Genomic DNA, 57671 nt, shown 5'->3' on the forward strand with positions numbered 1-57671 from the left:
GCAGCTTCCCCACCGCCACCGGCAAGGCCAACTTCACCGTCAACCCGCTCACCGCCCCCGACGTCCCGCCGGGCCGGCTGCTGCTCCAGACGCTCCGCTCGCACGACCAGTACAACACCACCGTGTACGGCCTGAACGACCGCTACCGGGGCATCACCGGCGGCCGCCGGGTGGTCCTGGTCAACCCCGCCGACGCGGCCGGACTCGGCCTCGCCGACGGGCAGTTCGTCGACCTGGTGGGCGAGTGGAAGGACGGCGTGGAGCGCCGCGCCCCGCACTTCCGGGTGGTGCACTACCCGGTGGCCAGGGGCGGCGCGGCCGCCTACTACCCGGAGACCAACGTGCTGGTGCCGCTGGACTCCACCGCGGACATCAGCAACACCCCGACCTCCAAGGCCGTGCTGGTCCGCCTGGAGCCCACCACCCGCCCCGCCGAAGCCTGACCCACCGAAGTCCGACCCACCGAAGCCTGACCCGCCGGGCCGCCGTCCCTCGACGGTGGCCCGTCAGCGGCCGGTCAGCGGCCGGTCGGCGCGGCCGACCCCGGCCCGGAGGCCGACGCGGACCCGGACGGCGAGCCGGAGGCCGACCCGCTCGCCGAACCGCTGGGCGAGCTGCTCGAACCGGTGCTCGGCGAGCCGCTGCCACTGGGCTGCGACGGGCTGGTGCCGGGGTTGTTGGGCTTCGGGTCCGGCGACGGAACGTTCGGCGCGGGCGTGCCGGGGGCGGGCGTGCCCGGTGCCGGCGGGGGCGGCAGCGTGGACGCCTTGGCGGGCCCGATCTTCGAGCCGCCGACCTTCACGTCCGGCACCTTCCACTCACCGCCCGCCTCGTCCGCCGAGTCGTCCGGGTCGGGCCGGACGGCGCCCAGGATCGGCATCGCGCCGACCTGCGACACCTTCACCACGTCGCCGGTGCGCGGGGCCTGCACGATCAGGCCGCCGCCGATGTACATCCCGATGTGGGTGGCGCCGCCGTAGTAGACCACCAGGTCGCCGGGGCGGATCTGGTTCAGCGGCACGTGCTTGAGCTGCGCCCACTGCTCCTGGCTGGTGCGCGGAATGGCCTTCCCGGCGTGCAGCCAGGCCTGCGAGGTGAGGCCCGAGCAGTCGAACACGTCCGGCCCGGAGCCGCCCCACACGTAGTCCTTGCCGAGCTGCTGGATCGCCCACTGCACCGCCTTGCGGCCCATCGCGGACGGCGTGCGCTCGCCCTTGCCGAGCGCACCGGAGGCCAGGAAGGTCAGCTGCGCCTGGTCGGCCTGCTGCTTCTCCAGCTCCTCCAGCTCGCTGCGCTGGGCGCCGGTGAGCGAGCCGACCAGGGTCTCCACGTCGGCCAGCTTCTTGGCCACGGTGTTCTTCTGCTGCTCCTGCTGGGTGGCCAGCGCCTGCGCGTCGGCCAGCGCCTGCTGGGCGGCCAGCTGCGCGGCGGCCAGCGCGTCCCGGTCGGACTTCAGCCGGTCCAGGAACGCCTTCTGCGAGCGCCCGGCGGAGTCCAGCAGTTCGGCGATCACCACCGCCTCGTACGGGTCCTTGGCCAGCAGCATCTCGGCGTACCCGGATATCTGGCTGTTGCGGTACTGCGCGCCCGCCAGCTGGGCGGCCAGGTCGTTGCCGGTGTCCACGGCCTCCTGCTGCCGCCCCACCCGGGCGTTCAGGTCCTGGACGGTGGCCTGCTGCTCGGCGAGCCGGGCGACCGTGCCGTTGTACTGCTCGGTGGCGGCCTCGGCCTCCTGGTAGAAGGTGTGCAGCTGCTCCAGCAGCGGGCCCAGGGTCCGCTTGGCCTCGGCCAACGGGTCGGCGCCGGGGGCTCCGGGGGCGGCGGACGAGGTGCCCGGGTCCGGCGCGGCGTACGCGGCGGAGGCGAACGGCAGGGCCAGTGCGGCGACGGCGATCACCGCCCCACAGCGCAGCGCGGCCCGCACCCACGGCCGCAGTCCGGTCGATTCCGCGCGCTGCCCTGCCCCCATCGGCCGGCCCTCCCCTGGTCTCGTCGGCGATCGGACCGATCCTGCCATGTCCAGGGGGGTTCCCGGCAGGTGGCCAGGGGAGCGTGAAGTGAATTCTCATCCGCGCCGGAGTGTGACAACCCTCTCATCAACCGCTGCGATCTCCATGGGAAACCGACGTTCCGGCAACTTCCGCGCCACTCACGGAACCATGACTCCGCGCCGAGTTAACCTCCCGTTCACCGAGGCTTCCTACGGTCACCGAGGACAGCAACGTCAGTCCGACCACTTCGACGATTGTTTGGGTATGGAACACATCACGTTCCTGGTGGCCGTTGTGATCATCACGGCGCTCGCCTTCGACTTCACGAACGGCTTCCACGACACCGCCAACGCGATGGCCACCTCCATCGCCACCGGCGCCCTCAAGCCCAAGGTCGCCGTGGCCATCGCCGCGGTGCTGAACTTCGCCGGCGCATTCCTCTCGGTCAAGGTGGCCACCACCATCTCGGGCGGCATCGTCAACGAGAAGGCCGGACTGCAACCCTCGATCATCTTCGCCGCCTTGGTCGGCGCGATCCTGTGGAACCTGCTGACCTGGCTGAAGGGCCTGCCCTCGTCCTCCTCGCACGCCCTGTACGGCGGCCTGATCGGCGCGACCATCGTTGGCGCCGGCATCAGCGGGGTCAACTTCTCCACCGTGGTCTCCAAGATCCTGATCCCGGCGGTGGCCTCCCCGATCATCGCGGGCGTGGCCTCCTGGGGCGCCACCAAGATCGCCTACCTGATCAGCGGGAACTCCCCGAAGAAGTCCACCGAGAAGGGCTTCCGCCGGGGCCAGGTCTTCTCCTCCTCGCTGATCTCGCTGGCGCACGGCACCAACGACGCGCAGAAGACCATGGGCATCATCACGCTGACCCTGATCTCGGCCGGCCAGCTGCACAAGGGCGACGGCCCGCCGACCTGGGTGATCATCAGCTCCGGCCTGGCGATCGCGCTGGGCACCTACATGGGCGGCTGGCGGATCATCCGCTCGTTGGGCTCCGGCCTGGCCGACATCCGGCCGCCGCAGGGCTTCTCCTCGGAGACCGCCGCCGCCACCGTGATCCTGACCTCCTCGCACATGGGCTACGGCCTGTCCACCACCCAGGTCTGCTCCGGCGGCATCATGGGCGCGGGCCTGGGCGGCCCGTCGGGCAAGCTGCGCTGGGGCATGGTCCGCCGCATGGTCTACACCTGGGGCCTGACCCTGCCGGCCGCCGCCGTGGTGTCCGGGCTGGCCGCCCTGATCGCCGACCAGGGCGACTGGGGCGTGGCCGTGGTCGGCGTGGCGCTGGTGCTCGGCGCCGGCTCGATGTGGATGATCTCCCGCCGCCAGCCGGTGCACGCCGACAACGTGAACGACAGCGAGACGGTGGACCTGCCGGTCACCGGCGGCCCGACCGGCCAGACCACCATCGCGGCCTGAGAGGACAACGAACCATGCACATCAAGTGGGCCGCTCTGGCCGAGACCGCGGGCGTCAGCCTGGCCGTCACCCTCGCGGTGGTCACCGTCTTCGCGCTGGGCAACCTGGCGCTCTCCCGCCGCGAGGCGGCCGTCGAAGCGGGCACCGGCAAGGGCGTCCCGGCCTTGGTGGCCGCAGGCGTGTGCTTCGCCGCCTGCGCGGCGGTGGTGCTGTACGGCATCTCGCTGATCGCCGCCAAGTAGCGCCGGGCGAGCAGACACGACGAAGGGCCCCGCCATCCGGCGGGGCCCTTCACGCATGTCGGCAGCGATCAGTCCGTGACCAGTTCCGCGGCCTTGCCGGCCGGGGCGGCGGCCCCGGGGTCGTCACTGGTGGTGCGCAGCGGCACCTCGCGGATGAACAGCACCAGCAGGAAGCCGACCACGGCGAACGGGGCGGCGACCAGGAACACGGTGCCGACGCCGTGCCCGAACGCGTCGGTGACCAGCGGGACGATCCGCCCGGGCAGCGCGTGCAGGTCGGGGATGCCGTCGCCGCCGCCCGCGGGGGCGGGCAGGCCGGCCTTGACGAAGTTCTCCGCCATGTACGAGGCGACCTTGTGCCCCAGCAGCGCGCCGAGCGCGGAGACGCCCATCGCGCCGCCCATGGTGCGGAAGAAGGTGACCACCGAGCTGGCCGCGCCGAGCTCGTGGCGCGGGACGGTGTTCTGCACCGCGAGCACCAGGTTCTGGCTGGTCAGGCCGAGGCCGATGCCGGCCACCGCCATGTAGAGCGCGAGCAGCCCGTACGGGGTGTCGGCCCGGGCGGTGCCCATCAGGCCGAGCCCGACGGCGAGCAGCACGGTGCCGCCGACCAGGTAGCCCTTCCACTTGCCGTACTTGGTGATGAGCTTGCCGGCCACGGTGGAGGAGACCGCGAGGCCGAGGATCATCGGCAGGGTGAGCAGGCCGGCCTGGGTCGGGGTCTTCTCCTTGGCGAGCTGGAAGTACTGGCCGAGGAAGGTGGTGGTGCCGTACATGCCGACGCCGACGAAGGCGGAGGCCACCGAGGCGAGCGCGACGGTGCGGTGGCGGAACAGGTCGAGCGGGATCAGCGGTTCGGCGGCGCGCTTCTCGACGGCGACGAACAGCCCGGCCAGCGCCAGGCCGCCGAGCACCATCACCGCGGTCTGCCAGGACAGCCAGTCGTAGTTCTTGCCGGCCAGCGAGATCCAGATCATCAGCAGGCTGACCGAGGCGGTGATCAGCACCGCGCCCAGGTAGTCGATCTTCGGCTTGCGGACGGTCTGCTCGGGGAGCTTGAGGGTGCGCTGGAGCACCAGGATGGCGAGCAGGGCGAACGGGACGCCGACGTAGAAGCACCAGCGCCAGCCGAGCCAGGAGGTGTCCACGATGACGCCGCCGATCAGCGGGCCGCCGATGGTGGCGAGCGCGAACACCGCGCCGAAGTAGCCGCTGTAGCGGCCGCGCTCGCGCGGCGGGACCATCGCGGCCAGGCAGATCTGGCCGAGCGCGATCACACCGCCGGCCCCGATGCCCTGCAGGACGCGGCAGAAGATCAGCATGCCGATGCTCTGCGAGAGGCCGGCCAGCGCCGAGGAGAGCACGTAGATCACCATGGCGATCTGGACCAGCAGCTTCTTGCTGACCAGGTCGGAGAGCTTGCCCCAGAGCGGGGTGGCGGCGGTGATCGACAGCAGGGCGGCGGTGACCACCCAGGTGTAGGCGGACTCGCCGCCGTGCAGGTCGGTGAGGATCCGCGGGAGGGCGTTGGAGACGACCGTGGAGGACAGCACGGCCACGAACAGGCCGAGCAGCAGGCCCGAGAGGGCTTCGAGCACTTGGCGGTGGGACATCCGGGTCTGCAGTACTGCCTGGGGGGTCGTCGACATGCGCTTCCTTCGACCGTGAAAAGTTCGTTGCCTCAAGCAACTATACGCGGATAGTTGACTGGGGCAACTTTCTTCAAGCCAAAGTAAAGGGGCTTCCCAAAACCCCAGGTCAGAGCCGGTCAGAGCCGGTCAGATCCCTTCGGTCAGCTCGTTGAACCGCTCCAGCAGCCGCGCGAACTGCTCCAGCTCGCCCACCTCCCACGCCGCCAGCGAAGCCCGGAAGCGCCCCATCCGCACCTCCCGGGCCGCCGCGAACCGCCGCTCGCCCTCCTCGGTCAGCGACACCAGCGAAGCCCGCCGGTCCAGCGGATCGGTCTCCCGGCGCAGCAGCCCCAGCTCCTCGATCGCCCGGATCTGCCGGCTCACCGTGGCCTTGCCCACGCCGAAGTGCAGCCCGATGTCGGTCACCCGGGCCTGCCCGGACTCCCGGATGAACGCGAGCAGCACGTACGCCCCGGCCTCCAGCTCGGGGTGCACCAGGCGGGAGACCTCGGCCGCCCGCGCCCTGCTGCGCCGGAACAGCGTCGCCACCTCGCGCTCGACCGCGAGAAATGCCAGTTCGGCGGCGTTCGGATCCGCCACGGGGTCGTTCATGGCGCTCAGTATCGCGCAGCCTGCATTTTCCCCGGGGCGCAACTGTTTCATGATATTAAGTATCCGATTTGTGTACTGGTACCGGATTGATAGGGAGATGCCCGCACATGGCAGAGCCTGCGAAGGGCTTCGTCAACGAGCTCAAGGACGCGGTGACCCCCCGAGCGTTCTTCCTGGTGGTGGCCGTCCTGCTGCTCCAGCTCGGCTTCATCACCTCGTACGTGGGCGCGCTCCACCAGCCGAAGCCGCACGAGCTGTCGATCGCCGTGGTCGCGCCGCCCGAGATCGCCCCGAAGCTGACGGCCGCCCTGGAGTCCGTCCCGGACAACGCGGTGCGTGCCTCCGTCGAACCCGACGCGGAGACCGCGAAGGCCCGGATCAAGGACCAGAAGATCTACGCGGCCTGGGTGTTCGACCCGGCCGGCACCCAGGACACCCTGCTGGTCGCGGAGGCCCGCGGCCCGGCCGCCTCCGGCGCCGCCGAGCTGATCGTCACCAAGGTGGCGGCCGCCCAGCACCGCACCGTCGAGGTGCAGGACACCATTCCGCTGGCCTCCGGCGACGGCAAGGGCCTGTCCAGCTTCTACCTGGTGGTCGGCTGGTGCGTCGGCGGCTACCTGGTCGCCTCGATCCTCGGCGTCAGCGCCGGCGCCCGTCCCGCCAACGTCCACCGGGCCGGTGTGCGCCTGGGCACCCTGGCGCTGTACTCGGTCGCCGCGGGCCTCGGTGGCACGCTGATCACCGGACCGATCCTGAACGCGCTGCCCGGCTCGATCCTGGCGCTGAGCGCCGTCGGCGCACTGGTGGTGTTCTCGGTCGGCGCGTTCACCATGGCACTGCAGTGTCTGTTCGACGTCATCGGCATCGGCCTGGCCGTGCTGATCTTCGTGGTGCTGGGCAATCCCAGCGCGGGCGGCGTCTACCCGCCGCCGCTGCTGCCCACGTTCTGGCGGGCGATCGGCGAGTGGATCCCGAACGGCGCGGGCACCTCGGCCACCCGCTCCATCGCCTACCTGGGCTCGTCCGCGATGGCGATGCCGCTGACGGTGCTGGCGGTCTGGGCCGCCATCGGCGTCGCGGTGACCTTCGTCGCGGCGTCCCGCCCGCCGGTCGTCGGCCGCCCTGCCCCGACGGAGGCGTGAGCGGCCGTCACGGAAGGGGGCGGGGTCAGACCCGCTCGGTCGCCCGCCCCTGCTCCGCGGTGTTCACCCGTTCCGACAACCGGGTGAACACGAACCGGTTCATCGCCCAGTAGCGGAACACCATCGCCAGTAGGGTGCCCAGGATCATGCCGCTGAGGAAGTCGGCGACCTCCTGGGTGAAGTGGGTGACGTGCGGCTCGCGCAGGTCGAACAGGTAGCGCGAGGCCGCCAGCGGAAGGTCGTTCACGCCCACCGCGAGAGCGCTGACCACCACGAACAGCACCGCCTCGCGCTGCTTGCCGGCGGCCCGGAAGGACCACTGCCGGTTCAGCACGTACGACACGCCAGTGGCGATCACGGTCGCGATGGTCAGGGCGACCAGCGGCTTGGCTTCGAAGACGGTCATCTTCAGAGCGAAGTTGATCAGCATGGTGAGCACGAAGCACGTTCCTCCGACCACGAGGAACTTCACCAACTTGCGGTGCTTGACCAGGAACGGACGGAAGTTCTCCGGAACTGCGGTCAGCGCGCGCTGCGTAGGGGACGGCATGCCGGAAGTCTGCCACGGGCCTTGATCGGCAACCACCAGGGGCCGGGAAGTGGACACTCCCCGGCCCCTCGGCCGCCGTCAGGCCGCCGCGACCAGCACTTCGGCCGGCTCCAGCGCCAGCCGCAGCACCTCCCGGACATCGGACACGGCGTGCACCGTGAGCCGCTCCAGCACCTCGGCGGGGACGTCGTCCAGATCCGCCTCGTTGCGCTTCGGGATGATCACCGTGGTGACCCCGGCCCGGTCCGCGGCCAGCAGCTTCTGCTTGACCCCGCCGATCGGCAGCACCCGGCCGGTCAGCGACACCTCGCCGGTCATCGCCACATCGGTGCGCACCTTGCGCCCCGACAGCAGCGAGGCCAGCGCCGTGGTCATCGTGATGCCCGCGCTCGGGCCGTCCTTCGGCACCGCGCCGGCCGGCACGTGCAGGTGGATGCCCCGCTCGCGCAGGCCCGTCACCGGCAGCTCCAGCTCGGCGCCGCGCGAACGCAGGTAGGAGAGCGCGATGTGCGCCGACTCCTTCATCACGTCGCCCAGCTGCCCGGTCAGCGTCAGCCCGGTCGAGCCGGTCTCCGCGTCCGCCAGCGACGCCTCGATGTACAGGACGTCACCGCCGGCCCCGGTCACCGCCAGTCCGGTCGCCACCCCGGGCACCGCGGTGCGCCGCTCGGCCGGCTCCTGCGCCGACTCCGGCACGTGGTGCGGCCGGCCCAGCAGCTCGCGCAGGTCGTCCGGGCCGATCGCGGCGGGCAGTTCGCGCTCGCCCAGCTCGATCTGCGCCGCGACCTTGCGCAGGATCCGCGCGATCGACCGCTCCAGGTTCCGGACGCCCGCCTCCCGGGTGTACTCGGCGGCGAGCCGGCGCAGCGCCTCCTCTTCCACCGTCAGCTGCTCCGCGCCCAGGCCCGCCTTGGCGAGCTGGCGGGGCAGCAGGTGGTCGCGGGCGATGGCGACCTTCTCGTCCTCGGTGTAGCCGTCCAGCCGGACCAGGTCCATCCGGTCCAGCAGCGGCTCCGGGATCGCCTCCAGCACATTGGCGGTGGCCAGGAACACCACGTCGGACAGGTCGAGCTCGACCTCCAGGTAGTGGTCCCGGAAGGTGTGGTTCTGCGCCGGGTCCAGCACCTCCAGCAGCGCCGCCGCCGGGTCGCCCCGGTAGTCCGAGCCGACCTTGTCGATCTCGTCCAGCAGCACCACCGGGTTCATCGTCCCGGCCTCCTTGATCGCCCGGACGATCCGGCCGGGGATCGAGCCCACGTACGTCCGCCGGTGGCCGCGGATCTCCGCCTCGTCCCGGACGCCGCCGAGGGCCACCCGGACGAACGACCGGCCCATCGCCTTCGCCACGGATTCGCCGAGCGAGGTCTTTCCCGTCCCCGGAGGGCCGACCAGGGCCAGCACCGCTCCCCCGCGCCGGCCGCCGATCTGCCCGAGGCCCTGCTCGGCCCGGCGCTTGCGCACCGCCAGGTACTCGACGATCCGGTCCTTCACGTCCGCCAGCCCGTTGTGGTCGGCGTCCAGCACGGCCCGCGCACCGGGCAGGTCGTACGAATCCTCGGAGCGCTCGTTCCACGGCAGCTCCAGCACGGTGTCCAGCCAGGTGCGGATCCACGAGCCCTCGGGCGACTGGTCACTGGAACGCTCCAGCTTGTCGACCTCCTTGAGCGCCGCCTCCCGCACCTTCTCCGGCAGCTCCGCCGCCTCCACCCGCGCCCGGTAGTCGTCCTCCTCCGAACCTGCCTCACCGTTCAGCTCCGCCAGCTCCTTGCGGACGGCCTCCAGCTGGCGGCGCAGCAGGAACTCCTTCTGCTGCTTGGCGACGCCCTCCTCGACGTCCTTGCGGATGGTGTCGTTGACCTCCTCCTCCGCGAGGTGCTCGCGCAGCAGCCCCAGCGCGTACTCCAGCCGGGCCGGACGGTCGGCCTCAAGCAGCACCTTCAGCTTCTGCTCGGCGGTGGCGAACGGCGCGTACCCGATGTTGTCCGCGAGCTCGCCGATGTCCTCGATCGCGGCCACCCGGTCGACGATCTGCCACGCTCCGCGCTTGCGCAGCCACTTGGTGGACAGCGCCTTGTACTCCTTGACCAGCTCGGCCGCGCGGCCCGCCACCGGCAGCCCGGCGTCCGACTCCTGGAACGGCGTGGTCTCCACCCACAGCGCCGCCCCCGGCCCGGTCGTCCCCCGGCCGATCCGCACCCGGCGCACGGCCCGCACCAGCGCCGCCGGATCCCCGTCCGCCAGCCGCCCGACCTGCTCGACCGTCGCCAGCGCTCCCACCGCCGCGTACGACCCGTCCAGCCGCGGCACCAGCAGGACCTGCGGCTTCCCCCCGTTGCTCCCCGCCCTGGCCGCCTCCACGGCGGCCCTCACCTCCGGATCCGAAAGCTCCAGCGGAACCACCATGCCAGGGAGCACCACCTCGTCGTCGAGGGGCAGCACGGGCAGAGTGAGCGGAACGGACGTCGATGCCATGATCTCTCCCCAGTCAGTGAAGTTGAGCTGACCTGACTAAGGTTTGCGACACCTCAATTGTTCCCCGCTGGCTGTTCACTCCGAGAGAAACTCCCCCGGAGGATCGCAGCACCCTCAATGACCTGCTACGAAGCAGCAGTCGCGGCCTTCCAGGCCCTGGCCCGCTCCGGCCCGCGCGGCCCCCGGCCCCGCCTCAGCCACGGCCACAGCCCGACTCCGAGCAGCAACGCGGCGGGGTGCCCGACCGAAGTCACCAGATCGGGGTCGGACAGCAACTGGTGTCCGATCAACGCCAGCCCCGCCCCCAGCGCGAGGGCCCGCCCCGGCCGCGGCAGCAGCCCGGCCAGCCCGCCGAGAGAGGCCAGCACTCCGTAACTGACCCCGATGTCCATCGCGTCCAGCACATCGGGCCCTGCCGCACCCCCCGCCACAGTGGCGACAGCCACCCCCTGCGAGAGCAGCGTCGCCCCGATGTGCCCGGCTCCGAAGACGCCGAGGGCACGGAGTCCCCCGGCCCGCCGTTCAAGAGGTGCGACGGTGAAGAGGAAGGCCCAGAAGTAGGGCGCCCACACCGAGCCGGCGACCCACAGGCCGCTGCCGATGAGGGAGACCACGGGGTGGACGAGCAGGTTGTGCGCGTCGGTGGAGGACACCGACTGGAGCCGGTGCACCGTCTCGGGGTCGCCGAAGCGGGCGTAGAGCGTGGTGCCGAGCAGCAGGGCGAGGTAACCGAGCGCGAACGGGTTCGTTCGCGGGGTGGGGACGGCCCGCAGGCCGGGGCGGATCAGCCGTCGTCGCAGTGCCGCGCTGGTCATCGTGCCTCCCGAACGCCTCGTCGGCCCCACGATACGGGTGGCAGGTGAGAGGTGTCTGGGTAAGTCCTGTGAAGACCGCTGTCCGTGCATATGCCGCTCGCACACGTACCGTTACAGGTCGCAAGTGCTTTGGGTAAGGTACTGGCCCGTGCCCGTCCGAACGGGGACCTGCCAAGCATGACGGTGCGCGGCCGGAATCCTCCGGTCGGCCCCGCCCGGGCGGGTGCGGCGTCCGTACGCTGCCAGGTGCAGCACCGGCGGGCGGGGCAACAGCCCACGACGGAACAAGACGACTACGACGCGGAGCCCGCTGTCCCCACAGGCGGCCGGCCCGCAGCCCTGGGGGCGGTGGCGTGACCGTGACAGAGATCCAGCAAGAGACGATCAGCAGTGGGCCGGTGGGTACCCAGCGACGGGTGCTCGTCGTGGAGGACGAGCCGACCATCGCGGAGTCGATCGCGGCGCGGCTGGGAGCCGAGGGCTTCAAGGTGGCGGTGGCCCACGACGGGCCGGGCGCGGTGGACGGGTTCCACACCTGGCAGCCCGACCTGGTGGTGCTCGACATCATGCTGCCGGGCTTCGACGGCCTGGAGGTGTGCCGCCGGATCCAGGCCCAGCGCCCGGTGCCGGTGCTGATGCTGACCGCACGGGACGACGAGACGGACCTGCTGGTCGGTCTGGGCGTCGGCGCGGACGACTACATGACCAAGCCGTTCTCGATGCGCGAGCTCGCGGCCCGGGTGAACGTGCTGCTGCGCCGGGTGGAGCGCGCCCAGCAGGCGGCCCGCACTCCGGCTCTCGGCAGCCTGCGTTTCGGCGAACTGGAGATCGACCACGTGCAGCGCCGGGTCCGGCTGGGTTCGGGCGACGTGCACCTGACGCCGACCGAGTTCGACCTGCTGGCCTGCCTGGCCGCGCAGCCGCGCGCCGTGCTGACCCGCGAGCAGCTGCTGGCCGAGGTGTGGGACTGGACCGACGCGTCCGGCACCCGCACGGTGGACAGCCACGTGAAGGCGCTGCGCCGGAAGATCGGCGCCAGCTGGATCCGCACGGTGCACGGCGTGGGCTACGCGCTGGAGGCTCCGCTGTCCTGACCGGGCGCCGCCGGTCCGGGCCTCCGGGGGGCCCGCGCGGCGGTCCGGTCGTGCACGGGGGACGAGTTCTGGGGACACATGACTTTTCCACAGCAACGCAACGGGGAATCCGAGCCGACCCCGCGGCCCCCGCTGGCAGTGCGCGCCGCGCGCCGGGTGTGGGCCGACATCCGCCCGTTCGATCCGGTGCGCTCGGTCAAGGGCAAGCTGGCGATGCTGGTGGTGGTCTCGGTGGTGCTGGCCACCGGCATGGTGGTGGTGGCGATCCGCTCGGAGACCCAGATCCGCATCATCATGATCTTCTCGCTGATCGCCTCGCTGCTGTTCATGCAGTTCCTGGCGAACGGTCTGACCGCGCCGCTGCGGGACATGACGGCGGCGGCCCGGTCGATGGCCGAGGGCGACTACACCGCCCGGGTGAACGTCTCCTCCCGGGACGAGATCGGCGAGCTGGCCGACACCTTCAACCGGATGGCGGGCGACCTGGAGGCCGCCGACCGGCACCGCCGCGAGCTGATCGCCAACGTCTCGCACGAACTGCGCACGCCGATCGCGGCCCTGCGCGGCCTGCTGGAGAACGTGGTGGACGGCGTGGTGAAGCCGGATCCGAAGAACCTGGGCACCGCGCTGGAGCAGACCGAGCGCCTGGGCCGGCTGGTCACCCACCTGCTGGACCTGTCGAAGCTCGACGACGGCGTGGTCCCGCTGGACTGCCGCCCGTTCCAGGTGCGGGAGTTCCTGGACGGCGTGCTGCGGGGCGTGACGGTGGACGGCGCGACGGCGGGCGGCGCGTACGCCCGGCGCGAAGACGTGCGGCTGGCGCTCGATGTGCAACCGGCCGACCTGTCGGCGGTGGCGGACGCGGAACGGCTGCACCAGGTGGTGGCCAATCTGGTGGACAACGCCTGCAAGCACTCGCCGACCGGCGGCACCGTGACGGTGCGGGCCCGGGCGGCGGAGGACGGCGGGTTGCTGCTGGAGGTGGAGGACCAGGGCCCGGGCATTCCGGTCGCCGACCGGGAGCGGGTGTTCGAACGGTTCGGCCGCAGCGGTTCGCCGACCGCGCTCGGCCCGGGCAGTGACGGCGGGACCGGCCTGGGTCTGGCCATCGCCCGTTGGGCGGTGGATCTGCACGGCGGACGGATCCGGGTGGCGGAGGCCGCCGCGGGCTGCCGGATCGAGGTCGCCCTGCCGGGTGAGAGCGTGATCACCTCGTGATCGCCGCCCGGTTTGTGGCGGAACCGGTACAAACCATGTTTCGAGGCCGGGCCGGGACGGTCAACCAGCGGCCCCGCCCGGCCAGTTCGTCCGATTTTCACTCGATATGGCAGCGAACGACCCGTCCACCGCTTCCCTGCTTTTCGTCATCTCTAACGCACAGTTCCGGCCAAAATCCGGTCCACCGATGTGATCTGGGCGACGCCTGAGCATCGGGGACTGCGCGATCACTCATCGGAGGCGTAGCCTTAATCCCCGCTGTCCACCATCCCAAAAGGAAGCGGAAGAGGGCGGTTGCCCCGTGTCGCCACACCAAGAAACCCCCAGCTCGGCAAGCTCCACTGGCTTCGGCCCCAATGAGTGGCTCGTCGACGAGATCTACCAGCAGTACCTCCAGGACCCGGCTTCGGTCGATCGCGCCTGGTGGGACTTTTTCGCCGACTACAAGCCCGGTACCGAGGTGACTCCCGTGACCCAGGCCGCAACCCCGGTCGGCGCCCAGCCGGCCCCTGTTGCCGCTCCCGTTGCTGCTGCCCCGGCCGCGCCCGCAGCCCCCGCTCCGGCCGCCGCCCCGGCGCCCGCGCAGCCGGTGGCTTCCGCGCCGCTGGCCGCCGCTCCCGCCGCCCCGCCCGCGCCGAAGGCCGCGGCTCCGGCCGCCGCCGCGAAGGCCGCCGCCGAGGGCCCGGAGCTGGTGCAGCTGCGCGGCCCGGCGAAGGCCGTGGCGTCGAACATGGATGCTTCGCTGGAGGTTCCGACCGCCACCTCGGTGCGCGCGGTGCCCGCCAAGCTGCTGATCGACAACCGCATCGTCATCAACAACCACCTGCAGCGTGCCCGCGGCGGCAAGGTCTCCTTCACCCACCTGATCGGCTACGCGCTGGTCCAGGCCGTGAAGGCCAACCCGGGCATGAACTACAGCTACAAGGTGGAGGACGGCAAGTCCTACCTGGTGAAGCCCGAGCACGTGAACCTGGGCCTCGCCATCGACCTGGTCAAGCCGAACGGCGACCGCCAGCTGGTCGTCGCGGCCATCAAGAAGGCCGAGACGCTCGACTTCTTCGGCTTCTGGCAGGCCTACGAGGACATCGTCCGCCGGGCCCGCGCCAACAAGCTGACCATGGACGACTTCACCGGCGTCACGGTCTCGCTGACCAACCCGGGCGGCATCGGCACCGTGCACTCCGTGCCGCGCCTGATGCAGAACCAGGGCACCATCGTCGGCGTCGGCGCGATGGAGTACCCGGCCGAGTTCCAGGGCTCCTCCCCGGAGACCCTGGCCCGCCTGGGCGTCTCCAAGATCATGACGCTCACCTCGACCTACGACCACCGGGTCATCCAGGGCGCGGCCTCGGGCGAGTTCCTCCGCTCGATCCACCAGCTGCTGCTGGGCGGGAACAACTTCTACGACGAGGTGTTCGAGGCTCTGCGGATCCCGTACGAGCCGGTGCGCTGGGCCACCGACGTGGCGACCACGCACGACGACGAGGTCAACAAGACCGCGCGCGTCATGGAGCTCATCCACTCCTACCGGGTCCGCGGTCACCTGATGGCCGACACCGACCCGCTGGAGTACATGCAGCGCAAGCACCCCGACCTGGACGTCACCACGCACGGCCTCACCCTGTGGGACCTGGAGCGCGAGTTCGCGGTGGGCGGCTTCGGCGGCCAGAAGATGATGAAGCTCCGCGACATCCTCGGCCTGCTGCGCAACACGTACTGCCGCACCGTCGGCATCGAGTACATGCACATCCAGGACCCGGCGCAGCGCAAGTGGCTGCAGGAGCGCCTGGAGAAGCCGTACACCAAGCCGGAGCGCGAGGAGCAGCTGCGCGTCCTGCGCCGGCTGAACTCGGCCGAGGCCTTCGAGACCTTCCTGCAGACCAAGTACGTCGGGCAGAAGCGTTTCTCGCTGGAGGGCGGCGAGTCGCTCATCCCGCTGCTGGACGCCACCATCGACGCCGCCGCCGAGCACCGCCTCGACGAGGCCGTCATCGGCATGGCGCACCGCGGCCGCCTGAACGTGCTGGCGAACATCGTCGGCAAGCCGTTCGGCAAGATCTTCGGCGAGTTCGAGGGCAACCTCGACCCGAAGTCGATGCACGGCTCGGGCGACGTGAAGTACCACCTGGGCTCGGAGGGCACCTTCACCGGCCTGGACGGCGAGACCATCAAGGTGTCGCTGGCCGCGAACCCGTCCCACCTGGAGACCGTCGACCCGGTCGTCGAGGGCATCGCCCGCGCCAAGCAGGACATCCTGGACTTCGGCGGCACGACCTTCCCGGTGCTGCCGATCCAGATCCACGGCGACGCGGCCTTCGCGGGCCAGGGCGTGGTCGCGGAGACCCTGAACATGTCGCAGCTGCGCGGCTACCGCACCGGCGGCACCGTGCACATCGTGGTCAACAACCAGGTCGGCTTCACCGCCGCCCCGACCTCCTCGCGCTCGTCGATGTACTGCACCGACGTGGCCCGGATGATCGAGGCGCCGATCTTCCACGTGAACGGCGACGACCCGGAGGCCGTGGTCCGCGTCGCGCGGCTCGCCTTCGAGTTCCGCCAGGCGTTCCACAAGGACGTCGTGATCGACCTCATCTGCTACCGCCGCCGCGGTCACAACGAGGCCGACAACCCGTCGTTCACCCAGCCGCTGATGTACGACCTGATCGACAAGAAGCGTTCGGTGCGCAAGCTGTACACCGAGGCGCTGATCGGTCGCGGCGACATCACCATGGAAGAGGCGGAGCAGGCGCTCCAGGACTTCCAGGGCCAGCTGGAGAAGGTGTTCGCCGAGGTCCGCGAGGCCACCGCCGCCCCGGCGCCGGCCGAGACCGGCCGCCCGGTCGCGAACTTCCCGGTGGCCATCCAGACCGGCATCTCCGCCGAGATGATCAAGCGGATCGCCGCCTCGCAGGTCAACCTGCCGGACTGGCTGACCGTCCACCCGCGTCTGCTGCCGCAGCTGCAGCGCCGCGCCGCCTCGGTCGAGGACAACACCATCGACTGGGCGACCGGCGAGGCGCTCGCCATCGGCTCGCTGCTGATGGAGGGCCACCCGGTCCGCCTGGCCGGCCAGGACTCCCGCCGCGGCACCTTCGGTCAGCGCCACGCGGTGCTGATCGACCGGAACACCGGCGAGGACTACACCCCGCTGATGTACCTGACCGAGGACCAGGCCCGCTTCACCGTCTACGACTCGCTGCTCAGCGAGTACGCGGCGATGGGCTTCGAGTACGGCTACTCGCTGACCCGCCCGAACGCGCTGGTCATGTGGGAGGCGCAGTTCGGCGACTTCGTCAACGGCGCGCAGACCATGGTCGACGAGTACATCGCGTCCGCCGAGCAGAAGTGGGGCCAGCACTCCGGCGTCACCCTGCTGCTGCCGCACGGCATGGAGGGCCAGGGCCCGGACCACTCGTCCGCCCGCCCGGAGCGCTTCCTGGCGCTGTGCGCGCAGGACAACATGACGGTCGCCATGCCGACCCTGCCGTCGAACTACTTCCACCTGCTGCGCTGGCAGGCGCACAACCCGCACCACAAGCCGCTGGTCGTCTTCACCCCGAAGTCGATGCTGCGTCTGAAGGCCGCGGCGTCCTCGGCGTCCGAGTTCATGAGCGGCTCGTTCCGCCCGGTGATCGGCGACAGCACGGTGGACCCGGCGCAGGTGCGCAAGGTGGTCATCACCTCCGGCAAGTTCTACTACGACCTGGAGGCGGCCCGGACCGACCGCGGCATCACCGACACCGCGATCGTCCGCGTCGAGCGCCTGTACCCGCTGCCGATCGCGGAGCTCCAGGAGGAGCTGGCCCGCTACGGCGAGGGTGTCCAGTTCGTCTGGGCGCAGGAGGAGCCGGCCAACCAGGGTGCCTGGCCGTTCATCGCGATGAACCTGGTCGACCACCTGCAGGTCGTCATCGGCCGCTCGGCCAACGGTGGCGCCCGTCTGCGCCGCGTCGCCCGCACGGCCTCCTCGGCCCCCGCGGTCGGCTCGGCCAAGCGGCACGCCGCCGAGCAGGCGGCCCTGATCGACGAGGTGTTCGCGCTCTGACGCGCTGACGCCCGCCAAGGCCCTGTCGGCCCCCGTCCCCGGTCTCCGGGGGCGGGGGTCGCGGCGTTTCCGGACTTCGTCAACGCCCTTGCCCCGCAAGGGGGCTGACGGATCGGTAGGTTGTCCCTGGTCGTTTTTCCACCACCGGGCCGCAGGGTCTCCAGTCGGGGCGCGGCCGGGCCGGGTTCACTCGCACCGAGGGGGATTCGCCGCATGACATCCGACCGTCCGCCGCACTCCGTCCCGCCTCCGCCGGTCTTCCAGCCACTGCATCCGGACGATCCGCGCGAGGTCGGCGGCTACCGGCTGTTCGCCCGGCTGGGCTCGGGCGGCATGGGCCGGGTCTATCTGTCGTACACGCCGGGCGGGCGGCCGGTGGCGCTGAAGGTGGTCCGCCCGGAGTTCGCCGAGGACGGCGAGTTCCGGCGCCGGTTCGCGCAGGAGGTGCGCAGCGCGCAGCGGATCCACGGGCTGTACACCGCGCAGGTGATCGACTCGGGCGGCCTGGACACCGGCGCGCCGTGGCTGGTCACCTCGTACGTGCCGGGGCCGTCGCTGCAGCAGGTGGTGCGCGAGCACGGGGCGCTGCCGGTGCGCACGGTGCTGCTCCTGGTGGGCGGCATCGCGGAGGCGCTGCAGGCGATCCACAGCGTCCAGGTGGTGGCCCGGCGCGACGACGCCCACCACCGCCTCCTCCAACGGCGCGCTCCCACCCGCGCCGTCGAGCCCCGCGCCGTCGGGCCCCGCGCCGAGCGTCTCCGACTCGCCCAGGGCGCCCGCGTCGGCGGGCGGCAGCTACCTCGCGGTGTACGAGAACCGGGAGCTGGCCTCGCCCGGCGCGGCGTACGGCTTCGACCTGCCGAACGGCCGGGTGGCACCGAGCGGGACGCCGGCCACGTTCGTGGACCCGACGTCGGACGGACTGTCGCTGGACACCGACTACGACCTGTACATCGGCAGGTCGGACCCGCTCACCCCGCAGCAGTGCTCGGACGCCATCGACCGGAGCCCCGGCGCCCACCTGAGGTGGGAGGACCTGCCGGTCGGGCGGCTGTTCTGCGTCCGCAGCCGTAAGGACCGCAGCGTCGCGGTGGTCCGGATCGTCAGCCACGAAGCGGGCTCCGACGCCGTCCGGATCTCGCTCGGCTACTACCGGTACGACGGCTGATCGGGGCGCACTATCCTGGGCGGCGGCGTACCAGAACCACCCACCGGAGCGAGTAACCGTGTACTTCACCGACCGCGGCATCGAGGAGCTGGAGAGCCGGCGTGGCGAGGAGGAGGTCACTTTCGAGTGGCTGGCCGAGCGCCTGCGCGAGTTCGTGGACCTGAACCCGGACTTCGAGGTGCCGGTGGAGCGGCTGGCCACCTGGCTGGCCCGGCTGGACGACGAGGACGAGGACTGACGCACCGTCACCAGCGCGGCCCGGCAGGCATTTCCGCCTCCCGGGCCGCTGCCGTTCCAGGGGTCGTCCTCGGGGTGGGGTCGGGGTCGGCCGGGGGTGCGGTCCGGGTCCGGTTCGGGGTCGGATCTCCTTGACTTCCGCCCGACGCGATATATCGTAAATATCAACGACAACGCGATACATCGCGTATGGGAGGACGGGGAGCCGGACATGTTCCAGCGGACGGTAGACAGCAGCGAGACCATCACCTTCGACGAGACCGTGCACATCCTGCACGTCCGGGCCGTCGACGGCACCGTGAACGTGGTCCCCACCGAGGGACCGGCCCGCCTCGAAGTGGCCGCCTTGGAGGGCGAGCCGCTCCAGGTGACTCTGCTCGACGGAGTGCTCACCGTCAGCTACAAGGACCTCAGCTGGGCCGAGTTCGGCGAGGCCGCGAAGTCCGTGCAGACCGTCAAGTCCTACTTCTCCGGCCTGCGCCGCAAGCGCCGGGTCGAGGTCACGGTGGCCGTCCCGGCCGCCGCCGCGGTCAAGGTCGGCACGGTCTCCGCGCACGCCACCGTCTCCGGCATCGCCGGCGAGGTCGGCGTGCACGGCGCCAGCGGCGACACCACGCTGGCCGGGCTGACCGGCCTGGTCTCCGCCAACACCGTCTCCGGCGACGTGGACGCCGAGGGCCTGTCCGGCGAGCTGAAGGTCAACACGGTCTCCGGCGCGGTCACCCTGGTGGCCGGCAGCGCCACCCGGATCCGCGCCCACTCGGTGTCCGGCGCGGTCACCCTCGACCTGGACGCCGCCACCCCCACCGACATCGGCGTGACCACCGTCTCCGGCCCGGTCGGCGTCCGGCTGCCCTCCTTCGCCGACGCCAAGGTCGAGGCCGGCACCACCAGCGGCACCCTCTCCAGCGCCTTCGACGAGCTCAGCGTCGGCGGCGGCTGGGGCTCCAAGAAGCTCTCCGGTCAGCTCGGCTCCGGCGCCGGCCGCCTCCAGGTGACCACCGTCACCGGCGCGGTCACCGTCCAGCGCCGCCCCGACGCGGAGGAGGACCGGCCGGTCAGGGAACTGCCCGCCGGCCCGCTCGACCTGACCAAGGAGGCCTGAAATGACCCCGGTGTTCGGCCACGGCCGGCTCCGCCTGTACCTGCTGAAGCTGCTCGACGAGAGCCCCCGGCACGGGTACGAGGTGATCCGCCTGCTGGAGGAGCGCTTCCACGGCCTGTACGCGCCCTCCGCGGGCACCGTCTACCCCCGGCTCGCCAAGCTGGAGGCCGAGGGCCTGGTCAGCCACACCACCGAGGGCGGCCGCAAGGTCTACCGGCTGACGGACACCGGGCGCACCGAACTCGCCTCCCGCCAGGACGAGTTGGCGGCCCTGGAGGCGGAGATCCACGACTCGGTCGGCCAGCTGGCCGGTGCCATCCGGCAGGACGTCCGGGACAGCGCCAAGGACCTGCGCGCCGAACTGTGGCAGCAGGCCAAGGACACCCCGGCCGCCGCCGGCGACCCGTTCGCCGGGCCCTGGCAGAACAAGGAGTCCTGGCAGCGGGCCAAGGAGCAGTTCGCCCAGCTCAAGGCCGAGGCCAAGGAACAGGCCCGGCGCGCCAAGGAGCAGGAGAAGGCGGCCCGGCAGCAGGCCAAGGCCGCCGAGGCGGAGGCCAAGCGGCTGCGCGAGCAGTCCAAGGCCGCCCGCACCGCCGCCCAGCAGGAGGCACTGCGGCTCAAGCGCCGGATCGAGGAGCAGGTCCGCGAGCACACCTCGCACGGCGACTGGTCCACCGGCCTCGCCGAGGGCCTCGCCGAACTCACCCGCGGCCTCGGCTCCCTGGCCGACGCCGCCCGCTGGGGCTCCCACGACACCCCGGCCGCCGAAGAGCCCGTCCGGATCGACCTCGACAAGGACCACGCCCCCGCCGATCTGCCGGACTGGGCCCGCACCGACCCGTCCGGCGACCCGGCCCGCGAACTGGAGCGCCTGCTCGACCGGTTCCGCGACCACGTCCGCGACACCGCCCGCGACCGCGGCGCGGACGCCGCCGGCCTGGCCCGCGCCCAGCAGGCACTGGCCGCCGCCGCCCGCGCCCTGCACGACCGCTGAGGCCCGAAGAGCCCCCCGACATGGGAACACCTCCCAGCCCCCCTCGGGGCTGGGGGAGGGTCGGGGGGCTCTTCGTCTTTCACCGGCTCAGGGCGTCAGCACCAGCTTGCCGAACACCTGACCGCGCTCCAGCTGCTCGAACGCCTCCCGGGCCTGTGCCAGCGGCCGCACCGAGTCGATCACCGGCCGCACCCCGGAGTTCGCGCACAGCGCCAGCAGGCCGGCCAGCTCCTCCTTGGAACCCATGGTCGAACCGACCACCTTCAGCTCCAGGAAGAAGATCCGGTTCAGCTCGGCGGCCTTCGGGCTCGGCCCGCTGGTCGCCCCCGAGATCACGATGGTGCCGCCCGGACGCAGCGACTTCACCGAGTGCGACCAGGTCGCCGCCCCCACCGTCTCCATCACCGCGTCCACCCGCTCCGGCAGCCGGGCGCCGCTCTCGAACGCGGCATCCGCGCCCAGCCCGACCGCCCGGGCCCGCTTGGCCTCGTCCCGGCCGGTCACCCAGACCCGCAGCCCCGCCGCCTTCGCCAGCACCACCAGCGCCGTCGACACCCCGCCACCGGCCCCCTGCACCAGCACCGTGTCACCCGGCTTCACACCCGCGTTGGTGAACAGCATCCGGTACGCCGTCAGCCACGCGGTCGGCAGGCACGCCGCCTCCTCGAAGCTCAGCTCCTTCGGCTTCGGCAGCAGGTTCCACGTCGGCACCGCGACGCGCTGCGCGAACGTCCCTTGGTACCGCTCGGTGAGGATCGACCGCGGCTCGTCCGGCCCCACCCCGTGGCCGCTCTGCCCGATCACCGAGTGGATCACCACCTCGTTGCCGTGCTCGTCCACGCCCGCCGCGTCGCACCCGAGAATCATCGGCAACCGCCCCGCCGGCAGCCCCACCCCCCGCAACGACCACAAATCATGGTGGTTCAACGTGGCGGCCTTCACCGTCACCACGCTCCACCCCGGCCGCACCTCGGGCTCGGGCAACTCCCCCAGCTCCAGCGCGCTCAACGGATCGTCAGGACTGATACGGGCGGCATAGGCAGCAAACATGCCCGGACCATAGCCGGGCTCCGCACGGATGTTAACCACGGCTCACTGTGAGACGACGCATATTGCGAACGCAGGCGGACGCGAAACCGGGGGCGCGGCGCGAAACGACAGGCGGGCGCGAAACCGGGGGCGCGGGGAACTGCGCGAGGCGGAAGGCGCCCACCGCAAGATCGCGACGCAGGACAGTGACCTGCACCTGATCGCGACCTTGCGGACGGGTACGTGGGGTCTCCCCGCGCCCCGGTTCTCACACGCGCGCGAGACCCTCCGCCTTCGCCGCCTCCGCGACCGCGCGGGTGACCGCCGGGGCGACGCGCTCGTCGAAGGGGGACGGGATGACCTTCTGCGGGGTCAGCTCGTCCGCGACGACGCCCGCCAGGGCCTTCGCGGCGGCGAGCTTCATGCCCTCGGAGATCCGGCTGGCCCGGACCGACAGTGCGCCGGCGAAGATGCCGGGGAAGGCCAGCACGTTGTTGATCTGGTTCGGGAAGTCGGAGCGCCCGGTGGCGACGACGGCCGCGTAGCGGTGCGCGACCTCGGGGTGGATCTCCGGGGTGGGGTTGGCCATCGCGAAGATGAAGCAGCCGGGCGCCATGGTGGCGACGGCCTCCTCGGGCACGGTGCCGCCGGAGACGCCGATGAAGACGTCCGCGCCGTTCAGGGCGTCCGCGAGGCTGCCCTTCAGGCCGGTCCGGTTGGTGAGCGCGGCGATCTCCGCCTTGGCGTCGGTCAGGTCGCCGCGGCCGTCGTACACCACGCCGCGGCGGTCGCAGACGGCGACGTCGCCGATGCCGGCGGCGACCAGCATCTTGGCGATCGCGATGCCGGCCGCGCCGGCGCCGGAGATGACGGCCCGCAGGTCGCCGATCTTGCGGTCGGTGACCTTGGCGGCGTTCCACAGGGCGGCGGTGCTGACGATCGCGGTGCCGTGCTGGTCGTCGTGGAAGACCGGGATGTCGAGCCGCTCCTGGAGCTGCTTCTCGATCTCGAAGCAGCGGGGGGCGGAGATGTCTTCGAGGTTGACGCCGCCGAAGGACGGGGCCATCCGGACCACGGTCTCGACGATCTCGTCGACCTCGGTGCAGGCCAGCGCGATCGGCACCGCGTCCACGCCGCCGAACTGCTTGAACAGGATGGCCTTGCCCTCCATGACGGGCAGCGAGGCCTCGGGGCCGATGTCGCCGAGGCCCAGCACCGCGGTGCCGTCGGTGACGACGGCGACGGTGTTGGCCTTCCAGGTGTAGTCGTTGACCAGCTCGGGCTTCTCCGCGATCGCGGTGCAGACCCGGGCGACGCCGGGGGTGTAGGCGAGGGACAGGTCGTCCGCGTCGCGCACCGGAACGGTGGCCCGGATCTCCATCTTGCCGCCGCGGTGCAGCGCGAAGACGGCGTCGACCGGGTCGTCCGTGCTCTGGGTGTCGGTGATGATCTCCGCTGCCACAATGACCTCTTCGTCATAGGCGAAGGCGCTTCCGACGGACTTCGACCCGTTCGCGCGCCGATGCGCGAAGACGGGCACGCCGTCGATGGCGTACCCGTGGCCGGGTCGGGGCGCTGCCGTCGGGCGGGCGCCCTCGGGTGAGGGTTTCGGTGTTCTGCGCTTTTTCGTCGGGACGCCGGCTTCGCACCATGCACCGGGTCCGTCTTGTTCCGCGTGGCCCCCGAAGCGAGGGGTCCGCAGGCACTCGCAGGAGTGAACGCAGACACGTAAGGGAGCTGGTGCCTCGGATACGGAGCCGGTGACGGCTTCCGTTCCTGCGCACCCCGGCCCTGTGGCGAACCGTCGGTCTGAGTTCTGCGTCGGGGGTCACCCGATAGCAGATTCTGACACACCCGCCACCGGGATCGTCGGGGTGGGATGGCAGTATCCGGTGTTCGACCACCGTTGTCCGGACGTTCCCACGCCTTTTCGCTCCGCGCCCGGACACCCGCCCACGCCCGGTCGCGCACACCCGCGCACCGGCACCGGCCCGCACCACCTCTCCACAGGAGGACCCCTCATGTCTCTCGCCACCAACCCCTCCGCTCCCGCCGCGAGACAGAACGCCAGACGGGACACAAGACAGCGCCTCGGCCTCGTCGCAGTGGCCGGTTCCCTGCTGCTGGCGGCCTGCAGCAGCACGTCCTCCTCCGGGGGTTCGGCGGCCCCGGATCTGCACGGGCAGCTGCCCGACCCGGTACGCAGTGCGGGGGTGCTGCGGGTCGGCACCGACCTGGGCTACGCGCCGATCGGGTTCAAGAACGCCGAGGGCCAGCCGGACGGTCTGGACGTGGACCTGGCGAACGCGCTGGGCCGGGTCCTGGGCGTGCGGGTGGAGTTCGACCAGGTGCCGTTCGAGCGCCTGTTCCTGGGCCTGCAGGGCCGCGAGTTCGACGTGGTGATGTCGGGCGTGACGGACAACCTGCAGCGCCGGGACGGCACCGACGCCAAGGGCATGAAGATGAACTCCGGCGTGGACTTCGTGGACTACTTCGTCACCGGCACCTCGATCGTGGTGGCCAAGGGCAACCCGCAGAAGATCGCCACGCTGGACGACCTGTGCGGGCGGACGGTGGCGCTCCAGCGCGGCACCGTGCAGGCGGTGCTGGCCGAGCGTCAGGTCACGGTGTGCGAGAAGTCGCGCAAGAAGCTGACGGTGCAGCAGACCGACACCGACGACCAGGCGCTGGCGCTGGTGGCGCAGGGCAAGGCGGCCGCCGACCTGAGCGACACCCCGGCGGCGGCGTACGCGGCGCAGAAGGGGCGCGGGGGCGCGCAGTTCCAGGTCGCGGGCGAGCAGATGCAACCGGGGCCGTACGGGATCGTGCTGTCCAAGGAGGACACCGTGCTGCGGGACACCCTGGCGAAGGCACTCGATCGGGTGATCCGCAGTGGTGAGTACGAGAAGATCCTGGCGAAGTGGGGTCTGGCCGCGGGAGCGGCGCAGAACGCGGTGGTGAACGGCGGCTTCTAGGGCCGCGGGTGGGACGGGGCCCGGGCCGGTGGCGGTCCTGGGCCCCGCTGGCTCCCAGGTGCATACTTATGCACAATGTGACATGGCCAGGCGAATAGTCCGAATAGCGGACACATGGTGGTCCTGTTATCCGATTTTGATCTGATCCGGGGCCTGATCAGGCCTTCACGGTGGCAGGATTCCCCACACATCGGATCCACGTGTCACCTCGGCGGAGGGTGGCGAGCACTGACCCCGCTGTACCCGCACCGCATCCCCCCAGGCGGCGCAGACCCCGTCCGACTCCCCAGGAGGATCCCCCTCATGACCCGTACCCCGCGCACCCGGCTGATCGCCGCGGCCGCCGTCCTCGCGACCGGTTCCCTTCTCCTGACCGCCTGCGGCAGCGCCACCAGCGACTCCGGCTCCGGCGGCGCCGCCGGCCCCGCGGCCATACCGGCCCAGGTCATCCCGGCAGCCTCCGCCGACCCGGCGCTGGCCGCCCTCCTCCCGGCCGAGGTCAAGGCCTCCGGCAAGCTCGTGGTCGCCGCGGACGCCTCCTACGCGCCCAACGAGTTCAAGGACGACAAGGGCAACATCGTCGGCATGGACATCGACCTCGCGGTCGCCATCGCCCAGAAGCTCGGCCTGACCGCGGACGTCCAGAACGCCGAGTTCACCGCGATCATCCCGGGCATCTCCTCGAACAAGTACCAGCTCGGCATGAGCTCCTTCACCGACACGAAGGAGCGCGAGAAGACCGTCGACATGGTCACCTACTTCACCGCCGGCTCGGCCGCCGCCGTGAAGAAGGGCAACCCGAACAAGATCGACCCGAAGGACCTGTGCGGCAAGAAGGTCGCGGTGCAGACCGGCACCACCCAGGCCGACGAGGTCAAGGACACCCTGAACCCGGACTGTGCCAAGGCCGGCAAGCCCGCCATCCCGAACGACGGCGACAAGTTCGTCCTCCAGACGGACGTCACCCAGGCCCTGATGGCCGGCCGCGACCAGGTCATGCTGGCCGACTCCCCGGTCGTCGACTACGCGCTGAAGCAGACCGGCGGCCAGCTGGAGAAGGTCGGCGACACCTACGACTCCGCCCCGTACGGCGTGATCGTCAACAAGGGCAGCGAGCTGACCAAGGCTGTCCAGGGCGCGATCACCGCGCTGATCGCCGACGGTACCTACAAGGCCGTCCTCGACAAGTGGGGCGTCGCCGCCGGCGCCGTCACCACCTCCGAGATCAACGCCGCCAAGAGCTGACCCTCCGCCCGCCCGAACCCCTGACGAGGTATCACGTGAACAAGACCGACCAGGGGTCGGTGACATCGGGACAGCACCAGGCCATCAAGGCCGTCCCGGTCCGCCACCCCGGACGCTGGGTCGGAGTAGCCGTCATCGCCGTTCTCGCGGCCATGCTGCTCCACGCCCTGCTCACCAACGAGGCGATCAAGTGGGACATCGTCCGCGCCACCCTCACTGATCCCACCGTCGTCCACGGCATCTGGGTGACCCTGGAGCTGACCGTCCTGTCCATGCTGATGGGCGTGGTCGGCGGCGTGCTGCTGGCCGTCATGCGGCTCTCCTCGAACCCGGTGCTCTCCGGAACCGCCTGGGTGTACATCTGGATCTTCCGCGGCACCCCGGTGCTCGTGCAGCTGGTGTTCTGGAACAGCATCGGCGCGCTCTGGCCGACCCTGTCGATCGGCATCCCGTTCGGCCCGTCGTTCTGGTCCGAGAGCTCGAACACCCTGATCCCGGTGTTCACCGCCGCCCTGCTCGGCCTCGGCCTGAACGAGGCCGCGTACATGGCGGAGATCGTCCGGGCCGGCATCCAGTCGGTGGACGAGGGGCAGACCGAGGCGGCGCACGCGCTCGGCATGTCCAAGGTCGCCACCATGCGCCGGATCGTGCTGCCGCAGGCGATGCGGGTGATCATCCCGCCGACCGGCAACGAGACCATCTCGATGCTGAAGACCACCTCGCTGGTCCAGGTGATCGCGCTGGTCGAGCTGTTCACCGCCGGCCACGACATCTACGCCCGCACCTTCCAGACCATCCCGGTGCTGATCGCCGTCTCCATGTACTACTTGCTGATGACCTCGATCCTGACGGTCATCCAGTACTACATCGAGCGGCACTACGCCCGGGGCGCCAACCGGACACTGCCGCCCACCCCGATCCAGCGCCTGCAGGCCCTGTTCGCGGGCAAGTCCGCGCCGAAGGCCGCCCCCGCGGACGCCGAGGTGCCGGGCGGAGGGAGCCACGCATGACCGACCTGACCAAGCCGCAGACCATCGACCAGCCGATGGTCAAGGCCGAAGGCGTGCACAAGTCGTACGGCCAGATCGAGGTGCTCAAGGGCATCGACCTGGAGGTCAAGCAGAACGAGGTGTTCTGCCTGGTCGGCCCGTCCGGCTCCGGCAAGTCCACCTTCCTGCGCTGCATCAACCACCTGGAGCAGATCAACGCCGGCCGGCTGTACGTCGACGGCGAACTGGTCGGCTACCGGCAGCGCGGCGACCGGCTGTACGAACTGAAGGACCGCGAGGTCGCGCTGAAGCGCCAGGACATCGGCATGGTGTTCCAGCGGTTCAACCTGTTCCCGCACATGACCGCGCTGGAGAACGTCATAGAGGCGCCGGTGCAGGTCAAGAAGGAGAACCGGGCGGCCGCCAAGGAACGGGCGATGGTCCTGCTGGAGCGGGTCGGGCTGGCCAACAAGGCCGGCAACTACCCCACCCAGCTCTCCGGCGGCCAGCAGCAGCGGGTCGCGATCGCCCGGGCACTGGCCATGCAGCCCAAGCTGATGCTGTTCGACGAGCCCACCTCGGCGCTCGACCCCGAACTGGTCGGCGAGGTGCTGGACGTCATGCGCGGCCTGGCCGAGGAAGGCATGACGATGATCGTGGTCACCCACGAGATGGGCTTCGCCCGCGAGGTCGGCGACGCCCTGGTGTTCATGGACGGCGGCGTGGTGGTCGAGTCCGGCCACCCGCGCGAGGTACTCACCAACCCGCAGCACGAGCGCACCCGGGCGTTCCTGTCCAAGGTGCTCTGACCCGCGAGCGGGAGCGAAACCAGGGGCTGCACCACCAGGGAGAGCACCACCAGGGGCGCGGGGAAAACGCGCGAGCGGTGGGCTGCACCACCAGGGGCGCGGGGAACTGCGCGAGCAAGGAGCGCACGTCCGCAAGGTCGCGATGCAGGAGCAGGTCATCGTCCTGCGTCGCGATCTTGCGGTTGGGTGCCTTCCGCTGCGCGCAGTTCCCCGCGCCCCTGTTTCGCACCCACCGTTCGCGCAAGTCTCCCCGCGCCCCTGTTTCGCACCCACCGTTCGCGCAAGTCTCCCCGCGCCCCTGTTTTCGCGCCCGCCAGCTCTCGCGCCCACTCGCTCGCGCCAGTCTCTGTAATACCCTGGAGTCCTTGAGCCCGTTACACCCCGCCCGGAAGGACCCCCGTGGATCTCGCCTCGTACGCCGACTTCGCCGTTCGGCTGGTCAACAGCGAGGAGCCGGACCGCGGCACCGACGCCCTCACTTCGGTGGACGCCGTCCGGGCCCTGTTCGGCACCACCTCCGCCCGGGCCTCCGCGCTCGCGGACGAGTCCGACCTGCCCCGGCTGCGCGCCGTCCGCACCCGGCTGCGCGGCGTCTTCGAGGCCGCCGCCGAGGGCGAGGACGTCCGCGCCGTCGACCTGCTGAACAGCCTGATGGTGGAGTACCCCGTCAGCCCGCTGGTCTCCGGCCACGACGACCTGGACGACACCGGCCGCCCCAACTGGCATCTGCACCTGGCCGACAACGCGCCCACCGCGGCCGCCAACTACGCCGCCGTCGCCTGCATGGGGCTGGCCATCCAGCTCACCGAACTCGGGGTCGACCGGCTCGGCATCTGTCAGGCCTCGCCCTGCCGCAACGCCTACCTGGACACCTCCACCAACCGCTCCCGCCGCTACTGCTCGGACCGCTGCGCCACCCGCGCCAACGTGGCCGCCTACCGGGCCCGCAAGCGCCAGGAGGCGCAGCGCGCGCTGGCGGCCACCTCCGACTGAGCCGCCGTCAGAGCTCCGTCTCCAGGGGCGCGCTGACGCCCAGCCGCTCGGCCAGCCACGCCGGGCGGCCGCGCAGCGCGCGCTCCAGGCCGCGTCCAGGTGCCAGCCAGGCGGGCCGGGGCGCCAGTCGCAGCAGCACCCGGCCGAGCACCAACTCGTCCGGCACCGCGCCGTATTCGCGGCTGTCGGTGCGCACCAGCGGGTTGTCGGAGAGCATCCACCAGCCGCCCGGCCGGCGGCCCACCGCCCGCTTCACCACCAGCAGGTTCTGTTGCAGCGGATGCCGGAACAGCGCGATCGCGCCCGGCCGCAGTGGCGCGCCGTAGCGCACCAGCACCCGGTCGCCGTCGGACAGCAGCCGCCGCATCGACGGTCCGGCGATGTCGGCCACGCCGAACGGTGTCCCATATCGCACGATTTCTTACTCCTTCTTTTGCCCTAGGCCCCCGGGGCGACGGCGAATTCGGCTCGCCGTGAGGGTAATGTCGGGCCCGGGAAGACGATCTAAGGAAGGACCCCCATGTTCTCTCGTCTGTTTGCTCCGCGGGTCACCGCCCACGCGCACTGCGACCTGCCCTGCGGCGTGTACGACCCCGCCCAGGCCCGCATCGAGGCCGAGTCCGTGAAGGCCACTCAGGAGAAGTACCAGGCCAACGAGGACCCGCACTTCCGTGCGCGTGCGATCGTCATCAAGGAGGAGCGCGCCGAGCTGGTCAAGCACCACCTCTCGGTGCTGCACACCGACTACTTCAAGGCCCCGCACTTCGAGGCCTACCCGGGCCTGCACGACCTGTTCAACCGTGCCGGCAAGGCCGCTTCGGCCGCCAAGGCGTCCACCGACCCGGCCACCGGCCAGGCCCTGCTGGACCTGATCGCCGAGATCGACGCGATCTTCTGGGAGACCAAGAAGGCCTGACGGCACGTCAGTTGCTTCTGCCGGAACCCGGCCGCCACCGCCCCTCCCCGGGGCCCCGGCGGCCGGGTTCCGGCGTTCCGGGGTTTCGGGGTTTCCGCACCCCTGCCGGAGGCCGTCCGGCCCGGGTTTTCCCGGGTTTCTCCCGGGCATACAGCAATTTCCCGGCGGATGGGGCTTTCCGGAAGGAGGGGGGAGGTGAGTACGCTCGATCGTATGATCCGCACCGCGACTCCCGCCGACGTCCCCGTCATCCACGCAATGATCCGCGAGCTCGCCGACTACGAGAAGGCCCTGCACGAGGCCCGGGCCACCGAGGAGCAGTTGCACGACGCGCTGTTCGGCGAGCACCCGGCGCTGTTCGGCCTGATCGCCGAGGACGAGTCGGGCGTGCCGGCCGGTTTCGCGCTGTGGTTCCGCAACTTCTCGACCTGGCGCGGCACTCATGGCATTTATCTGGAAGATCTGTACGTCTCCCCCGACAAGCGCGGTGGGGGCCACGGCAAGGCGCTGCTCACCGAGTTGGCCCGGATCTGCGTGGAGCGCGGCTACCACCGGATGGAGTGGTCGGTGCTGGACTGGAACGAGCCGTCGATCGGCTTCTACAAGTCGCTGGGCGCGGTCCCGATGGACGAGTGGACGGTCTTCCGGCTCACCGACGACGCGCTCACCGAGCTCGGCTCCACGCCCCGCTGAGCGCAGACCGTTTCGAACACCGGTCCCTCGTTCCCGTGACGGTGGACGGAGATCACGACAGACCGGCCCCGGGCGCGGTAACGTCTCGGGGCACAAGGCAGTTGAACCGATGCCAGTGGTGGTGCCGGGGCCTCCGGACCCCCAAGCACCGAGCGTCACCCAGGAGGTGAGGGTGTCCCAGATCGACGGCGAGCCCGGAGTGAAGGACTTCGTTGAGGTCCGCCTGCCCGCGGCGGGCGCCTACCTCTCGGTGCTGCGGACGGCCACGGCCGGCCTCGCGGCACGGCTGGACTTCACCTTGGACGAGATCGAGGATCTTCGCATCGCGGTGGACGAGGCGTGCGCGATCCTGCTCCAACAGGCCGTTCCGGGCTCGATCCTGAGCTGCGAGTTCCGTCTGGTCGGCGATGCGCTGCGGGTCACCGTGTCCGCACCGACCACCGACGGCCGCGCCCCGGAGCGGGACACCTTCGCCTGGACGGTGCTCTCGGCGCTGGCCGGCGAGGTGGACTCCGCGGTGGCCGCGGACAACACCGTCTCCATCAGCCTGCACAAGAAGCGCGGCGGGTCGCCGGGCCAGCCGTAGGTAGTGACGTGTTCTCGGAACGGAACGGGTGATCGCCGTGAGTGATCTGAACCGCACAGTTGCCGTCGTACCTCCGCAGGCAAGCGTTGCCCGCACCGCCTCCCCTGACGAAGCCCTCCCGAAGGACCCCAGCCGGATGAGCCAGCCGACCGACCCGAAGCCCGAGCGGCCCGCGGCCGAGCCCGAGGAGGAGGGCGGCCCGGCGGCCGCCGCCGAGGCCGTCCGCTCGACCGTCCCGGCGCAGGGGCACCGCAGCGGCGCGCCCGACCGCGAGGCGGCCCGGGCCCTGTTCGTGCGGCTGTCCGAGCTGCCGGAGGGATCGCCGGAGCGGGTGGAGATCCGCAACCAGCTGGTCCGGATGCACATCCCGCTGGTCGAGCACCTGGCCCGCCGGTTCCGCAATCGCGGTGAGCCGCTGGACGACCTGACCCAGGTCGCCACCATCGGCCTGATCAAGTCGGTGGACCGGTTCGACCACGAGCGCGGGGTGGAGTTCTCCACCTACGCGACGCCCACCATCGTCGGCGAGATCAAGCGCCACTTCCGCGACAAGGGCTGGGCGGTGCGGGTGCCGCGCCGGCTCCAGGAGCTGCGGCTGTCGCTGACCACGGCGACCAGCGAGCTGTCCCAGCGGCACGGCCGCTCCCCCACGGTGCACGAGCTGGCCGAGCACCTGGGCATCTCCGAGGAGGACGTGCTGGAGGGCCTGGAGTCCGCCAACGCGTACTCCACGCTGTCCCTGGACGTGCCGGACAGCGACGACGAGTCGCCGGCCGTGGCGGACACCCTGGGCGCCACCGACGAGGCGCTGGAGGGCGTCGAGTACCGCGAGTCGCTGAAGCCGCTGCTGGCCCAACTCCCGCCCCGGGAGCAGAAGATCCTGGTGCTGCGGTTCTTCCGGAACATGACCCAATCGCAGATCGCGGCCGAGGTCGGCATCTCCCAGATGCACGTCTCCCGGCTGCTGGCCCGCACCCTGGCGCAGTTGCGCGAGAAGCTGCTGGTCGAGGAGTGATCACCTCCCGCACGCGCCGCAGGGCCCGTCCCCGAACCCGGGGGCGGGCCCTGCGGCCGTACGTACCGGGCGGCTACTGCTCGCCGTAGAGCACCGCGGTGACCCGCGGGTTGAGCAGCGAGACGATGCCGGCCAGGCCGAGCACGGCGATCGCGGCGCCGACGGCGATCATGCCGCCGCCGGACTGCCACATGTAGTAAGCGACCGGCAGGCAGATCGAGTTGGTGAGCACAGCGGGGCTGCGGCCCCACTTCTGCCCGTGCAGCAGCGCGCGGCCGGCCAGCAGCGGCAGCAGGCCCATCAGCAGCAGCACGGCGCCGCCCATCTCGGTGCGGCCGAAGGCGGCGTCGCTGCCGGAGAAGCCGGAGATCAGGTCGTAGATTCCCCAACCCGCCATCGCCGCGCCCTCCAGCGCGGTGATGCCCGCGCCGACGAGCAGCAGGACGGGCCGGTCGGGTGCGGTGGTGGTGGCGGGAGCGGTTTCAGCGGTCACCTGGCCAGGGTAACGGTCGTCTTACCTCGGGCGGGTCGTAGGCTGATCGTCATGCGCGCTCTCCTGGTCGTGAACCCGAAGGCGACCACCACCAGTGGCCGGACCCGGGACGTCCTGATCCATGCTCTGCGCAGCGATCTGAAGCTGGATGTCGCGGAGACCCAGTACCGGGGGCACGCGGGCGATCTGGCCCGGCGGGCGGCCGAGGACGGCACGGTGGACCTGGTGGTGGCGCTGGGCGGCGACGGCACCGTGAACGAGGTCGTGAACGGCCTGCTGGCGCACGGTCCGGGCGAGCGGGTGCCGCGGCTGGCGGTGGTGCCGGGCGGGTCGACCAATGTGTTCGCCCGCGCGCTGGGGCTCCCGAACGATCCGGTGGAGGCCACCGGCGCACTCCTGGACGCGTTGGAGCACCGGCGGGAGCGCGCGATCGGTCTGGGCAAGGCGCTGAGCGCCGGCGAGCCGGACCGCTGGTTCACCTTCACCGCCGGGCTGGGGTTCGACGCGGGCGTGGTCGGCCGGGTGGAGCGCCAGCGCCGGGCGGGGCGCAAATCCACCCACGCGCTCTATGTCATGGAGGCGCTGCGGCACTACGTGACCGAGCGTGAACACCGTCGTTCGGGCCCGATCTCCCTGGAGATCAACGGCCGGGAACCGGTGTCGGGCATGGTGCTGGCCATAGTCTCCAACACCTCTCCGTGGACCTTCCTGGGCTCCCGTCCGGTCTTTCCGTCCCCCTCGGCATCGTTCGAAACCGATCTGGACATCTTCGGCATCACTCGAATGACGGCGTTCGGCACCGCCCGGACGGTCCGTCAGATCCTGCGCCCGCAGCCCTCGGCAAAGGATGGCGCACGCCCTGCCGACCCGTCCGGAAAGCATCTCGTCTCCTATCACGACGTCAGACACTTCACCTTGGTTTCACAGGAACCGGCCCCGTTTCAGGTCGACGGGGACCACCTTGGGGACAGGAGTCGCGTCAGTTTCACAGGCGTACGACGGGCACTGCGTGTGATTGTGTGACCAGAAGGGGGTCTTCACCTTGCACTCGAACGTGCGAGCCCCTTCACCCCATAGAAGTACTGCCTGTGAGGTAGGCGACACCGAAGAATCAAAAATTTCTTGCCGAAGGGGGTTGTATCCGGCTTCGAGGTTTGCGAACCTCTACATGGCGATCGGGACACACCGCAGACGACATCGCGGCAGAGTCCCTCGAATCGCCGAACCCCTCTCAGCAAAGACCTCCCGGGCCCGGTGGGCCTTTGGTCCCTTTTGCTGTTACGGGATTCGTGAAAGCGTTCACATTCACAAGCCATACGAGTGAGTCGCGGGCCACCGCCCGTGACCGGAGGAGTTGGACGACCATGGACTGGCGCCACCGCGCTGTCTGCCGCGAAGAGGACCCGGAGCTGTTCTTCCCGATCGGGAACACCGGTCCTGCTCTGCTGCAGATCGAGGAAGCCAAGGCCGTGTGCCGCCGTTGCCCCGTCATGGAGCAGTGCCTGCAGTGGGCGCTCGAGACCGGTCAGGACGCCGGCGTCTGGGGCGGCATGAGCGAGGACGAGCGTCGTGCGATGAAGCGCCGCGCCGCCCGCAACCGCGCCCGCACCGCCTGACGCGGCATCAGAAGCAGTACGGATCAACCCACGATCAAGGGTTCGGTCGCATTCGGCCGGCCGAGCCTTCCCGCACGGGCCCCGCTCCAACTGCGGGGCCGACGACGCGAGCCGCCCAGGCACTTGATACTGTTCACTTAGAGCAATATCGTGGACCTGCGGCGCTCACCGTGTGCAACACACGAGGCGAACGTCGCGCCACTCCAGAGCCCCCGTTCCGGCCGACTCCCCCCGACGGCCGGACCGGGTTGAGAGGCCCTGCCGACCCACCCCCCCCGGTCGGCAGGGCCTCGTTTCTGTTGCCCTGCGCTTTCGTCGCCCCGGCTTCCCCGATCAGCGGACCGGGATCTCCAGCACCACCTTGGTGCCGCCGCCCGGCGCGGCCACCATGTCGAAGGTGCCGCCGAGTTCACCGGTGGCCAGGGTGCGGACGATCTGCAGGCCGAGGTTGCCGGCCTGCTGCGGGTCGAAGCCCTCGGGCATGCCGCGGCCGTCGTCCTGCACCGTGATCAGCAGGTACTCCTCCGGCCGCGCCCCGCTGTTCCAGCTGTCCGACCAGCCCTTGCCGCCGACCGGCGCGCGACCGCGCAGCGCACTCACCTCCACCTTCCCGGAGGCGGACGGGCCGAACGCGTGCTCCAGCGCGTTCTGCGTCAGCTCGGTGAGGATCATCGCGAGCGGAGTGGCCACCTCGGCCGACAGGATGCCGAACGAGCCGCTGCGGCGGGTCGCCACCCGGCCGTCCTGGGACAGCTCCATCACCATCGCCAGCACCCGGTCGGCGATCTCGTCGAACGCCACCTGCTCGTCCAGCGCCTGCGAGAGCGTCTCGTGCACGATGGCGATCGAGCCGACCCGGCGCACCGCCTCGTCCAGCGCGGCCCGGCCGGCGTCGGAGTCCATCCGGCGGGACTGCAGCCGCAGCAGCGCCGCGACCGTCTGCAGATTGTTCTTCACCCGGTGGTGGATCTCCCGGATGGTGGCGTCCTTGGTCATCAACTCGCGATCACGGCGACGGAGTTCGGTGACGTCGCGGCAGAGCACCAGCGAACCGGTGGGCGTCCCCTTGGGTTTCAGCGGGATGGTCCGCAGGGTCACCACCCCGCCCTGTGCCTCCACCTCGGTCTGCCGGGGCGCCCAGCCGCTGGCCATCTTCACCATCGCCTCGTGCACCGCACCGCGGCTCGGCGGCACCAACTCGGCGGTGGCCTGGCCGAGATGGCTGCCCACCAGGTCGGTGGTCAGACCCAGCCGGTGGTACGCCGACAGCGCGTTCGGGCTGGCGTACGTCACCACGCCCTCCGCGTCCAGCCGGATCAGGCCGTCGCCGACCCGCGGCGCGGCGTCCATGTCGGCCTGCTCGGCGCCCGGGAACGGGAAGGTGCCGGCGGCGATCATCTGCGCGAGGTCGCTGGCGCTCTGCAGGTAGGTCAGCTCCAGCCGGCTCGGGGTCCGCACCGTCAGCAGGTTGGTGTTCCGGGCGATCACGCCCAGCACCTTGCCGTCCCGTCGCACCGGGATGGACTCCACCCGCACCGGCACCTCCTCCCGCCACTCCGGGTCGCCCTCCCGGACGATCCGCCCCTCGTCGTACGCCGCGTCCAGCAACGGCCGGCGGCCCCGGGGCACCAGGTGGCCGACCATGTCGTCCTGGTACGAGGTCGGGCCGGTGTTGGGCCGCATCTGGGCCACCGAGACGTAGCGGATGCCGTCCCAGGTGGGGATCCACAGCACCAGGTCGGCGAAGGACAGGTCGGAGAGCAGCTGCCACTCCGAGACCAGCAGATGCAGCCACTCCACGTCGGCACCGGTGAGGGTGGTGTGGCGGCGGACGAGTTCGTTCAGCGAGGGCACACCGTGAGGGTATCTCCGACCACTCCGGGGCACGTTGTCCAGACCAATCGGACCGGGGCTCTGGACAACGCAGATTGGTCTAGTCCACAATGAGGGTGCACCAAGGAGAGGCCCCCCGCGCAACTGCCCTGACCGCGCGAGGCCCCTCCTCGGTCGGAGGCGTCGTTCGAGGGTCCCGCACAACTCTCGGACGGTCCCCGCCTCCGACATACAGCTCCGGGCTGCGGTGCCGCACAGGTTGAGGGTCCTGTGTCGGCGCCGTGGCCCGTAGTGTTTTTTTCCGGGCGGGAAGTTTGCTGCGAAGGCAGGCGGGGCGCGAAAACAGGGGCGCGAGGAACTGCGCGAAGCGGAAGGCACCCACCAGCCAGGTCGCGACGCGGGACAATGACCTGCACTTGATCGCGACCTTGCGGACGTGGCGTGCGCTTGTCGCGCAGTTCCCCGCGCCCCTGATTTCGCACCCGCTGCCGTCTCCCCGCCCCCGGTTTCGCGCCCCTGGTGGTGCATCCCGCCTGTTTTCGCGCCCGGCCGCCCCCACCAGTCCGGTGGAGGCGGCCTTCGCGCAGCAGGTCTCAGCGCGTCTCGGTGACCTTCGCGAGAGCGCGGGGCGCGTCCGGGTCCTGGCCGCGGGCGATGGTGACCTCGTACGCGAGGAGCTGGAGCGGGAGGATCTCCAGGATCGGCTGGACCTCCTCCGGCACGCCGCGGGGCAGGGCGAAGCCGGCGCTCGCGGCGTCGACCTGGTCCTGCTGGCCGATGACGACGAGGTCGGCGCCCCGGCCGCGCAGGCGGTCCAGGACGGGCTGCAGAGCCTCGCCGCCGCGGCCGTCGGGAACGATCGCGATGACCGGCGAGACGTTGTCGACCATGGCCAGCGGGCCGTGCAGCAGGTCGGCGCCGGAGAACGGGGAGGCCGGGATGTAGGTGGTCTCCATCAGCTTCAGCGCCGCCTCGCGGGCGGTCGGGTAGCCGTAGCCGCGCGAGGTGATGACCAGGCGCTGGGCGAACCGGTACCGCTCGGCGAGCGCCTTGACCTCGCCCTGGCGGGCCAGGATCCCGGCGGCCAGCTCCGGCAGCACCTTGGCAGCCGAGCCGTCGTTGCCGCGCAGGCCCTCGATGAAGAGGTACAGCGCGAGCAGTTCGGCGGTGTAGGTCTTGGTGGCGGGCAGCGCCTTCTCCGGCCCGGCCAGCACGTCGATGTGGAACTCGGAGACCTCGGCCAGCGGCGAGCCGGCGTTGTTGGTGACCGCCAGGGTGATCGCGCCGGCCTCGCGGGCCGCCTTGGTGGAGGCGACCAGGTCGGGCGAGCCGCCGGACTGGCTGACGGTGATGACCAGGCAGTCGGTGAGGTCCGGCTTGGCGCCGTACGCGGTGGTGGTGGACATCGAGGTGAGGCCGGCGGGCTTGCCGAGCAGCACCTCGATCAGGTACTTGGCGTACAGCGCGGCATTGTCGGAGGTGCCGCGGGCGGTGAGCAGGACGAACCGCGGGTTGCGGGCTGCGATCTGCTTGGCGATCTCGCGGATCGCGGGCGCGCCCTCGTCGAGGATGCGCTGCAGGACGGCCGGCTGCTCGGCCATCTCCGCCGACATGATCCTGCCGGGTACGGAAACAGTCTGCGGGTCGGACATCGGGGTGTGCCTCCGTGGAGAGATGGTTCTACCCCGTGGGGCGGGATGCCCGACGGGGACCTCTGGAACGGCGGCGAGTCCGCACCCTCGCTGCGTGGAACTGTGCTGGGCCGATCCTACGTGGACCGGACGCCGCAGCACACGTCGTGACGGTACGTCGGCGTCCGGCCCAGGAGAATCAGGACGGGTTGTTGATCAGCTGGTCGATCTGCGCGTCGGCTTCCTTGGTGGCGTCCTCGACGCTCTTGCCCTTGAAGATCGCGTCCAGCATGTTCACCAGGACGTTCTGCTTCTCGACCGCGCCCCAGCCGGGGGCGGCCGGGGTGAACCAGGCGTCCTGGACGGCGTTGGCGGCCGCGGCCGTGGCGGGCTTGTTCTTCAGCGGCGCCAGCTGGGTCAGGTTGTTCGGCAGGGTGTCCTTGTCGGCGAGCACCTGCTCGGACTTGGTGCTGGTGAACATCCGCACCCAGTCGGTGGCGATCGCGGCGTTCTGCGACTTCGCGGTGACGGCGAGATCGGAGCCGCCGATGAAGGAGGGCAGCGGCTTGCCGTTCGGGCCGGGCATGGTGACGATCTTCAGCGAGTTCTTGAGCGCCGGGGTGCCGGTGATCGGGGCGATCGCGTCGCTCAGCTCCCAGCCGTTGGCGTAGATCAGCGCGGCCTTCTCGTGGCCGAGCACGCCGGCCTGCTTGGCCTCGTTGACCTTCAGATCGCCCTTGTTGTACGTCTTCACCAGGTTGACGAAGTGCTGGAGGCCCGCCTGCGCCTTGGGGTCGTGCAGGGTGCCGTGCCAGACGCCGCTGGAGTCGAACTTGGCGATCGAGCCGCCGTACGCGGTGACGTAGGACATCGCGGCGTACCAGTACGGACCGGGCAGGTAGAGCGCGGAGAACCCGGGATTGTTCTTGTTGCGCTGGGCCACCTTGTCGAGGGCGGCGGTGAGTTCCTCCTCGGTCTGCGGAAGGTCCGCGGAACCGGTGGCGTCCTGGAACATCTTCGCGTTGTAGACGCCGACCCGGGCGCCCGCGTAATAGGGAACGCAGTAGAGCTTCTGGTTGTACGTACAGGTGTCGGCGAGACCCTTGATCCAGTTGTCGGAGTTGTCGAATCCGGTCCGGTCGAGCCCGGCCAGTGCGCCGTTGACCATGTACTTGGTGGTCTCGGTGTTGCCGAGTTCGACCACGTCGGGCGCCTGGTTGGTGGCGATCGCGGCGTCCAGCTCGGCGATCTTGTCCTTCCAGGTGTGGTAGCTGAGCTTCAGCTCCACCTTGGGGTACTTCGCGGCGAACTGGTCGTTGACCTGCTGCACCAGTTCCGGCCAGCTCTTCTGGGCGTCGTCCATCAGCCAGACCGTGACACTGCCGGTCGCGTCCTTCGGGTCGACGGCGCCCGGCGACCCGGCCGGGCTGCCGCCGGACGAGCAGCCGACGGCGGTGGCCAGCAGAACGGCGGTGCCGAGCGCGGCCAGAACCTGACGCTTCACGCAAATCCTCCGAATCGGGTGCGGGGAGGTCTGCGCAAGTGGTACAGACCAGTTTTCCGGATCCTGGCCCAGACCATTTGCAGCGTCAACGCGCGTGATGATGACAAGTCCCGCTTGTTGTCGATCCGTTGCTGGTTCTGCCCCGCTCACGTCAATACCGGGGTGGGTATGCCCTTAAGGCTCACTTAAGGCTCGCTTCAGGCCACACCGAGTAACCGGAGGCGCGCACTCCGGTGCGGTCGATTCGTCCCGCCATATCCGGATCCGCTCCCGACTTGGTCCAGTCCAACACGACCGAGTCAAGCGTTGATAACGGCTTGCGCAGACGCTTCTCGATCCCTTGACGCTCGTCATTGGTCCATGCCAATCTCCAGGCGTTGGTCTAAACCAATGGTCTACTCCACCTCGCGGATCGGCTCGCCTGCCCCGGCAGTTCGTGTCCGTGTCACCCGGTGACGTTCCCCCTTACGGCACGACGCAGCTTCAGGGCCAATGGCCCGGCGGCCCGGTGCCCCACCTTGCTCATCCCTGGAGGATGGTTTGAACCGCAAGATCGCAGCCGTGGCCGCTGTCGCCACCGTGCTCGTCGCCTCGGCTTGCTCCTCGTCTTCGTCCGGTTCCGGCGGTGACAAGGCCACTCTGAGCAAGGACGGCAAGGGCAAGAAGATCACCGTCTGGCTGATGCAGGACGCCCAGAAGGGCTGGCCCGAGGTCGTCGACGCGGCGAAGAAGCAGTTCACCGAGGAGACCGGCGCCGAGGTCGACGTCCAGTGGCAGACCTGGACCAACTACACCACCAAGCTCGACACCGCCCTGCTCTCCGGCAACGCCCCGGACGCGCTGGAGGTCGGCAACACCCAGGCCGCCAAGTACATCGAGGCCGGCTCCTTCGTCGACCTGACCTCGGAGAAGAGCAAGTTCGACAACTCGGACAAGTGGCTGGACTCGGTCGCCGCCTCCGGCCAGTCGGCCGACGGCTCCAAGACCTACGCCGTCCCGTACTACGCCGGTGCGCGCGTCCTGATCTACCGCAAGGACCTGTTCGAGGCCGCCGGTGTCGCCCAGGCCCCGACCACGATCGAGGAGCTGAAGGCCGCCCTGGCCAAGGTCAAGGCCGCCAACGCCGGCGTCCCGGGCTTCTCCGCGCTCTACATGCCGGGCCAGAACTGGTACTCCGCCGTCTCCTTCGGCGCCGGCCAGTTCGGCGTCAAGGGTGTCATCGCCAAGAAGGACGGCGACAAGTGGGCCGGCAACCTGACCGACCCGAAGTTCATCGAGGGCGTCAAGACCTGGAACGACCTGCAGAAGGAATACTCCACCGGCGGCACCACCAACGACGAGGCCACCCAGGACGCGCTGATGGCCAAGGGCAACATCGCCGCCATCATCGGCAACGGCTGGGAGGTCGCCTCGGTCGCCGACCCGAAGATCGGTGACCCGACCCTGAAGGACAAGCTCGCCACCATCGCCCTCCCGGGCACCGCGGCCGGCTCCCCGACCCCGGCGTTCCTCGGCGGCTCCGACCTGGCCGTCCCGTCCAAGGCCCCCAACCCCGGCCTGGGCGCGACCTTCCTGCAGATCTACTCCAACACCGCGCAGCAGACCCTGCTCGCCAAGCACGCCATCCCGAACGCCAAGAACCTGGTCGCCGCGTACAAGCAGGCCGACCCGGCGAACAAGGCCACCGGTGAGGCGGCCGAGGGCCAGACCTGGTTCATCCCGAACTCGCCGCTGTGGTCCGGCGCCGACGAGACCGCTCTGAAGACCGCCTTCAGCGCGATCGCCTCCGGCGGCGACGCGGCCACCGAGCTCAAGAAGGCCCAGGACGTCATCGTCAAGGACCTGAACGGCTGACCCAGCTGATCCGCGGTCGGCCCGGGAGCCCGCTCCCGGGCGGACCACCGCACTGAGCGCCGGTTGGGGGGTGGGCAGTCCGCGTGATTGCGGACTGCCCACCCGTGCGCCAGGACCGACCAGAACCCGCGGGCCCGGGAAGGACCCTGATGAGTGTGACCACCAACGAGACCGTGACCCGGTCCGACAAGTCGGGGCCTGCCCCGGCGGGGAAGCCGCAGCGCCGCGGATTCTTCGCGGCCGGCCAGTACATCCCCTACACCCTTCTGCTGCCCGCCGTCGTCGTACTGGTGGGCGTTCTGGCGTATCCGCTGTTCAGACTGTTCGACCTGTCGTTCCAGAACATCAACCGCTACGCGCTGCTGGTGAACCCGGCGCTGGGGAAGTACATCGGCTTCGAGGGCTACAGCAAGATCCTCGGCGACGACCAGTTCTGGGAGGTCGTGCTCCGCTCGATCTACTTCACCGCCGAGCTGGTCGTCCTCTCGATGGCGCTGAGCATGGCGATCGCGCTGCTGCTGAACCGGGTGTCCAACTGGGCCCGGGTCACCGTCATCACCGTGATGATGTTCGTCTGGGCGATCCCCGCGCTGGTCAACGGCCAGGTGTTCCGCTGGCTGTTCTCCGCCAACGGCGGTGTGATCGACTACCTGGCCTTCCTGGTCACCGGTGACGAGTCCTGGAAGCATTACGACTGGTTCGCCGACCCGACCGTCGGCCTGTACGTGGTCGGCGCCTCCGTCATCATCTGGGGCGCGATGCCGTTCCTGGTCCTCGGCCTGTACGCCGCGCTCACCCAGGTGCCCCCGGAGCTGACCGAGGCCGCCCGCCTGGACGGCGCCAACAACATCCAGGTCTTCCGGCACGTGACCCTGCCGATCATCAAGCCGTTCCTGATGATCTCCGCCGCACTCAGCTTCATCTGGGACTTCCAGGTCTTCGCGCAGATCTTCTCGCTGCGCAACACCTCGCCCGAACCCGGCTACTGGACCATCGGCCTCTACCTGTACATGAACGGCATCGTCCGCTCCCGCTACAGCGAGAGCTCGGTGATCTCGATCGTCATGATCATCATGATGCTGGCGGTGCTCGTGTTCTACATCCGCCAGATGCTCAAGATCGGAGCCAACGAGCGATGACCGCGACGACCACGCACCCGTCCGGGCCGCCGGCGGCGCCCGGGACCGCCAGGCCGAAGACCAGGAAGGCCAAGGCCCGCACCGTCGGCCGGCGCCCGGTGACGACCTGGTTCTGGAACAGTCTCGCCATCGGCGTCGCCGTGGTGATGGCCTTCCCGATCTACTGGATGATCCTCACCACGTTCAAGACGAACAAGGACCTGATCTCCCAGGACCCGACCTTCTGGCCCTCGTCCTTCTCGTTCGAGAGCTACACCACGATCTTCGACGACCCCGAGTTCCTGCCCTCGCTGCAGAACACCCTGACCCTCACCCTCGGCGCGGTGGTGCTCGGTCTGGTGGTCGGCTTCCTCGCCGCCGTCGCGGTGGCCCGGTTCAACTTCCGCGGCCGCAACTTCTTCATCGTCACCATGCTGGTGGTCCAGATGGTGCCGCTGCTGGCGATCATCATCCCGCTGTTCGTGGTGATGAACGGCGCCAACCTGACCGGCACCCTGTTCGGCGTGGTCCTCGCGTACCTGGTCTTCACCGTGCCGTACGTGATCTGGACGCTGCGCTCCTTCATCGTGAACATCCCGGCGGAGCTGGACGAGGCCGCCATGGTCGACGGCTGCACCCAGTGGGGCGCGTTCTTCCGCGTCATCCTGCCGCTCACCCTGCCCGGCCTGATCACCACCGGTGTCTACAGCTGGATTCAGGCGTGGAACGAGTTCATCGTCGTCAACACGCTGATGGGCAGCAGCAAGACCCACACCTCGATGATGTGGCTGACCTTCTACTCCACCACCCCCACCCGGGGTGCGGACTACGGCGCGCAGATGGCCGGCGGCCTGCTGGTCTCGCTGCCCGTGATCATCCTGTTCGTGTTCTTCCAGAAGAAGGTGTCGGCGGGTCTCACCGCCGGTGCGGTCAAGGGCTAAGGTCCCTTCCTCACCCCAATCGCACCTGAAGCACCTCCACCCCCAGGGAAGGAACCATGGCGATGCCCGGTACGGAAAGCGCCGAACTCCTGCGCGACGCCGGAGCGGTCCTGCAGCCCGGCTTCGCCGGTCTGACCGCGCCCGAGTGGCTGCGCCGCAGACTGGGCGACGGCGAACTCGGCGGCGTCGCCCTGTTCGGCCGCAACATCCGCACCCCGCAGCAGGTCGCCGCGCTGACCGCGGAGATGTACGCGCTCAACGGCGACCTGCTGATCGCCATCGACGAGGAGGGCGGCGACGTCACCCGCCTCGAAGTGACCAGCGGGTCCTCCTACCCGGGGAACCTGGCGCTCGGTGAGGTCGACGACACCGACCTCACCGAACGGGTCGCCCGCTCCATCGGGTTCGACCTGGCCGCCGTCGGCGTGAACCTCAACTACGCGCCCGACGCGGACGTCAACTCCAACCCCGACAACCCGGTGATCGGCGTCCGCTCCTTCGGCGGCGACGGCGACCTGGCGGCCCGTCACACCGCCGCGTACGTTCGCGGCCTGCAGTCCGCCGGTGTCGCGGCCTGCGCCAAGCACTTCCCCGGCCACGGCGACACGGCCGGCGACTCGCACCTCGGCCTGCCCCGGATCGACCTGGCCGCCGAGCAGTTCGGCCAGCACCTGCTGCCCTTCAAGGCCGCCATCGCGGCCGGCGTGAAGAGCATCATGACCGCGCACATCCTGTTCGACGCCTACGACGCCCAGCTGCCCGCCACGATGTCGCAGCGCATCCTGACCGGGCTGCTCCGCGAGGAGATGGGCTTCGACGGACTGATCGTCACCGACGGCATCGAGATGGGCGCCATCTCCGGCACCCACGGCGTCGCGGCCGGCTCGGTGCGGGCCGTCGCGGCCGGCGCCGACACCATCTGCGTCGGCGGCGGCCTGCACGACGAGGACGCCTTCGTCTACCTGCGCGACGCGCTGGTGTGGGCGGTCCGCGAGGGCCGGCTGCCGGCCGGGCGGCTGCACGAGGCGGCCGAGCGCAACCGTGCGGTGGCCCGCTGGTCCGCCGGGCCGCGGGCCTCGTTGGCCGGCCGGCAGGGCGAGGCCGGCGTCGGCCTGACCGCCGCCCGCCGGGCGCTGCGGATCACCGGCGAGCTGCGCCCGCTGGGCGGGATCCCGCACGTGGTGGAGTTCTCCCCCGGCGCGAACATCGCGGCCGGCGAGGACACCCCGTGGGGCGTGGCCGGCCCGCTGGCCGAGCTGGTCCCCGGCACCACCTCCAGCCGGGTCTCCCCGCCGGCCACCGTCACCGAGGGCTCCGGCCTGCTGCACGTGGCGGTCGCCGCCGAGGACGCCGAGATCGACACCGCCCCGCTGCTCGGCGCGGCGGTGGGCCGTCCGCTGGTGCTGGTGGTGCGCGACGTGCACCGCCACTCCTGGATGCGCCGGGCCGCGCTCGCCCTGGTGGAGCACCGCCCCGACGCCGTGGTGGTGGAGATCGGCACCGCCCACGGGCTGGCCGGACTGTTCGCCCCGCTCGGCGTCACCACCCTGGCCACGTACGGCGGTTCGCGGGTCTGCGCGACAGCCGCGGCGGAGGCGCTGGCCGGGCTCGCGGTGACCGCGGCCACCGCCGGCTGAGACACTCGGGGACGGGCCCGGGGCGGACGCCAGGCGCTCCGTTCCGGGCCCCTCGCATGCCGGTTTGCCCGCAGGTGCTCCCACTTGCTCACCCGTGCGTGCAAACATGTGCTGTTACATAGGACTTAGGGGTCTCTTAAGGCCCCGTCTCCAACGAGGAGTGAGAGCTGCCATGAGTGGCGACAGGGATGCGGCGCTCGCCGAGGGCTCCACGGTGCCGACCCAGACCGGCCCTGCCACCACCACGGCCCGGGTACCGAAGTACTACGGCCTGAAGCGGCACCTGCTCCAGCTGACCGAGACCCAGCCGACCGGCACCCCGGTGCCCCCGGAGCGGGCGCTGGCCGCCCAGTTCGACACCTCCCGCACCACCGTCCGGCAGGCGCTGCAGGAACTGGTGGTCGAGGGCCGGCTGGAGCGCATCCAGGGCAAGGGCACCTTCGTCGCCAAGCCGAAGGTCGCGCAGGCCCTGCAACTGACCTCCTACACCGAGGACATGCGCGCCCAGGGCCTGGAGCCGACCTCCCGGCTGGTCGAGGTCGCGTACATCTCCGCGGACGAGCGGCTCGCCCCGCTGCTGGACATCAAGCCCGGCGGGCGCGTCCTGCGCATCGAGCGCCTGCGGCTCGCGAACGGCGACCCGATGGCGATCGAGGTGGCGCACCTGTCGGCCAAGCGCTTCCCCGCGCTCCGGCGCAACCTCACCAAGCACAACTCGCTCTACACCGCGCTGCGCGAGGTCTACGGGGTGACGGTCGCCGAGGCCGAGGAGACCATCGAGACCACCCTGGCCAACCCGCGCGAGGCCGGTCTGCTCGGCTCCGACCTGGGCCTGCCGATGCTCCAGCTGTCCCGGCACTCCTTCGACGCGGACGGCGCGCCGGTGGAATGGGTGCGGTCCATCTACCGGGGGGACCGGTACAAGTTCACCACGCGGCTGAAGCGGCCCGCGTAGCTCCCACCTCCGGTTTCGGGACGACCCGCACGACGCGGGTGCAGCGGCCCGCGTAACGCATAGTTGACAGGGTAGTGACACAAGTCACTGCCCTGTCCTACTCTCGCGGGGACCTTTCGATCACCGAAGGTGCTGCCCGGCGGACGCACAGCGATGTGCGGTGCGGTGCCAGTGAGGTGACTCCTCGTCATCCGGGAGCCGCTCGTGTCGTCTCAATCCCCATCCGCGGGCGCACTGCCCGCGCTCTCCCCCGCCCGGGTGCTGGCCGGCCTGTGCCTGCTGGTGCCGATCGTGGTGGTGCTGTGGGTGCCGTCGTACAGCAAGACCGACCCGGTGCTCGGCGGTATGCCGTTCTTCTACTGGTACCAGCTGATGTGGGTGCCGCTGTCGGCGGTGTTCACCACCTCCGCGTACCTGCTGCTGCGCCGTGACGAGGCGGCCCGCAAGGCCGCCTCGGCCGAGCCGCTCCCGCTGCCGTCCCAGCCGGACGGGGGTGCGCAGTCGTGAAGCACGTGGACTGGACCGCGATGACGGTCTTCCTGCTGTTCTTCGTCGCGGTCACCGTGATGGGCTTCCTGGCCTCGCGCTGGCGCCGGGCGGACGACGCGCAGCACCTGCACGAGTGGGGTCTGGGCGGCCGCAGCTTCGGCACCTGGATCACCTGGTTCCTGCTGGGCGGCGACCTGTACACGGCGTACACGTTCATCGCGGTGCCGGCCCTGGTCTACGGGGCGGGCGCGGCGGGCTTCTTCGCGGTGCCGTACACGATCATCGCGTACCCGCTGGTGTTCCTGATCCTGCCCCGGCTGTGGTCGGTGTCGCGGGTGCACGGCTACGTGACGACGGCGGACTTCGTGCGCGGGCGGTACGGGTCGCGCGGGCTGTCGGTGGCGGTGGCGCTGACCGGCATCCTGGCGACCATGCCGTACGTGGCGCTGCAACTGGTGGGCATCCAGGCGGTGTTGGACGTGCTGGGCGTGGGCGGCACCGGGAACTGGTTCCTGCAGGACCTGCCGCTGTTCCTGGCGTTCGGCGTGCTGGCGGCGTACACGTACTCGTCGGGGCTGCGGGCGCCGGCGCTGATCGCCTTCGTCAAGGACACCCTGGTGTACGTGGTGATCCTGGTCGCGGTGATCTACATCCCGATGCGGATGGGCGGCTACGGGCACATCTTCGACGCGGCGGCGCACAAGTTCACTCCGGACCCGGTGACCCACAAGGCGCCGGGTTCGCTGATCACCGGGCCGGCGGGGCAATGGTCGTACGCGACGCTGGCGTTCGGGTCGGCGCTGGCGCTGTTCATGTACCCGCACTCGGTGACGGGCGTGCTGGCGGCGAAGTCCCGCAACACGGTGCGCCGGAACATGGCGATCCTGCCGACGTACTCGCTGATGCTGGGCCTGCTGGCGCTGCTGGGCTTCATGGCGATCGCCGCCGGGGTGAGCAAGGGCGACAAGAAGTTCAACGCCCAGCTGGCCGTTCCGCAGCTGTTCGCGGACATGTTCCCGAGCTGGTTCACCGGGGTGGCGTTCGCGGCGATCGGGGTGGGCGCGCTGGTGCCGGCCGCGATCATGTCGATCGCCGCGGCGAACCTGTTCACCCGCAACGTCTACAAGGAGTTCCTGAAGCCGGCCGCGACACCGGCCGAGGAGACCCGGGTGGCGAAGATCGCCTCGCTGCTGGTGAAGGTCGGTGCGCTGGCGTTCGTGCTGCTGATGGACAAGCAGGCGGCGATCAACATGCAGCTGCTGGGCGGCGTGTGGATCCTGCAGACCGCGGTGGCGCTGGTGGCCGGCCTGTTCACCCGGTGGTTCCACCGCTGGGCGCTGCTGGCCGGCTGGGCGACCGGCATGATCTACGGCACCTGGAAGGCGTACGGGGTGTCCTCCCCGGCCACCGCGCACTTCGGCGGGTCGGCCGCGAAGATCCCGGTGATCGGCGAGATCGGCTACATCGGCCTGACCGGGTTCGTGCTGAACCTGCTCGTCGCGGTGGTGCTGACGCTGGTGCTGCGGGCCCTGAAGGCCCCGGAGGGCCTCGACGAGACCTCGAAGGCCGACTACTCCGCGGAGGCCGGCGACGAGGCCGTGGAGCGGGCCCCGCAGCCCACGCTGGCGCACTGACGCGTGCGGGGGCGCAACCGGCCCCCCTGTGCGCCCTTGGGTCGCGCCGTTGCCTCAGTGGACACTGGGGTGACGGCGCGATCATCTGTTATGACAGGCGTTTTCGGGAGAGACCGGGAGAGACGAGCACCACCGAAGCAGCACCGACAACGGGGAGCCACCGCCAATGACCGACCTCACCACGGTACGCAACGGACACCGCGCCCAGACCGACGGCGGACGGCGGCTGCCGTCGGTCCTGATCGCCACCCGGCACGGCGAATCCACCGCCAACGTGGAGTTCCGGCACGCGGACTCCACCGGCGCCCTGACCGTCCCGATCACCTGCCGGGACGCCGACATCCCGCTCTCCCTGCGCGGCCAGGCCCAGGCCCACGACCTGGGCCGCTGGTGGGCCGCCCTGCCGCCCGCCGACCGGCCCCGCTCGGTGTGGTGCTCCCCGTACGTGCGCACCGTGGAGACCGCGAGAATCGCCCTGGCCCAGGCGTCCGGGCTGGGCGCCGTCCCGGTGGGCCTGCCGGTCCGCTACGACGAGCGGCTGCGCGACCGCGAGTTGGGCGTGCTGGAGATGCTCACCAAGGCCGCCATCGAACGCGACCACCCCGCCGAGGCGGAACGCCGGCGGCGGATGGGCGAGCTGTACTACCGGCCGCCCGGCGGCGAGTCCTGGCTGGACGTGGCGCTGCGGGTGCGCGGTCTGCTGCGCGACCTGAACGAGGAGGAGGCCGGCCGGCCGGTGCTGCTGGTCGCCCACGACTGCACGGTGCTGATGCTGCGTCATGTGCTGGACCGGCTGGGCGAGGAGGAGCTGCTGGCGCTGCCGCCGGTGAGCAACTGCTCGACCAGCGTGTGGCGGGCCCGCGAGGGCCGGCTGCGGCCGTCCGGCTGGAACCAGACCTCGCACCTGTCCTGAACGGCCGTCAGGCGGGCTGCCGCTCGGCGGCCCGCCCCGGCCCCCCGGGTCCGCCCGGGCCGCCGAAGGCCCGCCGGTAGGCCTGCGGGGTGGTGCCGAGGCGGCGGCCGAAGTGGTGCCGCAGGGTGGCGGCGTTGCCGAAGCCGCAGCGGGCGGCGACGGCGTCCACGCTCTCGTCGGTGGACTCCAGCAGGCGCTGCGCGAGCAGCACCCGCTGGCCGGTCAGCCACCGGTGCGGGGTGGTGCCGGTCTCCTGCTGGAAGCGCCGGGCGAAGGTGCGCGGGGACATGTGGGCGTGCCGGGCGAGGTCGTCCACGCTGACCTCCCGGTCGAGGCGGCGGCGCATCCACTCCAGCGTCCCGGCCAGCGAGTCGCCGTCGCTCTCGGGCAGCGGGCGGTTGATGAACTGCGCCTGCCCGCCGTCGCGGTGCGGGGCGACCACCATCCGGCGGGCGATCTCCCGGGCCACCTCGGCGCCCTGCACCTTGCGCACCAGGTGCAGGCAGGCGTCGATGCCGGCGGCGGTGCCGGCCGAGGTGATCACCGGGTCGTCGTCCACGTACAGCACGTCGGGTTCGACGGTGGTCAGTGGGAAGCGCTCGGCCATCAGGTGGGCGTACTGCCAGTGCGTGGTGCTGCGGCGGCCGTCCAGCAGGCCGGCGGCGCCGAACAGGAAGCTGCCGGAGCAGATCGACAGCAGGTGCGCGCCGCGCGCGTGGGCGGCCCGCAGCGCCTCGCACAGCGCCTCGGGGTAGTGCTCGCGGATGCCGGTGGCGGCGGCGATCACCAGGTCCGCCTCGGCGAGCCGCTCCGGGCCGTGGGGCACCTGCACCGCGAAGCCGGCGTGGGTGCGCATCGGGCCGGGCCGGTCGCCGACCAGGCCGAACTCGTACCCGGGCAGGCCGGCGGCGCTGCGGTCCATGCCGAACACCTCGCAGGCCACGCCCAGTTCGAAGGGGTGGATGTCCTCCAGCACGATCACCGCGACGTTCTTCAGCATCGGCCCAGCATGGCAGTGGCAGGATTTCGCGGCAACGGCGCGTTCCTGCCAGCACTGCCCCACCCCTGACCGGGACCTGGCCGAACCGCGCCGCGAGCCGTCCGGCACACTGTCCGGGTGCACTCCCCGACCGTCCGCCGCGCCCCGGACCACGATCTCGCCGGAGCCGGGGAGGTCGGCGTCGAAGCCTTCGCCGGCGACGGCCGCACCCGCCCCGGATCCGGCCACGCCGAGCTCCTCCGGGACACCGCGCGGCGATCGACCGCAGCCGGGAACCCGAGCTGGCCGGGATGGCGTCCTCCACCCGGCCGCAGATGACCGCGGCGCACCGGATCTACGATGCTCTGGGCTTCCTCCGCGCCCCCGAGCGGGACTGGGAGGCGGCCCCGGGCGTGGACCTGATGGTCTGCACGATGCGGTTCTGAGGCGGTTCTGCGACGGTTCTGCGGCGGTTCCCTGGTGGCTCCGGCGTGGTTTCCGTTGTCTACGCGCGGCACCTCTGACGCGACACGCGCTACTACATCTGGTGCCGCCAGCTCCAGCCGCCACAACATGTATGCTCGACCTCGCTGTCGAAGCAGGGGAACCCGGTGCGAATCCGGGACTGCCCCGCAACGGTGAGCGGGCTGTAGCGACGCCCGCGCAGTCCGAGGACCTGCTGACGGTGTGCGACACGGCATCCCCGCAGACGCCATGCAGCACAGCTTTGCCGTCCGGCCTCGCGGGCGGGCCGGGGGTGGGTCTTTCGCGCGCCGATCGAGCGTTTTCGGCGTGCCGTCCTCCCCTGCCGCACGCGCGCCACCGGACACCTTGAGCCACGTCCGCCGCCGCCACAGGAGAGAGTGCGCCTTGACCGTCGCCGCCTCAGTCACCCTGCCGTCCCAGGGTTCCGCCGACGCCTTCACCGACCCCGGTGCGGCGCTGCTTCGGCTGCTCACCGACCGCAGCACCGACCTCCCCCAGGTGGACCCCGGCCACGTCGCCGCCGCCGCGCTGCGCGGCCGCCACGCGGGCTCGGACTTCGCCGAGCTGCGCGGGCTGGCCGTGGAGGCCGCCGCGTCGATGATCGCCGAGGACCCGCAGTACTCGAAGCTGGCCGCCCGCCTGCTCGCGATGGAGATCGCCGACGAGGCCGCCTCCCAGGGCGTCACCTCGTTCTCCGCCTCGATCGCCGTCGGCCACGCCGAGGGCCTGATCGGCGACGCGACCGCCGAGTTCGTCGCCGCCCACACCGAGCTGTTCGACTCGCTGATCGACGCCGCCGGCGACGACCGCTTCGAGTACTTCGGCCTGCGCACCGTGCAGTCCCGCTACCTGCTGCGCCACCCGATCACCCGCAAGGTGGTGGAGACCCCGCAGCACTTCCTGCTGCGCGTCGCGGCGGGCCTGGCGGTCGGCACCTCCGAGCAGTCGGTGCTGGAGGTGGCCGAGCTGTACAAGCTGATGAGCCGCCTGGAGTACCTGACCAGCTCCCCGACGCTGTTCAACTCCGGCACCCGGCACCCGCAGATGTCCTCCTGCTACCTGCTGGACTCGCCGCTGGACAACCTGGACTCGATCTACAACCGCTACGCGCAGATCGCCCGGCTGTCCAAGCACGCCGGCGGCATCGGCCTGTCCTACTCGCGGATCCGCTCCCGCGGCTCGCTGATCCGCGGCACCAACGGCAAGTCGAACGGCATCGTCCCGTTCCTGCGCACCCTGGACTCCTCCGTGGCGGCGGTCAACCAGGGCGGACGGCGCAAGGGCGCGGCCTGCGTGTACCTGGAGACCTGGCACGCCGACATCGAGGAGTTCCTGGAGCTCCGCGACAACACCGGCGAGGAGGCCCGGCGCACCCACAACCTGAACCTGGCGCACTGGATCCCGGACGAGTTCATGCGCCGCGTGAACGCCAACGAGGACTGGTCGCTGTTCTCCCCGGCGGACGTCCCCGAGCTGGTCGACCTGTGGGGCGCCGACTTCGACGAGGCCTACCGCAAGGCCGAGCTGGCCGGCAAGGCCGTGCGCACCATCCCCGCGCAGACCCTGTACGCCCGGATGATGCGCACCCTGGCGCAGACCGGCAACGGCTGGATGACCTTCAAGGACGCCTCCAACCGGGCCGCCAACCAGACCGCGCTGCCGGGCCGCACGGTGCACTCCTCGAACCTGTGCACCGAGATCCTGGAGGTCACCGACGACTCCGAGACCGCGGTCTGCAACCTGGGCTCGGTCAACCTGGGCGCGCACGTCGCCCCGGGCGCCTCGGCCGACGACCTGATCAACGCCATGGACTGGGACCGCCTGGACGCCACCGTGCGCACCGCGGTCACCTTCCTCGACCGCGTGATCGACATCAACTTCTACCCGACCACCGAGGCCGGGGCGTCCAACTCCCGCTGGCGCCCGGTGGGCCTGGGCGTGATGGGCCTGCAGGACGTCTTCTTCAAGCTCCGGCTGGACTTCGACTCCGCCGAGGCCAAGGCCCTCTCCACGCTGATCGCCGAGCGCATCATGCTCACCGCGTACGAGCGCTCCGCGGACCTCGCCGAGCAGTTCGGCCGCCACGAGGCGTACGGCGAGACCCGCGCGGCCCGCGGCGAGCTGCACATCGACCACTTCGGCAGCGCCACCCCGCAGTGGGCCGGGCGCTGGGAGGCGCTGCGCGTCCGGATCGCCGAGACCGGCCTGCGCAACTCGCTGCTGCTGGCGATCGCCCCGACCGCGACCATCGCGTCCATCGCCGGCGTCTACGAGTGCATCGAGCCGCAGGTGTCCAACCTGTTCAAGCGCGAGACGCTGTCCGGCGAGTTCCTCCAGGTCAACCCGTACCTGGTGCGCGAGCTGAAGGAGCTCGGCGTCTGGGACCAGCAGACCCGGGACGCGCTGCGCGAGGCCAACGGCTCCGTGCAGGACTTCAAGTGGCTGCCGGAGAACGTCCGTTCGCTGTACCGCACCGCGTGGGAGCTGCCGCAGCGCGCCCTGATCGACCTGGCCGCCGCCCGGCAGCCGTACATCGACCAGAGCCAGTCGCTGAACCTGTTCATGGCGGCGCCGACCATCGGCAAGCTGTCCTCGATGTACGCCTACGCCTGGAAGGTCGGTCTGAAGACCACCTACTACCTGCGCTCCCGCCCCGCGACCCGGATCGCCCAGGCCGCGTCGGGTGCCGCCCGCACCGCCGCGCCCGTGCCGGTGCAGACCCCGACCCTCAGCCAGGCCGAGCAGGACGCCATCGCCTGCTCCCTGGAGAACCCCGAGTCCTGCGAGGCGTGCCAGTAATGAGCTCCGAAGACCAGAAGAAGATGCTGCTCGACCCGGGCTTCGAGCTGACGCTGCGTCCGATGCGCTACCCGTCGTTCTACGACCGGTACCGGGACGCGATCAAGAACACCTGGACCGTCGAGGAGGTGGACCTGCACTCCGACGTCGCCGATCTGGCCAAGCTCAGCGACGGCGAGCGGCACATGATCGGCCGGCTGGTCGCGTTCTTCGCCACCGGTGACTCGATCGTCTCGAACAACGTGGTGCTGAGCCTCTACAAGCACATCAACTCGCCGGAGGCGCGGCTCTACCTGTCGCGGCAGCTGTTCGAGGAGGCCGTGCACGTCCAGTTCTATCTGACGCTGCTGGACACCTACCTGCCCGACCCGGACGACCGGGCGGCGGCGTTCGCCGCGGTGGAGAACATCCCCTCCATCGCGCAGAAGGCCCAGTTCTGCTTCAAGTACATGAACGCGGTCGATCACATCGACTCGCTGCAGAGCAAGGAGGACCGGCGGGCCTTCCTGCTGAACCTGATCTGCTTCGCGGCGTGCGTCGAGGGCCTGTTCTTCTACGGCGCGTTCGCCTACGTGTACTGGTTCCGCAGCCGCGGCCTGCTGCACGGCCTGGCGACCGGCACCAACTGGGTGTTCCGCGACGAGTCGATGCACATGGACTTCGCGTTCTCGGTGGTCGACACCGTCCGCGAGGAGGAGCCCGACCTCTTCGACGACAAGATGGCCCAGCAGGTCACCGAGATGCTGGAGGAGGCCGTCGAGGCCGAGCTCCAGTTCGCCCAGGACCTGTGCGGTGACGGCCTGCCCGGCATGAACACCGCCTCGATGCGCCAGTACCTGGAGGCCGTCGCCGACCAGCGCCTGGCCCGTCTCGGCCTGCCGATCCGCTACGGCTCCACCAACCCGTTCGGGTTCATGGAGCTGCAGAACGTCCAGGAGCTGACCAACTTCTTCGAGCGCCGGGTCTCCGCGTACCAGGTCGCCGTGGAGGGCTCGGTCTCCTTCGACGACGACTTCTAGGCCGACGCCGAAACGACCCGAGGGCCGCACCCCCGCCGCTGAGCGGGGGTGCGGCCCTCGGCCGTGTTCCGGGGCCGGCCTCCGGGTCAGCCCTGGCCGTAGGTGCTGGTGGACCAGAGCGGGCCACCGGTGGTCGGGCCGCCGCCCTGGCGGTAGACCACGAAGTTGCCGTCGTCCTGCAGCAGCCCGTACGCGCCCGGGTTGCTGTAGGTGCTGCTCTGCCACAGGGCGCCGGTGGTGGTGCCGGCCTTGTAGATCACCAGGTTGCCGTCGGGCTGCATGAAGAGGTACGCGCCCGGGTTGTTGTACGTGTAGCTGGTCCACAGCACGCTGTTGTCGCTGCGGCGGTAGAGCACCAGGTTGCCGTCGTCCTGCATGACCATCCGGACGGTCGCCGACTGGGTCCACTGGTTGTTGGACAGCTGCCGCCCGGAGAAGACGAGCGGCGAGAGGGCCTGGGAGCCGCTGGCCCACAGCGCGCCGTTGCCCTGGCCGCCGCCCTTGCGGTAGACCACGAAGTTGCCGTCGTCCTGCAGCATCGCGTACGCGCCGCCGCTCGCGGTGGTGGTGGCCCACAGCGCGCCGCCGTTGCCCGGGCCGCCGTCGGCGCGGTAGATCACCAGGTTGCCGTCGTCCTGCATGACCGCGTACGCACCGGAGTTGCCGTAGGTCTTGGTGCTCCACACCGGGCGGCTGCCGGTGCCGGCCTTCAGGTAGGCGACCAGGTTGCCGTCGGGCTGCATGGTCAGCGTCATCGAGTCGCTGGTGAGGCTCTGACCCGAGGCGAGCCGCTGGCCGGGCTGCAGGGTGTTGCCCGAGGCATTCGAGGTGACGTCCAGGTAGTTGGCGTCGATGCCCAGGCTGACACCGCCGTAGCTCTCGGTGACGTCGCCGGAGTACTGGTGGGCGCGGCGGCCGCCGGTCCACTGGCCGGGGGTGGTCAGGCCCATGCCGGCGTCGGTCACGTCGTGGTGGGAGTTCCAGGCGGCGGCCCACAGCACGTCGGGCTCCGGGTAGGAGCTGTCGGTGTAGCGGGCGGCGAGGTCCTTGACGCCGCTGGAGGCGCTGGCGTAGACGCCGGAGCGGTAGCCCTTGGTGTGCAGCTGCGCGGTCCAGCCGGCCAGGTAGGAGACCACCCGGTCGCGGTAGACGGAGGAGTCGTAGTTCTCCATGTCGTTGTAGAGCACCGCGCCGGCCTGGAAGCCGAGGCCGTTGGCCTTGGCGATCGCGTCGTTGGCGGCGTCGGAGCCCTGCTGACGGGCGGTGGCCACATCGGCGGAGATCAGCACGTTGCCGCGGGCGGCCTGGGCGCCGACGTAGATCGGCATGAAGCCCCAGCCCTCGGCGTTCCGGGAGTCCACCCAGCTCTTCGCCGGCGAGGCGCAGGCCTGCGAGGGCCCGCCGATGTACACGCCGACGGCCCGGTACGGGGAGTTCGCGGCCCAGGCCGACATGGTGGCGTCCGACGGCGCGGCGCAGCGGTCGAAGGCGAACCCGGCGACGTCGGTGCGCGGGGCGGAGCCGGCCAGGGCGGGCTTCGCGGTGGACGGCGCGGCGGACGGGCGGGCGCCGGCGTCGACGCTCGCGGTCTCCAGGATCTGCCGGACCCGGTCGGCCGAGGTGGCGTAACTGGCCGTCACCTGAAGCCCGGAGTTGCCGAGCTTGGCCTGGATCTGGTGGCCGGCCGCGGCGTCCTTCAGGACGCTCTGCGCGACGGGCTGCCCGGGCACCACGGTGCCCTGGACGCGCCCGCTCTCCGCCGGCTGGATCAGCAGTCCGTCGGCGCGGCCGGGCGCGAGGTGCGCCGGGCAGTTCTGGTCCCCGCTCGGGGTGCCCAGGTAGACGGCGCTGACGTCGAGCCGGACGCAGGTGCCCGGCGCGGCGGCGAGGTCGACGACCGGCCAGTCTGCGGGCACCTGGGCGTGGAAGCCCTGGTAGTCGATCCGCTTGGTGGCCTGCCCGGCGGTGCCCGTCGCCGCCCCCGACGTGTCGGCACCCCACGCGTTCGGAACGGCCGTGGCCAGTCCCGACACGGCCAGCACGACGGCCGCAGCCCGTGCTGCTGTACGACGCTTCATTTGTTCCCGCCCCTTGATTGAGTCGCATCCGACCTGATGTGACGTCAGGGACTGTAGTGGATACCACTGACCGCCTCCAGGCCCTTTTGGCCCTGCGGCCCGTCCGGTCGGCGCGTGCTCACTCGTCCCTGCTCAGTGGACGGAAAGACCCCAGGTGGCGGTTCCCCACAGCGCGCCGCCGATCTGCGGGCCGCCGCCGCGCCGGTACACCACGAAGTTGCCGTCGTCCTGCAGCATCGCGAACGCGCCCGGGCTGTTCCAGGTGCCGGTGGCCCACAGCGCGCCGCCGACCCCGGGTCCGCCGTCGGGGGCGTAGAGCACCAGGTTGCCGTCGTCCTGCTGCACCGCGTACGCGCCCGGGTGGCCGCCGGTGCCGGCCGACCACAGCAGCCGGCCGTCGCCGCGCACCCGGACGGTGAGGTCGCCGTCGTCCTGCATGGTCAGCGTCACCGTTCGGGTGCTGACGCTGCGTCCGGTGGCGAGCCGCTCGCCGGGGCGCAGCCGGCCGTCGCCGCCGGCGGGCGAGGTGACGTCGAGGTAGCTGGCGTCGATGGTCATGCTGACGCCGCCGTACTCCTCGGTGGTGTCGCCCAGGTACTGGTGGGCGCGCCGGCCGCCGGTGAAGTAGCCGGCGCCGTCGGGCAGGCCCATGCCGTCGTCGGTGACGTCGTGGTGGGAGTTCCAGGAGGCGGACCACAGGACGTCGGGCTGCGGGTAGGAGTCGTCGTCCAGGCGTCCGGTGAGGTCCTGTACTCCGCTGGCGGCGCCGGTGTAGACGCCGGAGCGGTAGCCGTGGGCGTGCACCTGGTCGGTCCAGCCGGCCAGGTAGGCGAGGACGCGGTCGCGGTAGACGGAGGACTCGTAGTTCTCCATGTCGTTGTAGAGCACCGCGCCGCTCTGGAAGCCCAGCCCTTCGGCCTTCTGCACGGCGTCGTCGGCGGCGTCGGAGCCCTGCTGCCGGGCGGTTCCCTGGTCGGCGTCCACCAGCAGTTTGCCGCGGGCGGCCTGGTGGCCGACGTAGATCGGCAGGAACCCCCAGCCCTCGGCGGCCCGGGCGTCCACCCAGTCGCGGTCGGGCGAGGCGCAGGCCTGCTCGGGCCCGCCGATGTACACGCCGACGGCCCGGTAGGGGGAGGACTCGGCCCAGGTCTGCATCGCGCTGTCGGGCGGTGCGGAGCAGCGGTCGAAGGCGTAGCCGACGACGTCGGTGCGGGGGCCGTCGCCTTCGCCGCTGTCGCGAATGGGCTCCGGGGCGCCGCCGTTCTGGGCCTCGGTGGCCGCAGGGGATTTCTGGGGGGCGGCGGCGTCCTGTGATCCTTGCGGCGGGAGCGGCGCGGGCCGGGCGGGTTCGATCAGCAGTCCGTGCGCGAGGACCGGCCCCGGTGAGGTCCGGCAGTCCCGGTCCTCGGCCGGTGCCCCGGGATCGATCGCGCTGACGTCCTGCCGCAGGCAGGTGCGGGGTGCGGGTGCCAGGTCCGCCACCGGCGGGGGCCGGTTACCGGGTGGCCGGACCGGCGTACCCCCGTCGGCCAAACGTTTCTCCATCCTCTGAGCGGCCCCCGCAGACCAGCCCCCGCCGGTCCCCGCCACCACCAGTAAGACCAGTCCGGCGTGTGCCGCCGTCCGCCGCAGCCTGCCCATCGGCCAGCCTCCCGCCCGAGTTCCGTCGCGTCTGCTCGCGGACACTAGCCGCCGCTTTCG

49 protein-coding genes, 1 pseudogene and 1 riboswitch (1 of these 51 only partly in view) are annotated in these 57671 nt (G+C 70.8%); of the genes and pseudogenes, 34 read left to right on the top strand and 16 right to left on the bottom strand.

Features of this window, described 5'->3' with window-relative positions; genetic code table 11:
• A protein-coding gene (locus ACFV18_RS12680; RefSeq protein ID WP_380482348.1) for an FdhF/YdeP family oxidoreductase crosses the window boundary here: on the top strand, positions 1-443 show its 3' portion. Its footprint begins 1849 nt before the window's first position; 443 of the gene's 2292 nt are visible here — the last part of the coding sequence; its start codon lies beyond the left edge, outside the window; the stop codon is at positions 441-443.
• Between the two features lie 74 nt (positions 444-517).
• On the opposite strand, the gene ACFV18_RS12685 is transcribed toward ACFV18_RS12680, so the two are convergent.
• Complete coding sequence (locus ACFV18_RS12685) at positions 518-1969, bottom strand: NlpC/P60 family protein (RefSeq protein ID WP_380482264.1); 1452 nt, start codon at positions 1967-1969, stop codon at positions 518-520.
• A 286-nt stretch (positions 1970-2255) separates the two neighbouring features.
• Here ACFV18_RS12685 and ACFV18_RS12690 point away from each other — a divergent pair, with 286 nt between their 5' ends.
• Together ACFV18_RS12690 and ACFV18_RS12695 are read left to right on the top strand one after the other, a co-directional pair.
• Positions 2256-3416, top strand: a complete 1161-nt coding sequence (locus tag ACFV18_RS12690) for an anion permease (protein WP_380482266.1) — start codon at positions 2256-2258, stop codon at positions 3414-3416.
• Positions 3417-3430: 14 nt separating this feature from the next.
• Positions 3431-3658 (top strand): hypothetical protein, encoded by a 228-nt coding sequence (locus ACFV18_RS12695; protein WP_380482268.1) that lies wholly within the window; start codon positions 3431-3433, stop codon positions 3656-3658.
• Between the two features lie 68 nt (positions 3659-3726).
• On the opposite strand, the gene ACFV18_RS12700 is transcribed toward ACFV18_RS12695, so the two are convergent.
• Together ACFV18_RS12700 and ACFV18_RS12705 are read right to left on the bottom strand one after the other, a co-directional pair.
• Positions 3727-5307 carry an MDR family MFS transporter gene (locus tag ACFV18_RS12700; RefSeq protein ID WP_380482270.1) on the bottom strand — a complete coding sequence of 527 codons (1581 nt, stop codon included), beginning with the start codon at positions 5305-5307 and terminating at the stop codon, positions 3727-3729.
• A 129-nt stretch (positions 5308-5436) separates the two neighbouring features.
• Positions 5437-5901, bottom strand: coding sequence for a MarR family winged helix-turn-helix transcriptional regulator (locus tag ACFV18_RS12705; protein ID WP_380482272.1), 465 nt, complete (start codon positions 5899-5901; stop codon positions 5437-5439).
• Positions 5902-6008: 107 nt separating this feature from the next.
• On the opposite strand from ACFV18_RS12705, the gene ACFV18_RS12710 reads away from it, so the two are divergent.
• The gene (locus ACFV18_RS12710; RefSeq protein ID WP_380482274.1) at positions 6009-7043 is read left to right on the top strand and encodes a DUF3533 domain-containing protein; all 1035 of its coding nucleotides are present in this window, start codon (positions 6009-6011) and stop codon (positions 7041-7043) included.
• Between the two features lie 25 nt (positions 7044-7068).
• Here the strand turns inward: ACFV18_RS12710 and ACFV18_RS12715 are convergent, their stop codons facing one another.
• The 3 genes from ACFV18_RS12715 to ACFV18_RS12725 all read right to left on the bottom strand — a co-directional run bounded on the left by ACFV18_RS12715 (position 7069) and on the right by ACFV18_RS12725 (position 10880).
• Positions 7069-7593: a GtrA family protein gene (locus tag ACFV18_RS12715; protein ID WP_380482276.1), complete on the bottom strand. Its 525-nt coding sequence runs from the start codon at positions 7591-7593 to the stop codon at positions 7069-7071.
• A gap of 78 nt (positions 7594-7671) precedes the next feature.
• The gene (gene lon / locus ACFV18_RS12720) at positions 7672-10065 is read right to left on the bottom strand and encodes an endopeptidase La (protein WP_380482278.1); all 2394 of its coding nucleotides are present in this window, start codon (positions 10063-10065) and stop codon (positions 7672-7674) included.
• Positions 10066-10190: 125 nt separating this feature from the next.
• Positions 10191-10880, bottom strand: coding sequence for a rhomboid-like protein (locus tag ACFV18_RS12725; RefSeq protein ID WP_380482279.1), 690 nt, complete (start codon positions 10878-10880; stop codon positions 10191-10193).
• A gap of 359 nt (positions 10881-11239) precedes the next feature.
• On the opposite strand from ACFV18_RS12725, the gene ACFV18_RS12730 reads away from it, so the two are divergent.
• The 8 genes and pseudogenes from ACFV18_RS12730 to ACFV18_RS12765 all read left to right on the top strand — a co-directional run bounded on the left by ACFV18_RS12730 (position 11240) and on the right by ACFV18_RS12765 (position 20741).
• Positions 11240-11974 carry a response regulator transcription factor gene (locus tag ACFV18_RS12730; RefSeq protein ID WP_014138042.1) on the top strand — a complete coding sequence of 245 codons (735 nt, stop codon included), beginning with the start codon at positions 11240-11242 and terminating at the stop codon, positions 11972-11974.
• A 78-nt stretch (positions 11975-12052) separates the two neighbouring features.
• Positions 12053-13192: an ATP-binding protein gene (locus tag ACFV18_RS12735; RefSeq protein ID WP_380482281.1), complete on the top strand. Its 1140-nt coding sequence runs from the start codon at positions 12053-12055 to the stop codon at positions 13190-13192.
• A gap of 301 nt (positions 13193-13493) precedes the next feature.
• Positions 13494-17237 carry a multifunctional oxoglutarate decarboxylase/oxoglutarate dehydrogenase thiamine pyrophosphate-binding subunit/dihydrolipoyllysine-residue succinyltransferase subunit gene (locus tag ACFV18_RS12740; RefSeq protein WP_380482283.1) on the top strand — a complete coding sequence of 1248 codons (3744 nt, stop codon included), beginning with the start codon at positions 13494-13496 and terminating at the stop codon, positions 17235-17237.
• A 213-nt stretch (positions 17238-17450) separates the two neighbouring features.
• Positions 17451-17906: pseudogene (locus tag ACFV18_RS12745) on the top strand (phosphotransferase); the annotation flags it as partial.
• Positions 17907-18042: 136 nt separating this feature from the next.
• Positions 18043-18405, top strand: a complete 363-nt coding sequence (locus tag ACFV18_RS12750) for a hypothetical protein (protein ID WP_380482355.1) — start codon at positions 18043-18045, stop codon at positions 18403-18405.
• A 58-nt stretch (positions 18406-18463) separates the two neighbouring features.
• The gene (locus ACFV18_RS12755; RefSeq protein ID WP_035866044.1) at positions 18464-18643 is read left to right on the top strand and encodes a DUF6104 family protein; all 180 of its coding nucleotides are present in this window, start codon (positions 18464-18466) and stop codon (positions 18641-18643) included.
• 210 nt (positions 18644-18853) lie between these two features.
• Positions 18854-19747, top strand: a complete 894-nt coding sequence (locus ACFV18_RS12760) for a DUF4097 domain-containing protein (RefSeq protein ID WP_380482285.1) — start codon at positions 18854-18856, stop codon at positions 19745-19747.
• A gap of 1 nt (position 19748) precedes the next feature.
• Positions 19749-20741 (top strand): PadR family transcriptional regulator, encoded by a 993-nt coding sequence (locus tag ACFV18_RS12765; RefSeq protein WP_380482287.1) that lies wholly within the window; start codon positions 19749-19751, stop codon positions 20739-20741.
• Positions 20742-20828: 87 nt separating this feature from the next.
• Here ACFV18_RS12765 and ACFV18_RS12770 read toward each other — a convergent pair whose 3' ends face one another.
• Positions 20829-21791 (bottom strand): zinc-binding dehydrogenase, encoded by a 963-nt coding sequence (locus ACFV18_RS12770; protein WP_380482289.1) that lies wholly within the window; start codon positions 21789-21791, stop codon positions 20829-20831.
• Between the two features lie 247 nt (positions 21792-22038).
• On the bottom strand, positions 22039-23232 hold the full coding sequence (locus tag ACFV18_RS12775) for an NADP-dependent malic enzyme (protein WP_380482290.1): 1194 nt from the start codon (positions 23230-23232) through the stop codon (positions 22039-22041).
• 643 nt (positions 23233-23875) lie between these two features.
• Here ACFV18_RS12775 and ACFV18_RS12780 point away from each other — a divergent pair.
• From ACFV18_RS12780 to ACFV18_RS12800, 5 genes are all read left to right on the top strand, one after another.
• On the top strand, positions 23876-24745 hold the full coding sequence (locus ACFV18_RS12780; RefSeq protein WP_380482292.1) for an ABC transporter substrate-binding protein: 870 nt from the start codon (positions 23876-23878) through the stop codon (positions 24743-24745).
• Between the two features lie 303 nt (positions 24746-25048).
• Positions 25049-25990, top strand: a complete 942-nt coding sequence (locus ACFV18_RS12785; protein WP_380482294.1) for an ABC transporter substrate-binding protein — start codon at positions 25049-25051, stop codon at positions 25988-25990.
• Positions 25991-26025: 35 nt separating this feature from the next.
• On the top strand, positions 26026-27000 hold the full coding sequence (locus ACFV18_RS12790; RefSeq protein ID WP_380482296.1) for an amino acid ABC transporter permease: 975 nt from the start codon (positions 26026-26028) through the stop codon (positions 26998-27000).
• A 35-nt stretch (positions 27001-27035) separates the two neighbouring features.
• A complete protein-coding gene (locus ACFV18_RS12795; RefSeq protein WP_380482350.1) occupies positions 27036-27788 on the top strand; it encodes an amino acid ABC transporter ATP-binding protein in 753 nt (250 codons plus the stop codon).
• A 399-nt stretch (positions 27789-28187) separates the two neighbouring features.
• The gene (locus ACFV18_RS12800; RefSeq protein WP_380482298.1) at positions 28188-28781 is read left to right on the top strand and encodes a CGNR zinc finger domain-containing protein; all 594 of its coding nucleotides are present in this window, start codon (positions 28188-28190) and stop codon (positions 28779-28781) included.
• Positions 28782-28788: 7 nt separating this feature from the next.
• Here ACFV18_RS12800 and sodX read toward each other — a convergent pair whose 3' ends face one another.
• The gene (sodX, locus tag ACFV18_RS12805; protein WP_380482300.1) at positions 28789-29196 is read right to left on the bottom strand and encodes a nickel-type superoxide dismutase maturation protease; all 408 of its coding nucleotides are present in this window, start codon (positions 29194-29196) and stop codon (positions 28789-28791) included.
• A 105-nt stretch (positions 29197-29301) separates the two neighbouring features.
• Here sodX and sodN point away from each other — a divergent pair, with 105 nt between their 5' ends.
• The 4 genes from sodN (at position 29302) to ACFV18_RS12825 (ending at position 31991) form a co-directional block, all read left to right on the top strand.
• Complete coding sequence (gene sodN, locus ACFV18_RS12810; protein ID WP_043915979.1) at positions 29302-29697, top strand: superoxide dismutase, Ni; 396 nt, start codon at positions 29302-29304, stop codon at positions 29695-29697.
• Between the two features lie 213 nt (positions 29698-29910).
• Entirely contained in the window at positions 29911-30390 is a 480-nt protein-coding gene (locus ACFV18_RS12815) for a GNAT family N-acetyltransferase (RefSeq protein WP_380482302.1), read from the top strand.
• 172 nt (positions 30391-30562) lie between these two features.
• The gene (locus ACFV18_RS12820) at positions 30563-30976 is read left to right on the top strand and encodes an anti-sigma regulatory factor (protein ID WP_380370585.1); all 414 of its coding nucleotides are present in this window, start codon (positions 30563-30565) and stop codon (positions 30974-30976) included.
• 37 nt (positions 30977-31013) lie between these two features.
• On the top strand, positions 31014-31991 hold the full coding sequence (locus ACFV18_RS12825) for an RNA polymerase sigma factor SigF (protein WP_380482304.1): 978 nt from the start codon (positions 31014-31016) through the stop codon (positions 31989-31991).
• A gap of 73 nt (positions 31992-32064) precedes the next feature.
• Here the strand turns inward: ACFV18_RS12825 and ACFV18_RS12830 are convergent, their stop codons facing one another.
• Positions 32065-32484 carry a hypothetical protein gene (locus tag ACFV18_RS12830; protein WP_380482305.1) on the bottom strand — a complete coding sequence of 140 codons (420 nt, stop codon included), beginning with the start codon at positions 32482-32484 and terminating at the stop codon, positions 32065-32067.
• A gap of 51 nt (positions 32485-32535) precedes the next feature.
• Here ACFV18_RS12830 and ACFV18_RS12835 point away from each other — a divergent pair, with 51 nt between their 5' ends.
• Together ACFV18_RS12835 and ACFV18_RS12840 are read left to right on the top strand one after the other, a co-directional pair.
• Entirely contained in the window at positions 32536-33507 is a 972-nt protein-coding gene (locus ACFV18_RS12835; RefSeq protein WP_380482307.1) for a diacylglycerol/lipid kinase family protein, read from the top strand.
• 341 nt (positions 33508-33848) lie between these two features.
• Entirely contained in the window at positions 33849-34100 is a 252-nt protein-coding gene (locus ACFV18_RS12840; RefSeq protein ID WP_014138019.1) for a WhiB family transcriptional regulator, read from the top strand.
• A 333-nt stretch (positions 34101-34433) separates the two neighbouring features.
• Here ACFV18_RS12840 and ACFV18_RS12845 read toward each other — a convergent pair whose 3' ends face one another.
• From ACFV18_RS12845 to ACFV18_RS12855, 3 genes are all read right to left on the bottom strand, one after another.
• On the bottom strand, positions 34434-35954 hold the full coding sequence (locus tag ACFV18_RS12845; RefSeq protein WP_380482309.1) for a sensor histidine kinase: 1521 nt from the start codon (positions 35952-35954) through the stop codon (positions 34434-34436).
• A gap of 572 nt (positions 35955-36526) precedes the next feature.
• Entirely contained in the window at positions 36527-37585 is a 1059-nt protein-coding gene (locus ACFV18_RS12850) for an SIS domain-containing protein (protein WP_380482311.1), read from the bottom strand.
• Between the two features lie 178 nt (positions 37586-37763).
• The gene (locus tag ACFV18_RS12855) at positions 37764-39068 is read right to left on the bottom strand and encodes a sugar transporter (RefSeq protein WP_380482312.1); all 1305 of its coding nucleotides are present in this window, start codon (positions 39066-39068) and stop codon (positions 37764-37766) included.
• A 540-nt stretch (positions 39069-39608) separates the two neighbouring features.
• Between ACFV18_RS12855 and ACFV18_RS12860 the strand changes: the two genes are divergently transcribed.
• The 8 genes from ACFV18_RS12860 to ACFV18_RS12895 all read left to right on the top strand — a co-directional run bounded on the left by ACFV18_RS12860 (position 39609) and on the right by ACFV18_RS12895 (position 48609).
• Entirely contained in the window at positions 39609-40922 is a 1314-nt protein-coding gene (locus ACFV18_RS12860; protein WP_380482313.1) for an extracellular solute-binding protein, read from the top strand.
• Between the two features lie 149 nt (positions 40923-41071).
• Entirely contained in the window at positions 41072-42061 is a 990-nt protein-coding gene (locus ACFV18_RS12865) for a carbohydrate ABC transporter permease (protein ID WP_380482315.1), read from the top strand.
• On the top strand, positions 42058-42981 hold the full coding sequence (locus ACFV18_RS12870) for a carbohydrate ABC transporter permease (protein ID WP_380482317.1): 924 nt from the start codon (positions 42058-42060) through the stop codon (positions 42979-42981). The genes ACFV18_RS12865 and ACFV18_RS12870 overlap by 4 nt, the downstream gene beginning before the upstream one ends.
• 62 nt (positions 42982-43043) lie before the next feature.
• The gene (locus ACFV18_RS12875; RefSeq protein ID WP_380482319.1) at positions 43044-44618 is read left to right on the top strand and encodes a glycoside hydrolase family 3 protein; all 1575 of its coding nucleotides are present in this window, start codon (positions 43044-43046) and stop codon (positions 44616-44618) included.
• A gap of 172 nt (positions 44619-44790) precedes the next feature.
• Positions 44791-45573 (top strand): GntR family transcriptional regulator, encoded by a 783-nt coding sequence (locus ACFV18_RS12880; protein WP_380482320.1) that lies wholly within the window; start codon positions 44791-44793, stop codon positions 45571-45573.
• Between the two features lie 204 nt (positions 45574-45777).
• Positions 45778-46080: a DUF3311 domain-containing protein gene (locus tag ACFV18_RS12885; RefSeq protein WP_380482322.1), complete on the top strand. Its 303-nt coding sequence runs from the start codon at positions 45778-45780 to the stop codon at positions 46078-46080.
• Between the two features lie 20 nt (positions 46081-46100).
• Positions 46101-47696 carry a monocarboxylate uptake permease MctP gene (gene mctP / locus ACFV18_RS12890; RefSeq protein ID WP_380482352.1) on the top strand — a complete coding sequence of 532 codons (1596 nt, stop codon included), beginning with the start codon at positions 46101-46103 and terminating at the stop codon, positions 47694-47696.
• 166 nt (positions 47697-47862) lie between these two features.
• Positions 47863-48609 carry a histidine phosphatase family protein gene (locus ACFV18_RS12895; protein WP_380482324.1) on the top strand — a complete coding sequence of 249 codons (747 nt, stop codon included), beginning with the start codon at positions 47863-47865 and terminating at the stop codon, positions 48607-48609.
• Between the two features lie 7 nt (positions 48610-48616).
• Here ACFV18_RS12895 and ACFV18_RS12900 read toward each other — a convergent pair whose 3' ends face one another.
• On the bottom strand, positions 48617-49609 hold the full coding sequence (locus ACFV18_RS12900; protein ID WP_380482353.1) for a GlxA family transcriptional regulator: 993 nt from the start codon (positions 49607-49609) through the stop codon (positions 48617-48619).
• A 290-nt stretch (positions 49610-49899) separates the two neighbouring features.
• Here ACFV18_RS12900 and ACFV18_RS12905 point away from each other — a divergent pair, with 290 nt between their 5' ends.
• The 3 genes from ACFV18_RS12905 to ACFV18_RS12915 all read left to right on the top strand — a co-directional run bounded on the left by ACFV18_RS12905 (position 49900) and on the right by ACFV18_RS12915 (position 53892).
• Positions 49900-50034 (top strand): hypothetical protein, encoded by a 135-nt coding sequence (locus ACFV18_RS12905; protein ID WP_380482326.1) that lies wholly within the window; start codon positions 49900-49902, stop codon positions 50032-50034.
• 114 nt (positions 50035-50148) lie between these two features.
• Positions 50149-50287, top strand: a riboswitch (cobalamin riboswitch).
• A gap of 171 nt (positions 50288-50458) precedes the next feature.
• Positions 50459-52873: a ribonucleoside-diphosphate reductase subunit alpha gene (locus ACFV18_RS12910; protein ID WP_380482328.1), complete on the top strand. Its 2415-nt coding sequence runs from the start codon at positions 50459-50461 to the stop codon at positions 52871-52873.
• Positions 52873-53892: a ribonucleotide-diphosphate reductase subunit beta gene (locus ACFV18_RS12915; RefSeq protein WP_380482330.1), complete on the top strand. Its 1020-nt coding sequence runs from the start codon at positions 52873-52875 to the stop codon at positions 53890-53892. The genes ACFV18_RS12910 and ACFV18_RS12915 overlap by 1 nt, the downstream gene beginning before the upstream one ends.
• 86 nt (positions 53893-53978) lie before the next feature.
• On the opposite strand, the gene ACFV18_RS12920 is transcribed toward ACFV18_RS12915, so the two are convergent.
• Entirely contained in the window at positions 53979-55970 is a 1992-nt protein-coding gene (locus ACFV18_RS12920) for a glycoside hydrolase domain-containing protein (protein ID WP_380482332.1), read from the bottom strand.
• Positions 55971-56102: 132 nt separating this feature from the next.
• On the bottom strand, positions 56103-57452 hold the full coding sequence (locus tag ACFV18_RS12925) for a glycoside hydrolase domain-containing protein (protein ID WP_380482334.1): 1350 nt from the start codon (positions 57450-57452) through the stop codon (positions 56103-56105).
• Between the last annotated feature and the right edge of the window lie 219 nt (positions 57453-57671).

The sequence above is a fragment of the Kitasatospora sp. NPDC059673 genome (genome assembly GCF_042734215.1).
GTDB lineage: Bacteria > Actinomycetota > Actinomycetes > Streptomycetales > Streptomycetaceae > Kitasatospora.

Coding starts and splice junctions, on each gene's coding strand:
- ACFV18_RS12685 (WP_380482264.1), bottom strand. CDS start 1,969: ATGGGGGCAGGGCAGCGCGCGGAATCGACCGGACTGCGGCCGTGGGTG.
- ACFV18_RS12690 (WP_380482266.1), top strand. CDS start 2,256: ATGGAACACATCACGTTCCTGGTGGCCGTTGTGATCATCACGGCGCTC.
- ACFV18_RS12695 (WP_380482268.1), top strand. CDS start 3,431: ATGCACATCAAGTGGGCCGCTCTGGCCGAGACCGCGGGCGTCAGCCTG.
- ACFV18_RS12700 (WP_380482270.1), bottom strand. CDS start 5,307: ATGTCGACGACCCCCCAGGCAGTACTGCAGACCCGGATGTCCCACCGC.
- ACFV18_RS12705 (WP_380482272.1), bottom strand. CDS start 5,901: ATGAACGACCCCGTGGCGGATCCGAACGCCGCCGAACTGGCATTTCTC.
- ACFV18_RS12710 (WP_380482274.1), top strand. CDS start 6,009: ATGGCAGAGCCTGCGAAGGGCTTCGTCAACGAGCTCAAGGACGCGGTG.
- ACFV18_RS12715 (WP_380482276.1), bottom strand. CDS start 7,593: ATGCCGTCCCCTACGCAGCGCGCGCTGACCGCAGTTCCGGAGAACTTC.
- lon (WP_380482278.1), bottom strand. CDS start 10,065: ATGGCATCGACGTCCGTTCCGCTCACTCTGCCCGTGCTGCCCCTCGAC.
- ACFV18_RS12725 (WP_380482279.1), bottom strand. CDS start 10,880: ATGACCAGCGCGGCACTGCGACGACGGCTGATCCGCCCCGGCCTGCGG.
- ACFV18_RS12735 (WP_380482281.1), top strand. CDS start 12,053: ATGACTTTTCCACAGCAACGCAACGGGGAATCCGAGCCGACCCCGCGG.
- ACFV18_RS12760 (WP_380482285.1), top strand. CDS start 18,854: ATGTTCCAGCGGACGGTAGACAGCAGCGAGACCATCACCTTCGACGAG.
- ACFV18_RS12765 (WP_380482287.1), top strand. CDS start 19,749: ATGACCCCGGTGTTCGGCCACGGCCGGCTCCGCCTGTACCTGCTGAAG.
- ACFV18_RS12770 (WP_380482289.1), bottom strand. CDS start 21,791: ATGTTTGCTGCCTATGCCGCCCGTATCAGTCCTGACGATCCGTTGAGC.
- ACFV18_RS12785 (WP_380482294.1), top strand. CDS start 25,049: ATGACCCGTACCCCGCGCACCCGGCTGATCGCCGCGGCCGCCGTCCTC.
- ACFV18_RS12795 (WP_380482350.1), top strand. CDS start 27,036: ATGGTCAAGGCCGAAGGCGTGCACAAGTCGTACGGCCAGATCGAGGTG.
- sodN (WP_043915979.1), top strand. CDS start 29,302: ATGTTCTCTCGTCTGTTTGCTCCGCGGGTCACCGCCCACGCGCACTGC.
- ACFV18_RS12815 (WP_380482302.1), top strand. CDS start 29,911: ATGATCCGCACCGCGACTCCCGCCGACGTCCCCGTCATCCACGCAATG.
- ACFV18_RS12835 (WP_380482307.1), top strand. CDS start 32,536: ATGCGCGCTCTCCTGGTCGTGAACCCGAAGGCGACCACCACCAGTGGC.
- ACFV18_RS12840 (WP_014138019.1), top strand. CDS start 33,849: ATGGACTGGCGCCACCGCGCTGTCTGCCGCGAAGAGGACCCGGAGCTG.
- ACFV18_RS12850 (WP_380482311.1), bottom strand. CDS start 37,585: ATGTCCGACCCGCAGACTGTTTCCGTACCCGGCAGGATCATGTCGGCG.
- ACFV18_RS12865 (WP_380482315.1), top strand. CDS start 41,072: ATGAGTGTGACCACCAACGAGACCGTGACCCGGTCCGACAAGTCGGGG.
- ACFV18_RS12870 (WP_380482317.1), top strand. CDS start 42,058: ATGACCGCGACGACCACGCACCCGTCCGGGCCGCCGGCGGCGCCCGGG.
- ACFV18_RS12875 (WP_380482319.1), top strand. CDS start 43,044: ATGCCCGGTACGGAAAGCGCCGAACTCCTGCGCGACGCCGGAGCGGTC.
- ACFV18_RS12880 (WP_380482320.1), top strand. CDS start 44,791: ATGAGTGGCGACAGGGATGCGGCGCTCGCCGAGGGCTCCACGGTGCCG.
- mctP (WP_380482352.1), top strand. CDS start 46,101: ATGACGGTCTTCCTGCTGTTCTTCGTCGCGGTCACCGTGATGGGCTTC.
- ACFV18_RS12895 (WP_380482324.1), top strand. CDS start 47,863: ATGACCGACCTCACCACGGTACGCAACGGACACCGCGCCCAGACCGAC.
- ACFV18_RS12900 (WP_380482353.1), bottom strand. CDS start 49,609: ATGCTGAAGAACGTCGCGGTGATCGTGCTGGAGGACATCCACCCCTTC.
- ACFV18_RS12905 (WP_380482326.1), top strand. CDS start 49,900: ATGGCGTCCTCCACCCGGCCGCAGATGACCGCGGCGCACCGGATCTAC.
- ACFV18_RS12915 (WP_380482330.1), top strand. CDS start 52,873: ATGAGCTCCGAAGACCAGAAGAAGATGCTGCTCGACCCGGGCTTCGAG.
- ACFV18_RS12920 (WP_380482332.1), bottom strand. CDS start 55,970: ATGAAGCGTCGTACAGCAGCACGGGCTGCGGCCGTCGTGCTGGCCGTG.